At 70.4% G+C, this 56,153-nt stretch carries 53 protein-coding genes; 32 read left to right on the plus strand and 21 right to left on the minus strand.

Translation table 11 applies throughout. The features are described 5' to 3' along the window. Window positions 1-208 precede the first annotated feature (208 nt). The 6 genes from ACX938_RS11140 to ACX938_RS11165 form a co-directional block, all read right to left on the minus strand. Window positions 209-661 (minus strand): DUF3429 domain-containing protein, encoded by a 453-nt coding sequence (locus ACX938_RS11140; RefSeq protein ID WP_459431105.1) that lies wholly within the window; start codon window positions 659-661, stop codon window positions 209-211. 477 nt (window positions 662-1,138) lie between these two features. Then, window positions 1,139-2,089, minus strand: coding sequence for a 4-hydroxy-3-methylbut-2-enyl diphosphate reductase (gene ispH, locus ACX938_RS11145; RefSeq protein ID WP_459431106.1), 951 nt, complete (start codon window positions 2,087-2,089; stop codon window positions 1,139-1,141). A 375-nt stretch (window positions 2,090-2,464) separates the two neighbouring features. Further along, the gene (locus ACX938_RS11150; protein ID WP_459431107.1) at window positions 2,465-3,412 is read right to left on the minus strand and encodes an OmpA family protein; all 948 of its coding nucleotides are present in this window, start codon (window positions 3,410-3,412) and stop codon (window positions 2,465-2,467) included. Next, window positions 3,384-3,956 (minus strand): peroxidase-related enzyme, encoded by a 573-nt coding sequence (locus tag ACX938_RS11155; RefSeq protein WP_232753796.1) that lies wholly within the window; start codon window positions 3,954-3,956, stop codon window positions 3,384-3,386. Before ACX938_RS11155 ends, ACX938_RS11150 begins: the two co-directional genes overlap by 29 nt. Next, a complete protein-coding gene (locus ACX938_RS11160; RefSeq protein WP_459431108.1) occupies window positions 3,953-4,672 on the minus strand; it encodes a GNAT family N-acetyltransferase in 720 nt (239 codons plus the stop codon). Before ACX938_RS11160 ends, ACX938_RS11155 begins: the two co-directional genes overlap by 4 nt. Beyond that, a complete protein-coding gene (locus tag ACX938_RS11165) occupies window positions 4,669-5,391 on the minus strand; it encodes a competence/damage-inducible protein A (protein ID WP_459431109.1) in 723 nt (240 codons plus the stop codon). Before ACX938_RS11165 ends, ACX938_RS11160 begins: the two co-directional genes overlap by 4 nt. Before the next feature lie 48 nt (window positions 5,392-5,439). On the opposite strand from ACX938_RS11165, the gene sfsA reads away from it, so the two are divergent. The 3 genes from sfsA to ACX938_RS11180 all read left to right on the plus strand — a co-directional run bounded on the left by sfsA (window position 5,440) and on the right by ACX938_RS11180 (window position 8,272). Beyond that, window positions 5,440-6,147, plus strand: a complete 708-nt coding sequence (gene sfsA / locus ACX938_RS11170; protein ID WP_459431110.1) for a DNA/RNA nuclease SfsA — start codon at window positions 5,440-5,442, stop codon at window positions 6,145-6,147. A gap of 147 nt (window positions 6,148-6,294) precedes the next feature. After that, window positions 6,295-7,107 carry a type I methionyl aminopeptidase gene (gene map, locus ACX938_RS11175; protein WP_232753800.1) on the plus strand — a complete coding sequence of 271 codons (813 nt, stop codon included), beginning with the start codon at window positions 6,295-6,297 and terminating at the stop codon, window positions 7,105-7,107. Beyond that, window positions 7,100-8,272, plus strand: coding sequence for an MFS transporter (locus tag ACX938_RS11180; RefSeq protein WP_459431111.1), 1,173 nt, complete (start codon window positions 7,100-7,102; stop codon window positions 8,270-8,272). The genes map and ACX938_RS11180 overlap by 8 nt, the downstream gene beginning before the upstream one ends. 115 nt (window positions 8,273-8,387) lie before the next feature. Here the strand turns inward: ACX938_RS11180 and rsmD are convergent, their stop codons facing one another. Together rsmD and ACX938_RS11190 are read right to left on the minus strand one after the other, a co-directional pair. Continuing rightward, window positions 8,388-8,945, minus strand: coding sequence for a 16S rRNA (guanine(966)-N(2))-methyltransferase RsmD (gene rsmD / locus ACX938_RS11185; protein WP_459431112.1), 558 nt, complete (start codon window positions 8,943-8,945; stop codon window positions 8,388-8,390). Continuing rightward, on the minus strand, window positions 8,942-10,156 hold the full coding sequence (locus tag ACX938_RS11190; RefSeq protein ID WP_232753803.1) for an NAD(P)/FAD-dependent oxidoreductase: 1,215 nt from the start codon (window positions 10,154-10,156) through the stop codon (window positions 8,942-8,944). Before ACX938_RS11190 ends, rsmD begins: the two co-directional genes overlap by 4 nt. Before the next feature lie 90 nt (window positions 10,157-10,246). On the opposite strand from ACX938_RS11190, the gene ACX938_RS11195 reads away from it, so the two are divergent. The 6 genes from ACX938_RS11195 to pnp all read left to right on the plus strand — a co-directional run bounded on the left by ACX938_RS11195 (window position 10,247) and on the right by pnp (window position 17,039). Then, the gene (locus tag ACX938_RS11195) at window positions 10,247-10,735 is read left to right on the plus strand and encodes a redoxin family protein (RefSeq protein ID WP_459431113.1); all 489 of its coding nucleotides are present in this window, start codon (window positions 10,247-10,249) and stop codon (window positions 10,733-10,735) included. Window positions 10,736-10,839: 104 nt separating this feature from the next. Continuing rightward, complete coding sequence (locus ACX938_RS11200; protein ID WP_459431114.1) at window positions 10,840-11,349, plus strand: DUF1643 domain-containing protein; 510 nt, start codon at window positions 10,840-10,842, stop codon at window positions 11,347-11,349. Window positions 11,350-11,430: 81 nt separating this feature from the next. Beyond that, the gene (locus ACX938_RS11205; RefSeq protein ID WP_459431115.1) at window positions 11,431-12,645 is read left to right on the plus strand and encodes a calcium-binding protein; all 1,215 of its coding nucleotides are present in this window, start codon (window positions 11,431-11,433) and stop codon (window positions 12,643-12,645) included. Between the two features lie 491 nt (window positions 12,646-13,136). Further along, window positions 13,137-13,406 (plus strand): 30S ribosomal protein S15, encoded by a 270-nt coding sequence (rpsO, locus tag ACX938_RS11210; protein ID WP_232753807.1) that lies wholly within the window; start codon window positions 13,137-13,139, stop codon window positions 13,404-13,406. Between the two features lie 213 nt (window positions 13,407-13,619). Then, complete coding sequence (locus ACX938_RS11215) at window positions 13,620-14,726, plus strand: THUMP domain-containing class I SAM-dependent RNA methyltransferase (RefSeq protein ID WP_459431116.1); 1,107 nt, start codon at window positions 13,620-13,622, stop codon at window positions 14,724-14,726. A 171-nt stretch (window positions 14,727-14,897) separates the two neighbouring features. Next, window positions 14,898-17,039, plus strand: a complete 2,142-nt coding sequence (gene pnp / locus ACX938_RS11220; protein WP_459431117.1) for a polyribonucleotide nucleotidyltransferase — start codon at window positions 14,898-14,900, stop codon at window positions 17,037-17,039. 92 nt (window positions 17,040-17,131) lie between these two features. Here pnp and ACX938_RS11225 read toward each other — a convergent pair whose 3' ends face one another. From ACX938_RS11225 to ACX938_RS11235, 3 genes are all read right to left on the minus strand, one after another. After that, window positions 17,132-17,827: a hypothetical protein gene (locus ACX938_RS11225; RefSeq protein WP_459431118.1), complete on the minus strand. Its 696-nt coding sequence runs from the start codon at window positions 17,825-17,827 to the stop codon at window positions 17,132-17,134. A gap of 169 nt (window positions 17,828-17,996) precedes the next feature. Further along, window positions 17,997-18,992, minus strand: coding sequence for a fatty acid desaturase (locus ACX938_RS11230; RefSeq protein ID WP_459431119.1), 996 nt, complete (start codon window positions 18,990-18,992; stop codon window positions 17,997-17,999). A 404-nt stretch (window positions 18,993-19,396) separates the two neighbouring features. After that, complete coding sequence (locus tag ACX938_RS11235; protein WP_232753812.1) at window positions 19,397-20,083, minus strand: response regulator transcription factor; 687 nt, start codon at window positions 20,081-20,083, stop codon at window positions 19,397-19,399. A 119-nt stretch (window positions 20,084-20,202) separates the two neighbouring features. Here ACX938_RS11235 and ribA point away from each other — a divergent pair, with 119 nt between their 5' ends. From ribA to ACX938_RS11260, 5 genes are all read left to right on the plus strand, one after another. After that, entirely contained in the window at window positions 20,203-21,294 is a 1,092-nt protein-coding gene (gene ribA, locus ACX938_RS11240) for a GTP cyclohydrolase II (RefSeq protein ID WP_459431120.1), read from the plus strand. A 296-nt stretch (window positions 21,295-21,590) separates the two neighbouring features. After that, window positions 21,591-22,592 (plus strand): LLM class flavin-dependent oxidoreductase, encoded by a 1,002-nt coding sequence (locus tag ACX938_RS11245; protein WP_459431121.1) that lies wholly within the window; start codon window positions 21,591-21,593, stop codon window positions 22,590-22,592. Next, on the plus strand, window positions 22,589-23,104 hold the full coding sequence (locus tag ACX938_RS11250) for a L,D-transpeptidase family protein (RefSeq protein ID WP_459431122.1): 516 nt from the start codon (window positions 22,589-22,591) through the stop codon (window positions 23,102-23,104). Before ACX938_RS11245 ends, ACX938_RS11250 begins: the two co-directional genes overlap by 4 nt. Next, window positions 23,101-23,682, plus strand: coding sequence for a uracil-DNA glycosylase family protein (locus tag ACX938_RS11255; protein WP_459431123.1), 582 nt, complete (start codon window positions 23,101-23,103; stop codon window positions 23,680-23,682). The genes ACX938_RS11250 and ACX938_RS11255 overlap by 4 nt, the downstream gene beginning before the upstream one ends. 207 nt (window positions 23,683-23,889) lie before the next feature. Further along, a complete protein-coding gene (locus tag ACX938_RS11260) occupies window positions 23,890-24,684 on the plus strand; it encodes an SseB family protein (RefSeq protein ID WP_459431124.1) in 795 nt (264 codons plus the stop codon). Window positions 24,685-24,777: 93 nt separating this feature from the next. On the opposite strand, the gene panC is transcribed toward ACX938_RS11260, so the two are convergent. After that, the gene (panC, locus tag ACX938_RS11265) at window positions 24,778-25,620 is read right to left on the minus strand and encodes a pantoate--beta-alanine ligase (RefSeq protein ID WP_459431125.1); all 843 of its coding nucleotides are present in this window, start codon (window positions 25,618-25,620) and stop codon (window positions 24,778-24,780) included. Continuing rightward, a complete protein-coding gene (gene panB / locus ACX938_RS11270; RefSeq protein WP_459431126.1) occupies window positions 25,620-26,450 on the minus strand; it encodes a 3-methyl-2-oxobutanoate hydroxymethyltransferase in 831 nt (276 codons plus the stop codon). Before panB ends, panC begins: the two co-directional genes overlap by 1 nt. A gap of 150 nt (window positions 26,451-26,600) precedes the next feature. On the opposite strand from panB, the gene ACX938_RS11275 reads away from it, so the two are divergent. The 6 genes from ACX938_RS11275 to ACX938_RS11300 are packed head-to-tail and all read left to right on the plus strand — an operon-like array spanning window position 26,601 to window position 33,212. Further along, on the plus strand, window positions 26,601-28,067 hold the full coding sequence (locus ACX938_RS11275; protein WP_459431127.1) for an ABC transporter substrate-binding protein: 1,467 nt from the start codon (window positions 26,601-26,603) through the stop codon (window positions 28,065-28,067). Between the two features lie 57 nt (window positions 28,068-28,124). Further along, on the plus strand, window positions 28,125-29,069 hold the full coding sequence (locus ACX938_RS11280; protein WP_459431128.1) for an ABC transporter permease: 945 nt from the start codon (window positions 28,125-28,127) through the stop codon (window positions 29,067-29,069). After that, window positions 29,066-29,881 carry an ABC transporter permease gene (locus tag ACX938_RS11285; protein WP_459431129.1) on the plus strand — a complete coding sequence of 272 codons (816 nt, stop codon included), beginning with the start codon at window positions 29,066-29,068 and terminating at the stop codon, window positions 29,879-29,881. Before ACX938_RS11280 ends, ACX938_RS11285 begins: the two co-directional genes overlap by 4 nt. After that, entirely contained in the window at window positions 29,878-31,479 is a 1,602-nt protein-coding gene (locus ACX938_RS11290; RefSeq protein WP_459431130.1) for a dipeptide ABC transporter ATP-binding protein, read from the plus strand. Before ACX938_RS11285 ends, ACX938_RS11290 begins: the two co-directional genes overlap by 4 nt. Beyond that, a complete protein-coding gene (locus tag ACX938_RS11295; protein WP_459431131.1) occupies window positions 31,469-32,209 on the plus strand; it encodes a glucose 1-dehydrogenase in 741 nt (246 codons plus the stop codon). The genes ACX938_RS11290 and ACX938_RS11295 overlap by 11 nt, the downstream gene beginning before the upstream one ends. Continuing rightward, a complete protein-coding gene (locus ACX938_RS11300) occupies window positions 32,193-33,212 on the plus strand; it encodes a P1 family peptidase (protein ID WP_459431132.1) in 1,020 nt (339 codons plus the stop codon). The genes ACX938_RS11295 and ACX938_RS11300 overlap by 17 nt, the downstream gene beginning before the upstream one ends. Window positions 33,213-33,674: 462 nt before the next feature. On the opposite strand, the gene ACX938_RS11305 is transcribed toward ACX938_RS11300, so the two are convergent. Beyond that, window positions 33,675-34,952 carry an acetylornithine deacetylase/succinyl-diaminopimelate desuccinylase family protein gene (locus tag ACX938_RS11305; RefSeq protein WP_459431133.1) on the minus strand — a complete coding sequence of 426 codons (1,278 nt, stop codon included), beginning with the start codon at window positions 34,950-34,952 and terminating at the stop codon, window positions 33,675-33,677. A 126-nt stretch (window positions 34,953-35,078) separates the two neighbouring features. Continuing rightward, on the minus strand, window positions 35,079-36,005 hold the full coding sequence (locus tag ACX938_RS11310; protein ID WP_459431134.1) for a DUF2125 domain-containing protein: 927 nt from the start codon (window positions 36,003-36,005) through the stop codon (window positions 35,079-35,081). Window positions 36,006-36,071: 66 nt separating this feature from the next. On the opposite strand from ACX938_RS11310, the gene ACX938_RS11315 reads away from it, so the two are divergent. The 3 genes from ACX938_RS11315 to ACX938_RS11325 all read left to right on the plus strand — a co-directional run bounded on the left by ACX938_RS11315 (window position 36,072) and on the right by ACX938_RS11325 (window position 39,677). Beyond that, entirely contained in the window at window positions 36,072-36,599 is a 528-nt protein-coding gene (locus ACX938_RS11315; RefSeq protein ID WP_232753828.1) for a gamma-glutamylcyclotransferase, read from the plus strand. A 66-nt stretch (window positions 36,600-36,665) separates the two neighbouring features. Continuing rightward, the gene (locus tag ACX938_RS11320; RefSeq protein WP_459431135.1) at window positions 36,666-37,883 is read left to right on the plus strand and encodes a biopolymer transporter ExbB; all 1,218 of its coding nucleotides are present in this window, start codon (window positions 36,666-36,668) and stop codon (window positions 37,881-37,883) included. A gap of 3 nt (window positions 37,884-37,886) precedes the next feature. Then, window positions 37,887-39,677 carry a peptidoglycan -binding protein gene (locus ACX938_RS11325; protein ID WP_459431136.1) on the plus strand — a complete coding sequence of 597 codons (1,791 nt, stop codon included), beginning with the start codon at window positions 37,887-37,889 and terminating at the stop codon, window positions 39,675-39,677. A gap of 6 nt (window positions 39,678-39,683) precedes the next feature. Here the strand turns inward: ACX938_RS11325 and ACX938_RS11330 are convergent, their stop codons facing one another. The 3 genes from ACX938_RS11330 to gloB form a co-directional block, all read right to left on the minus strand. Further along, window positions 39,684-40,637 carry a M23 family metallopeptidase gene (locus tag ACX938_RS11330; RefSeq protein WP_459431137.1) on the minus strand — a complete coding sequence of 318 codons (954 nt, stop codon included), beginning with the start codon at window positions 40,635-40,637 and terminating at the stop codon, window positions 39,684-39,686. Next, window positions 40,637-42,967 (minus strand): ATP-dependent Clp protease ATP-binding subunit ClpA, encoded by a 2,331-nt coding sequence (gene clpA / locus ACX938_RS11335; RefSeq protein ID WP_232753832.1) that lies wholly within the window; start codon window positions 42,965-42,967, stop codon window positions 40,637-40,639. The genes ACX938_RS11330 and clpA overlap by 1 nt, the downstream gene beginning before the upstream one ends. Before the next feature lie 156 nt (window positions 42,968-43,123). Further along, window positions 43,124-43,891, minus strand: coding sequence for a hydroxyacylglutathione hydrolase (gene gloB / locus ACX938_RS11340; RefSeq protein WP_459431138.1), 768 nt, complete (start codon window positions 43,889-43,891; stop codon window positions 43,124-43,126). A 64-nt stretch (window positions 43,892-43,955) separates the two neighbouring features. Here gloB and ACX938_RS11345 point away from each other — a divergent pair, with 64 nt between their 5' ends. The 7 genes from ACX938_RS11345 to ACX938_RS11375 all read left to right on the plus strand — a co-directional run bounded on the left by ACX938_RS11345 (window position 43,956) and on the right by ACX938_RS11375 (window position 50,925). Beyond that, a complete protein-coding gene (locus ACX938_RS11345; RefSeq protein ID WP_232753834.1) occupies window positions 43,956-44,693 on the plus strand; it encodes a methyltransferase domain-containing protein in 738 nt (245 codons plus the stop codon). 317 nt (window positions 44,694-45,010) lie between these two features. Beyond that, complete coding sequence (locus tag ACX938_RS11350) at window positions 45,011-45,571, plus strand: F0F1 ATP synthase subunit delta (RefSeq protein WP_232753835.1); 561 nt, start codon at window positions 45,011-45,013, stop codon at window positions 45,569-45,571. After that, complete coding sequence (gene atpA, locus ACX938_RS11355; RefSeq protein WP_232753836.1) at window positions 45,572-47,110, plus strand: F0F1 ATP synthase subunit alpha; 1,539 nt, start codon at window positions 45,572-45,574, stop codon at window positions 47,108-47,110. A gap of 12 nt (window positions 47,111-47,122) precedes the next feature. Then, on the plus strand, window positions 47,123-48,004 hold the full coding sequence (locus ACX938_RS11360) for a F0F1 ATP synthase subunit gamma (RefSeq protein ID WP_459431139.1): 882 nt from the start codon (window positions 47,123-47,125) through the stop codon (window positions 48,002-48,004). A 16-nt stretch (window positions 48,005-48,020) separates the two neighbouring features. Further along, complete coding sequence (gene atpD / locus ACX938_RS11365) at window positions 48,021-49,445, plus strand: F0F1 ATP synthase subunit beta (RefSeq protein WP_232753838.1); 1,425 nt, start codon at window positions 48,021-48,023, stop codon at window positions 49,443-49,445. A 56-nt stretch (window positions 49,446-49,501) separates the two neighbouring features. Next, complete coding sequence (locus tag ACX938_RS11370; protein ID WP_459431140.1) at window positions 49,502-49,936, plus strand: F0F1 ATP synthase subunit epsilon; 435 nt, start codon at window positions 49,502-49,504, stop codon at window positions 49,934-49,936. Between the two features lie 638 nt (window positions 49,937-50,574). Continuing rightward, window positions 50,575-50,925: an H-type lectin domain-containing protein gene (locus ACX938_RS11375; RefSeq protein ID WP_232753840.1), complete on the plus strand. Its 351-nt coding sequence runs from the start codon at window positions 50,575-50,577 to the stop codon at window positions 50,923-50,925. Window positions 50,926-51,735: 810 nt separating this feature from the next. Here ACX938_RS11375 and pyrC read toward each other — a convergent pair. Genes pyrC through ACX938_RS11390 form a run of 3 tightly spaced genes read right to left on the minus strand, consistent with a single transcriptional unit; the run spans window position 51,736 to window position 54,535 of the window. Next, a complete protein-coding gene (gene pyrC, locus ACX938_RS11380) occupies window positions 51,736-53,037 on the minus strand; it encodes a dihydroorotase (protein WP_232753841.1) in 1,302 nt (433 codons plus the stop codon). After that, window positions 53,037-53,588, minus strand: a complete 552-nt coding sequence (locus ACX938_RS11385) for an aspartate carbamoyltransferase catalytic subunit (protein WP_459431141.1) — start codon at window positions 53,586-53,588, stop codon at window positions 53,037-53,039. Before ACX938_RS11385 ends, pyrC begins: the two co-directional genes overlap by 1 nt. Next, the gene (locus tag ACX938_RS11390) at window positions 53,585-54,535 is read right to left on the minus strand and encodes an aspartate carbamoyltransferase catalytic subunit (protein ID WP_459431142.1); all 951 of its coding nucleotides are present in this window, start codon (window positions 54,533-54,535) and stop codon (window positions 53,585-53,587) included. Before ACX938_RS11390 ends, ACX938_RS11385 begins: the two co-directional genes overlap by 4 nt. 134 nt (window positions 54,536-54,669) lie before the next feature. Here ACX938_RS11390 and ACX938_RS11395 point away from each other — a divergent pair, with 134 nt between their 5' ends. Both ACX938_RS11395 and moaB read left to right on the plus strand, forming a co-directional pair. After that, window positions 54,670-55,458 (plus strand): uracil-DNA glycosylase, encoded by a 789-nt coding sequence (locus tag ACX938_RS11395; protein WP_459431143.1) that lies wholly within the window; start codon window positions 54,670-54,672, stop codon window positions 55,456-55,458. Then, window positions 55,455-55,997 (plus strand): molybdenum cofactor biosynthesis protein B, encoded by a 543-nt coding sequence (moaB, locus tag ACX938_RS11400; RefSeq protein WP_459431144.1) that lies wholly within the window; start codon window positions 55,455-55,457, stop codon window positions 55,995-55,997. The genes ACX938_RS11395 and moaB overlap by 4 nt, the downstream gene beginning before the upstream one ends. The last annotated feature ends 156 nt before the right edge of the window (window positions 55,998-56,153 follow it).

The following is a 56,153-nucleotide window of genomic DNA, read 5'->3' on the forward strand; positions in this document are numbered from 1 at the left end:
AGCGGGAAGCGGGAAGCGGGAAGCGGGAAGCGGGAAGCGGGAAGCGGGAAGCGGGAAGCGGGAAGCGGGAAGCGGGAAGCGGGAAGCGGGAAGCGGGAAGCGGGAAGCGGGAAGCGGGAAGCGGGAAGCGGGAAGCAGGAAGCAGGAAGCGCGCTCCGTCGCGCCACGCAAACCGCCACAGTCCCAATCGCAACCCCAAACCAACCCGCTACATCACCACCCCCACGAAGAGGCACAACACCACCAGCGCCGTCAGCAGCCCGCGCAGCGCCATCCACCACGACGGCGCCAGCCCCCATTTCCAGAAGGCGAAATCCAGGATCAGCAGGCCGAGGAACCCGGTGATCAGGTTCACCCCCGCCGAGGTCGGCCCGCCGCCGGTCATGAAGAAGGCCCAGAGCGCCGGGATCACCGAGAGCCCGTAGCCCAGCCCGGCGCGGCGACCCGAGGCCTTGGTCGCGAAGCCCCAGAGCACGCCGGACATGAAGGACAGGATCACCGCGCCGTAGAAGAGCTGCACGTAAGGTCCGATGAACCGCGGCCCGAGTTGCGCCTGCCCCCAGGCGGCGAGGCCGGGCAGATAGGCGGTCAGCGCGCCCCAGGCGAAGGGGATCACCCCGGCGAGGCCGAGGATCAGGGCGAAACGGGGGATCGCGGTCATCTCACACTCCTGCAGCGGTCAGCCGGGAGCTAGCCCGGCCCGCGCCGCGCTTCAACTCCCGGGGAGCTGCGGGCAGGGCGGTGCGATGCCGCCGCCCTGGAGGTTGGAATGCCGGTGCTCTGGAAGTTGCACGATCGCCGCCCTGAAAACCGCGTCATGCGGGTAATCGCGCGCCCAAAATCGAAGCGCTCACCGTCCACCGGCCTTACGCCCCGGCGCATCACAGCGCCGCCACGACAATTCTCGTGGGTCCGCCTCATGCCACCACGGCGCGTCACAGGGCAGCCGCGGCAGGACACGAGAGTCCGCCTCGCACCGCCACGGCGCGCCCAAACTCGAAGCGCTCACCGTCTCCCGGCCTCACGCCCTGGGCGCATCACAGCGCCACCACGGCAAGGCCCGAGCGCCTGCCTCAAGCCTCCACGGCAGCGCCTGAGCGCCCGCATCAAGCCGCCACGGCCGGCACGAACGCCCGCCTCACGCCGGGACGCGCAGCACCCGGGGGACCTTGAACTCGACGTTCTCCTCGGCGGTGGTCACCGTCTCGACCTGCAGGTCGTAGCGAGCGCGGAAGGCCTCGATGACCTCCTCGATCAGCACGTCGGGAGCCGAGGCCCCGGCGGTCAGCCCGATCGAGCGGATGCCCTCGAGCGCCCGCCAGTCGATGTCGCCTGCGCGCTGGACAAGCTGGGCGTAGCGGCAGCCGGCCTTGGCGCCGACCTCGACCAGCCGCTTGGAGTTGGAGCTGTTGGGCGCCCCCACGACCAGCAGCGCGTCGCAGTCGGGCGCCATGGCCTTGACCGCCTCCTGCCGGTTGGTGGTGGCGTAGCAGATGTCTTCCTTGTGCGGCCCGACGATCTGCGGGAAGCGCGTCTTGAGCGCGGAGACGATCTCGGCGGTGTCGTCGAGCGACAGCGTCGTCTGGGTGACAAAGGCCAGCTTCTCGGGGTCGCGGACCTCGAGATGGGCCACGTCCTCGGGGGTCTCGACCAGCAAGACCTCGCCCTCGGGCAGCTGGCCCATGGTGCCCACGGTCTCGGGGTGGCCGGCATGGCCGATCATCACCATCTGCAGGCCGTTCTCGTGGTGCCGCGCGGCCTCGATATGCACCTTGGAGACCAAGGGGCAGGTGGCGTCGACATAGATCATCTCGCGCCGGGCGGCCTCGGCGGGCACGGCCTTGGGGACGCCATGGGCGGAGAAGATGACAGGCCGGTCCTCGGGGCAGTCGTCGAGCTCCTCGACGAAGACCGCGCCCTTCTCGCGCAGGCCGTCGACGACGAACTTGTTGTGCACGATCTCGTGGCGCACGTAGACCGGCGCGCCCCATTTCTCGAGCGCCATCTCGACGATCTTGATGGCCCGGTCGACACCGGCGCAGAAGCCGCGCGGGGCGGCGAGATAGAGCGTGAGGGGCGGCATGGCCATGCGGGTCTCTCCGTCGGCTTTCTGGCTCACACCTAAGCGATGGCAGGCGGTGAATCCACCCCGGGCGGGGTGTCGGATGTGGAGGCGGAGTATTGGCGGCGGGTGGCGCGGGGGCGGCTTTTGGAGTTGGGCCTCTCCGGGCGCGGCGGCGTGGAGGGGCCGGGAGGTTTCGGGGGGCAAACGAGACACTTTGCAGACCGTAGAGCGACACGGGTGGCGCACCTCTTGCCGCTCAGGCCGGTCGGGCGTCCCGCTCCGCTCACCCGCTCACCCGCTCACCCGCTCACCCGCTCACCCGCCGCGACATCACCCCTCAGCCAAAGCCTTGCCCCTGCACCCGCCCGGAGCGCCGAACCCGACGCGCCCCCGCAGCCCTCACTCCCGGGCCAGCAGCACCGCTTCGACCCGGCGGTTGAGCGCCCGTCCGTCCTCGTCAAGGTTCGAGGCGCGCGGCGCGAGGAACCCCACGCCGCGCGCGCCGACCTGGCCCTCGGGCAGGCCGGCCGCGCGCAGATAGGCCGCCGCCGCCTCGGCGCGGCGCAGCGACAGCGCGCGGTTGGCCTCGAGCGAACCCACCGCGTCGGTATGGCCGACGAAGAGCACCCGGCGGTCCGGCGCCTCGCGCAGGAAGGCGGCGATGGCCTCGAGCGAGGCCACCTCGCCGCCGTTCAACTCCGCCGCACCGCTGCCGAAATCGAGATCCTCGAGCACCACGTGCCCCTCGGCCCGGAGCCGCGCCAGAAGGCCCTCGGGGTCCGCGGCGACCTCCGCCCCGGCGCGCGGCGCGGGATCGGGCGCGCGGGTGGTCACGATGCCGCCCCGCGCCGCCTCGCCGCCCGCGCGGATCACCTGCAAAAAGCCCGCACTGTCCGAGCGGCTGACGATCAGCGAGACCGCCCCGCCATCGGGGCCGATGCCCGAGAGAAAGCGGAAATCGGTGAGGTCCACATACATCGCGGGCGCCGGCAGGACCCGCGTGGCGAAGCGGAAGTCGAAGCCGCCGCAGCGCGCCGCGGCGCAGTCCAGAAGCACCTCGTAGCCCGCCTCTTCCAGCGCGGCGCGCAGGGGCGCCATCATCTGCGCCGGGGTCAGGCCGCCGCCCGGGAGCCGGTAGGCGCTGGCCTCGAAGGTGCCCTCGATCCGGCGCACCGGCAGCCCGCCCTCGGGCCGCCAGGGGCCGGTCGGCAGGGCGTAGCCCGCGCCGGGTTCGCTGAGCTCCTCGGTCAGCTCCGCGCCGGCGGGCAGGGGCAGCTCCTGCGCGGCGGCGGGGGCGCCGAGAAGCGCCAGCGCGAGGCTAGCGCGCCTGAGAATGATAGGCCTCATTCGGGCGCATGTCGGTCGCGCTGGCGACCCGGTTGGTCATGTTGAAGAACCCCGCGACGTTCACGATGTCCCAGATGTCGCGGTCCGAGAAACCCACCGAGCGCAGGGCCTCGCGGTCGGCCTCCACCACCTCGGCGGAGGTCTTGGTCACTTTCTCGGTGAAGGCCAGCATGGCGTGGTGGCGCGGCGACAGATCCGCCACGCGCCAGTTCATCACCAGCATCTCGCCGAGCTGCGGATCCCCCGAGAGCGCGCGCACCGCGGCGCCATGGGCGGTCAGGCAGTAGAAACAGCGGTTCACGGCCGAGACGCAGACCGCGATCATCTCGCGTTCGAGCTTCGACAGGCCCGAGTCCGCCAGCATCAGCTCGTTGTAGAGCGCGGTGAAGGCGTCGAGCTTGGCCACGTCGAAGGCATGGGCGCGCAGCACGTTCGGCACCATGCCGAGCTTTTCCTCGCAAATGTCGAAATAGCGCTGCGTGGCCTCGGGCAGCGGGTCCACCGGCGGCAGATCCAGCGCGGTCGGCAGGGGTCTTTCGGTCACGTCTCCTCCTCGGGATGCATGCGGTAGTGGTACTCTCCCACCTCCGTCATCCCAAGGGAAGCGTAGAGCGCATTGGCCGCGTGATTGGCGCGGGTGACGAGGATGGCGATCCGCTCGGCGCCCTCGGCGCGGGCCCATTTCGCCGCCGCCCGCATCATCCAGAGACCCAGCCCGTTGCGTCTGAGCGCCGGGACCACCTCGACCGCATGGACCATGGCGGTGCCCTGCGAGACGGCGGCGAAGGCGCAGCCGGCGGGCTTGTCCCGGACGCGCCCGAAGATCGTCGTGGCCGGCCCCTCGGCCCGGGCCATGACCGCGAGCCGCGCCGGCCCGATGCCGCCCCGGGCCCAGATCTCGCGCATGATGGCCAGCGGTTCGGGCACCGCGAAGGCGGTCACCGGCGGGATCGGCCGGTCGTCGAGCGCGGCGACGGGCGCGCTCAGGATCACCACCGGATCGACCAGGTGATAGCCGCGGTCGGCCAGCGCCATGTCGAGCCGCTCCTCCCCCGGTTTCAGCATGAAGAGCGGCCGCTGGCCCAGGCCGAACATGCCGGTCTCGGCCTCGCGGATATGGGCGTCCTGCCAGCCCGGCAGGGGGGTCGCCGCCGAGACCCGCTTGCCGCCGCCCGCGCCGTCGCGCAGCACGAAGCCCGGCACCTCGAAGCGTTGCGCCGGGGGCCAGGTGGCCTCGGCGATGTCGAACAGATCGCTCACGCGGAAAAGGTCTCGGCCAGCCGCGTCATCGCCGCATCGACCCGCGCCCCGTCGGTGCCGCGCACCACCACATGGGCGCCGTAGATGCCGTTTTCGTGGAACGGGTAGGAGCCGAAGTCGAGGTCCGAGAACTCCTCGGCCAGGGCGCGCAGGGGCTGGGCGATGTCGCCCTCGCCGCGCTCGACCCGGATCGACTGGGACAGGAGCGGCGCGCCGCCGGTCAGCCCGGGCAAGACGCTGGCAACCATGGCCTGGAAGACCTGCGGCACCCCGGCCATGACGTGCACATTGTCCAGGATGAAGCCCGGCGCTGCCGAGACCGGGTTCTCGATGAGGCTCGCGCCCTCGGGGATGCGGGCCATGCGCAGCCGCGCCTCGTTCAGCTCCTTGCCGGTGCGCTCGTAATGCGCGGCGAGGATGGCGCGGGCGTCGTCGCGGACGTCGATGGGCACGCCAAAGGCTTCCGCCACGCAGTCGGCGGTGATGTCGTCATGGGTCGGCCCGATCCCGCCCGAGGTCACCACCAGGTCGAAATCCGCCTTCAGCGCGCGCAGCGCCGCGACGATCGCCGCGCGGTTGTCCGAGACCACCCGCACCTCCGCGAGGTCGATGCCGCGCTTGGTGAACTCGCCGGCCAGGAAATGCATGTTGGCGTCGCGGGTCCGGCCCGAGAGGATCTCGTTGCCGATCACCAGCATGGCGGCACGGGGGTTGGGCATCGTCCTGCTCCTTGGCCTTGGCGTGTCCGACAGCTATAGGCCCCCGCCATGCGCTTTCAAACCCCTCTGGTCCGGGCGGAGCTGATCCGCCGCTACAAACGCTTCCTCGCCGACTGCCGGCTGCCCGACGGGCGCGAGGTCACCGCGCATTGCGCCAACCCGGGCTCGATGATGGGGCTGGCGGAACCCGGCACGGCGGTCTGGCTCGAGCCCAACGATGACCCGAAGAAGAAGCTGAAATGGAGCTGGAAGCTCGCCGAGACGGGGGCGGGCGGCTTTGTCGTGATCGACACCGGCATGGCCAACCGCGTGGTCCGCGAGGCGCTGGAGGCCGGCGCGGTGCCGGGGCTCGCGCGCTACGGCCAGGTGCGGCCCGAGCAGAAATACGGCACCGGCAGCCGGATCGATTTCCTCCTGCAGGAGGCGGGCCTGCCCGATCTCTACCTCGAGGTGAAATCGGTGACCCTCTCGCGCAGCGCGGGGCTGGCCGAGTTTCCCGACAGCGTGACGGCGCGCGGCGCCAAGCACCTGGCCGAGCTGTCGCAAGTGGCGCGGGCCGGGGCGCGGGCGATGATGCTCTACCTCGTCAGCCGCGACGACGCCCGGCGCGTGGGCCTCGCAGGCGACATCGACCCGGCCTATCTGGCGGCCTTCGCGGCGGCCCGCGATTCGGGTGTCGAGGCCCTGGCGCTGGGCTGCGAGATCACCCCCGAGGGCGTCTTTCCGGGCGCGCCTCTGCCCTTCGAGGCCCCCTGAAAGCGGCCCGAGGCGCGGATTGTCGGGCCCCGGCCTCTCCGCATCGCAGCAATCGGGTGGCAAACCGGGACCAAGGGGGCTAAATATGTTGTCAATAGCCTATCTGAGCCACGGCTCGCCACATTCACACCGAACCGGAGCAACGGCTTGAACAAAGTGCCCCGAGGACGTCTGACACGAGACGGCATCCGCATCTACGAACCCGGCGATTTCGCCGGCATGCACGCGGCTGGCCGCCTGGCGGCGCAGCTTCTCGACGAGGTCGCCGAGCTGGTGAAACCCGGCCAGACGACCGCGGCGCTGGACGACTACATCCGCGCCCGCATCGAGGAGGAAGGCGCCACTTCCGCCACGATCGGCTACAAGGGTTACCAGCACGCCACCTGCATCAGCGTGAACCACGTGGTTTGCCACGGCATTCCCGGCGACAAGAAGCTGAAGGACGGCGACATCCTGAACATCGACGTCACGGTGATCGTCGACGGATGGTATGGCGACACCAGCCGCATGTATGTGGCCGGCCGCCTGCCGCGGAAGGCCGAGCGGCTGATCCAGGTCACCTATGACGCCCTGATGATGGGCATCGAGTCGGTGAAGCCCGGCAATACCTTCGGCGACATCGGCCATGCCATCCAGCAATACGTGGAAAGCCAGCGCATGTCCGTGGTGCGCGACTTCTGCGGCCACGGGCTGGGGCGGGTCTTCCACGCGCCGCCGAACGTGCTGCACTACGGCCGCGCCGGGACCGGGCCGGTCCTCGAGGAGGGCATGTTCTTCACCATCGAGCCGATGGTGAACCTCGGCCGCCACGAGACCAAGGTCCTGGCCGACGACTGGACCGCGGTGACCCGCGACAAGTCGCTTTCGGCGCAGTTCGAGCACTCGGTCGGCGTGACCGCCGAGGGTGTCGAGATCTTCACCAATTCGCCCGCGGGCCGGTTCCACCCCACCTATGGGTGACGCCGCCGCGCGGCGGGTGATCGCCGCGCTCTCCGCGTCGAACTTCGTGATCGGCATGGCCGCCTTCGTGGTGATCGGCCTGCTCGACCCGCTGGCGGGTTCTCTGGGCCTGTCGCGCGGCGGCGCGGGCTGGGTGATGACGGTCTACGCCATCTCCTACGCGCTGATGTCGCCGATCCTGGTGTCGCTGACCGGCCGCTTCGGGCGCCGCAAGGTGCTGGCGCTGGGCATGGCGCTCGTCGGCATCGGCATGGGGCTCGGCGCCCTGGCCGAGAGCCTGCCGCTCCTGCTCGCCGCGCGGGCGCTGGCGGCGGCGGGCGCGGGCATGTTCACCCCGGTCTCCGTCGCCGTGGCCGCGGCGCTCTCCTCCGAGCGCAATCGCGGCGTGGTCCTTGCCGCGGTGGTCTTCGGGCTGACGCTGGCGCAGGTCGCGGGCGTGCCGCTGGGGAGCTTCATCGCCTATACCTACGGCTGGCGGGCCGCCTTCGCGCTGGTCTCGGCACTGGCGCTGGTCGGGCTGGTGCTGGTCTGGTTCGGCGTGCCCCGCGGGCTGCGGCTGACGCCGGTGTCGCTGCGCGATCTCGCGCGGGTCATGCGCGACGGCGTGGCCATGGGGGCGGTGCTTTACACTGCGTCCTTCCTGGGGGCGATCTTCGTCCTCTACACCTATGTCGCGCCGCTTCTGACCGAGACCATGGGCTTCGGCCGGGACGAGATCACCCTGACGCTGGTGATCTTCGGCGTCGGCGCGGTGCTGGGCAACATGCTGGGCGGCTGGATGGCCGACAACCTGGGCTTCCTGCGCACGCTCCTGCTGCTGGTCGGCGGGCAGATCGTGACCATGCCGCTGTTTGCCGGGCTGCCCTATCCCGAATGGGCGCTTTTCGCGCTGGTCTTCCTGTGGTCGGTGCTGGGCTGGTCCTTCATGGCGGCGCAGCAGATCCGGCTTCTGGGCCTCGCCCCCGAGGAGGCCAGCGTGATCCTCGCGCTGAACGCGGCGGCGATCTACGTGGGCACGGCGGGCGGCTCGGCGCTGGGCGGGCTGGTGCTCGAGGCGGCGGGGCTGACCGCGCTGGGCCTCGGCGCGGGCGTCGCGGCGCTCTGGGCGCTGACGCATCTGCTCTGGTCGCATCGCGCCGCAAAGCTGGCGGGACGCGAGGGGTAGGCGGGCGGCGCAGGCTGGCGCCGTGTTGCGCGGGCTCGGTCGGTATCGTCAGGGCGCGAGGCGCGCAGTGCCCGCCAAAACGCCCTCCGCAAGGCCCTAGGCCATCACGCCACCGCTAAACCGCATCCAGCAGCGTCACATGGCTGTCGCCATAGCGCCGGCTCTCGCGGGTCACGAAGCCCTCGGGCGGCTCCTGCGCGGCGCTTTCCTCCCAGACCACCAGCGCGCCCGGAGCGATCCAGCCCTGCGCGCGCGCCGCGCTCAGCGCCCGGGCGCCGAGCCCCTTGCCGTAGGGCGGATCGAGGAACACCAGGCTCGCCGCCGCCTCGGCCGCGGGCAGCCGCGTCGCGTCACAACCCATGACCCGCGCCGCCTCGGCGCAGCCTAGAAGCTTGATGTTCTTCCGTAGAAGTCCCAGCGCCTTGCGGCCGTCGTCGACGAAGGTCACCCGCGCCGCGCCCCGCGACAGCGCCTCGAGCCCCAGCGCCCCGGTGCCCGCGAAGAGGTCCAGCACCTCGGCGCCCTCGAAGGGATCGCCGAAGCGGCCGCCCGCCAGCATGTTGAAGAGGCTCTCGCGCACCCGGTCGGTGGTCGGGCGCAGATGCGCGCCCGGGTCGCCCTTGCCGACCGAGGTCAGCGCCCGCCCGCGATATGCCCCCGCGATGATCCTCACGCCTTCAGAAGCGCCTTGAGGTCGGTCTCGGGGTCGGCCACCGCCTCGGGGGCGGGGCTCTTGCCGCTTTCGATCAGCCGCTTGGCCACCATGTAGGCGCGGGCGTCGTTCATCGCGTCGACCGCGATCAGCCGCTCGCCGGCGTAATACCAGAAGGACCGCGCCCCCTCGGAGCCCGGCCGGGTGACCACGCGGTCATGCCCGGTCGACAGCCCGGCGATCTGCAGCTTGCAGTCGAACTGGTCGGACCAGAACCAGGGCTTGGCCTCATAGGGGCGCAGGCTCTCGCCCGCGATGTTGTCGGCCACGCATTCGGCCTGGTCGATGGCATTGCCGACGCTTTCGAGCCGGATCCGGGTGCCGCCATGCGGGAAGGAGGCGCAGTCGCCCGCCGCCCAGATCGCCGCGTCCGAGCTGCGCCCGTGCTCGTCGGTGCGGATGCCGTTGTCGAGGACCAGCCCGGCGCTTTCAGCCAGCCGCGTGTCGGGCGTGATGCCGACGCCGACGATGACGAAATCGACCGGGATCTCGCGCCCGTCGGAGAGCCGCGCGCCGCTGACATGGCCGTCGGTGCCGATCAGCTCGGTCAGCCCGGTGCCCTCGCGCAGCTCGACCCCGTGGGCGCGGTGCAGCTCGCGGAAATACTCCGAGGTCTCGGGCGCCGCGACGCGCGCCAGGATGCGCTCGGCCATTTCGACCAGCGTGACCTTCAGCCCGCGCTTGGCCGCCACCGCCGCCGCCTCGAGCCCGATGTAGCCGCCGCCGACGATCAGCACCCGCGCCCCTTCGGTGAAGCGCGGCGCCATGGCGTCGACATCGGCCACGGTGCGCACGGTCAGCACGCCCTCGAGCGCGCCGCCGATCGCCTCGGGCAGGCGGCGCGGCATGGAACCCGTCGCCAGCACCAGCTCGTCATACCCCAGCGTCTCGTCGCCCAGCGAGATCTCGCGCCGCTCGGGGTCGATCGCGGTCACCTCGGCGCCGAGCCGCAGGGTGATGTCGTTCTCGGCGTAGAAGCTCTCGGGCCGCAGGTAGAGCCGTTCAAGAGGCATCTCGCCCAAAAGATAGGCCTTTGAGAGCGGCGGCCGCTGGTAGGGCGGCACGCTTTCCTCGCCGATCAGCGTGATCTTCCCTTCGAAGCCGGACTTCCTCAGCCGGGCCACGCAGGCCGCCCCGGCCTGGCCTGCTCCGATCACGACGACATGGCGCATCTGGCGTGTCCCCCCTTCGGGATTGGTTTTCCTTTTCGGCCCAGCCCTATATCTGCTGAGCGGCGAAACGGAAAGGTTAAGGAGGGTGTCATGCCGATTTCCGTAGGAGACAAGCTGCCGGAGGCCACGCTGGCGCGCCTCGGCGCCGAGGGCCCCGAGCAGGTGGACCTGTCCGAGAAGACCGACGGGCGGAAGGTGGTGATCTTCGCGCTGCCCGGCGCCTTCACCCCGACCTGCCATTCGGCGCATATGCCGAGCTTCCTGCGGACCCGCGAGGGCTTTGCTGAGAAGGGCGTCGACGAGGTGATCTGCATCGCCGTCAACGATCCCTTCGTGCTGGCCGCCTGGGACGAGGCCACCGGCGCGGGCGCGGGCGGCGTCACGGTGCTGAGCGACCCCGAGGCCGCCTTCACCAAGGCCGTCGGCATGGAGTTCTCGGCCCCGCCGGTGGGCTTCCTCGACCGCTCCAAGCGCTACGCGATGCTGGTCGAGGACGGCGTGGTCCGGGTGCTGCACGAGGAAGAGGGCCGCGGCACCTGCGAGATTTCCGGCGGCGAGGCGATGCTGGCGGCGATCTGAGCGCCTTGGCCCCCGGGGCGGGGCGCTTTGGCGCCGTCCCCGGGGTCCGTCACATTGCGGAGGGGGCTTGCCCAGGCCCCCGCCATGCGGTTTTACCCCCGCCCATGATCCGGCGCAGCCATGATACCGGGGAGACCCGCTCCGAGGCCCTCTATTCCCCCTGCGAGCGCTACCGCTACGGGCTCGCCCGGCGCTGGTCCGAGGCCCCGCCGGTGCTTTTCGTGATGCTCAACCCCTCGACCGCGACCGAGCTGCGCAACGATCCCACGATCCAGCGCTGCGAGACCCGCGCGCGCGCCATGGGCGCGGGCGGCGTGCGGATCGCCAATCTCTTCGCCTTCCGCGCCACCCGGCCCGCCGATCTGAAGGCCGCCGAGGATCCCGTCGGCCCCGAGAACGACGCGCTTCTGGTCGAATGGGCGGAAGCCTCCTCGATGACCGTTGCTGCCTGGGGCGTGCATGGCGCGCATCTGAACCGGGCCGAGGCGGTCCGCGCGCGGCTCGGCGCGCTCTGGCACCTGGGGCTGACCAAGGCCGGGCACCCGCGCCATCCGCTTTACGTGCCTTACACGGTGACGCCCCGGCGCTGGCTGCCCGCGGAAAGCTCCTCTTAACCATAAGATACGGGAAGCTTTGGTGATTTCGCCGCGCGGGTCCATGATCTGCGCGGTTGCTGACGGGAGTCCCGCATCGTGATGTTTCTTGCCGGTCTGATGGGGCTCATGGTCGTGGGCTCGGTGGCGATCCTGTCCAGCGTCCCTGGCGACGACGACGGGGACGAGCTGGAGAAGGATTTCGCCGCCGATGAGGCCCCGCCCGAAGAGATGCCCAGCGGCGGGGGCTTGGGTGGTGATGCGGGGTTGGCCGCGACAGAGCCGTCGGAAGCAGGCGGCTTTGACGCGGCGCAGAGCGCGGGCGCAAGCCCCCTCGCGGTCGCCGCGCAAAGCCTGACGCTGACCGACGAAGGCGGGTTGATCTCTGCCGGCTCCGATGACGCCGACGCGCTGACCGGTACGGAGTTCACCGACCACCTCGACGGCGGGGCCGGGCAGGACACGCTCCTGGGCCTCGGCGGCGACGACGTGCTGCAGGGCCAGGAGGATGCCGATCAGATCGAAGGCGGCGCGGGCCAGGACACCCTGCACGGCGGCGCGGGCTGTGACCTCCTCAGCGGCGGCTCCGGCGATGACGCGCTCTTCGGGCACGACGGGCAGGACACGCTCGAGGGCGGCGCGGGCGCCGACGAGCTGCAGGGCGGGCTCGGCGACGACCTCCTGAGCGGCGGATCGGGCGATGACGCGCTGCACGGGCGCGAGGGCGCCGATGTCCTCTCGGGCGGGCAGGGCGCCGACACGCTCTTCGGTGGCGCGGGCGACGATCTGCTGGCGGGCGTAGATTTGGCGGGCGCGGCGGGTGGTGCGCCGACGTCGGGCAGCGGAATGTCCGGTGCGGCCGGCCCGGACACCGGCATGAGCGCTGACGGTGGCGAGAGCGAGGTCGCCGGGGCTTTGGGTCAGGATCCCGCAAGCCCCGCAGCCGCAAACTCCGCCACAGCCCCCGACGCCGACTTCCTGAACGGCGGCGATGGCGCGGATACCCTGGTGCTCGGCGATGGCGACACCGGCGACGGCGGTGCCGGGGCGGACACCTTCCTGACCGGCCACTGGATGACCGGCGGCGGCGCCACTGTGATCGACTTCGACATGCGCGAGGATCGCATGGTGGTGGTCTTCGACGACGCCGCCGGCGCGCCCGAGGACATCGGCTACAGCCCCGACCCCGAGAGCGGCGACCGCCTGCTTCTCATGTCCGGCGAGGTGATCCTCGCCAAGCTGCCCGCCGACGAGGCCCCGCCCATCGGCGACATCGTCCTGATGGCCGCAAGCGAAGCAGTGACTCTGGCGGTCTGAGCGCGGGCTGGCGGCGTGGCGTGACGCTGGCGGTGCGCGGCGTGCTGTCGGGAGAGGCTGGAAAGAGGCGCGGCGGAGGCAGGGCGGATGGCCTGCCGTGATCCGGCGGTTCGAGGCAAGCCGTCAGGAGAGGCTGGCCACAGGCGGCAGGGTTGGACGCGGCCTGCGAGACGCGGGCTGTTTTCGGCGCGCGCCACCCATGCGCGCCCACCCTCATTCAAGGCCTGACGCGCGGCACTCGCCACCCGCAAGCCACTTGCCCCGCGACAGCCCGCCCCCTCTCCTTGCCCCGCGGCAACCCGCCCGCGTCCCTTGCCCCACGCCAGCCCGGCCCCACCCCTCATCCCCCACCCTGCGATTTCCGCTTTTCAAGCCCGCTGAATCGCCCTATACGCCGCGGGTCCCGGGCATCCGGTCCGGGGCTGCTCCATCGGCCTTGCTGGACGACATCCCGGCTCGCGCCGCCACACGAACCTGACAAGGAGACCCCGATGTCGATCACGCAGGAAGAAAAGCAGAAGATCATCAAGGAATACGCAACCGTCGAAGGCGACACCGGTTCGCCCGAGGTCCAGGTCGCGATCCTGACCACCCGCATCACCGCGCTGACCGAGCACTTCAAGACCCACGCGAAGGACAACCACTCGCGTCGCGGCCTGCTGAAGCTCGTCGCACAGCGCCGGAAGCTGCTGGACTACCTCAATGCCAACGACCATCAGCGCTACAAGACGCTGATCGGCAAGCTCGGCATCCGCCGCTAAGCCGGCCTCCGGCGGGGGCGGCCCGCGCCGCGCGCCCCGCCATTGCCATCTCGGCACGCCCTCGCAGCCCACCTGCGGGGGCGTTGTCGTATGAGGGCTCCCGACGGCCCCGCGCCCGCCGCTTCCTCGAGGCCCGCGCCCGCCGCGTTCCTTGAGGCCCGCGCCCGGCCCAGGCCCCTTCCCGCCACCGCCAGAGCAGGCTAGACCGCCCCCATGTCCTCAGACCCGCTCGAGATATTCCTGGTCACCGCCCCCGGGCTCGAACACTTCCTGGGCGAAGAGGCGCGCGCCGCGGGCTTCACCGTCACCGCCAATGTCGCGGGCGGTGTCACGCTCAAGGGCGGCTGGGCCGAGGTCCGCCGCGCCAACCGCGAGCTGCGCGGCGCGACCCGGGTGCTGGTGCGGCTGGCGCGCTTCCCCGCCGCCCATCCCGCCCAGCTCGACAAGCGGCTGCGACGGCTGCCCTGGTCGGACTGGCTGCGCGCCGATGTGCCGGTCCGGGTCGAGGCGACCTGCCGCAACTCGAAGATCTACCACCAGGGCGCGGCGAAATCCCGCATCGAGCGCGCCATCGCCGAAACGCTGGGCGCCGAGGTCGGCCCCGGCGCGCCGGTGGCGATCAAGGCCCGGATCGAGGCGGATGTCTGCACCCTCTCGGTCGACACCTCGGGCGAGCCGCTGCACAAGCGCGGGCTGAAGGAGCAGGTCAACAAGGCCCCGATGCGCGAGACCATGGCGGCGCTCTTCCTGCGCGCGGCGGGCCACGACGGCCGCGAACCGGTGCTCGACCCGATGTGCGGCTCGGGCACCTTCGTGCTCGAGGCCGCCGACCGGGCGCTGGGCCTTTCGCCCGGCCGCGCGCGCAGCTTCGCCTTCGAGCTGCTCGCCGGGGAGGCCAGCGCCGAGGACGCAGCACCCGCCCCAGCCGAACCCCGGGAAATGCCCCACAAATTCACCGGCTTCGACCGCGACGCCGGGGCCGTCGCCATGGCCGAGGCCAATGCCGCCCACGCCGGGCTCGGGGCCTACTGCCGCTTCGCCTGCCAGCCGATCTCCGAGGCGCGCCCGCCCGAGGGGCCGCCGGGGCTGGTCATCGTGAACCCGCCCTACGGCGGGCGGATCGGGGCGAAATCGCCGCTCTTCCCGCTCTATGCCGCCTTCGGACGGCGCATGACCGAGGCCTTCGCGGGCTGGCGCGTGGCGCTGGTGACCTCGGAGGCACCGCTCGCCAAAGCCACCGGTCTGCCCTTCGCCAAACCCGGCCCCTTCGTCGATCACGGCGGCACAAAGGTGCGGCTCTGGCAGACCCGCGCGCTGTGACAGCGCGCTCTCTTTCCAAACGCTGCAAAACACTGTAGGGGCGGGCTATCTGAGACGTGACGCCCTGAGCCCCCGGGCCATGCGACAGGATAGGGGGCGGCGGCAATGGGGCCGCCAATCAAACGGGAGACCCGGGATACGCCCGGGAGGGCTCCCTGATAGGATACGATGATGTTCAACACGACGAAGAAAACCATGCAGTGGGGCGAGGAAACGCTCACGCTGGAAACGGGCAAAGTGGCCCGTCAGGCCGACGGTTCGGTGATCGCCACGCTGGGCGAGACCTCCGTGATGGCCAATGTGACCTTCGCCAAGGAGCCGAAGGAAGGCCAGAGCTTCTTCCCGCTCACGGTCCACTACCAGGAAAAATACTACGCCGCGGGCAAGGTGCCCGGCGGCTTCTTCAAGCGCGAGGCGCGTCCGACCGAGAAAGAGACGCTGACCGCGCGCCTGATCGACCGTCCGATCCGTCCGCTGTTCGTGCCGGGCTTCAAGAACGAAGTCCTGGTGATGTGCACGGTGCTGAGCCATGACCTCGTCAACGATCCCGACATCGTGGCGATGATCGCGGCCTCGGCGGCGCTGACCATCTCGGGCGCGCCCTTCATGGGCCCGATCGCGGGCTGCCGCGTCGGCTACGAGGATGGCGAATACGTCCTCAACCCCGACGTCGAGGACATGCAGAACCTGCGCAACAACCCCGACCAGCGGCTCGACCTGGTGGTCGCCGGCACCCGCGACGCGGTGATGATGGTCGAATCCGAGGCCTACGAGCTGACCGAGGACGAGATGCTGGGCGCGGTGACCTTCGCGCATGAGCAGCTCAAGCCGGTCGTCGACCTGATCGTCGACCTCGCCGAGGATTGCGCCAAGGAACCCTTCGACTTCCAGCCGCCGGATTACTCCGCGCTCTACGAGAAGGTGAAGGGCCTGGGCGAGACGCAGATGCGCGACGCCTATGCGATCACCGACAAGCAGGAGCGCCAGGCCGCCGTCGCCGCCGCCAAGGAGGCGATCAAGGCCGAGCTTTCCGAAGAAGAGCTCGAGGACGCCAACCTCGGCTCCGCGCTGAAGAAGCTTGAATCGGTCGTGCTGCGCGCCGACGTGGTGAAAAGCTCGCGCCGCATCGACGGCCGCGCGCTCGACCAGGTGCGCCAGATCGAGGCCGAGACCAAGGTCCTGCCGCGCACCCACGGTTCCTCGCTCTTCACCCGCGGCGAGACCCAGGCGCTGGTCGTGACCACGCTGGGCACCGGCGATGACGAGCAGATCATCGACGCGCTGCACGGGAACTTCCGCTCGAACTTCCTGCTGCACTACAACTTCCCGCCCTATTCGGTCGGTGAAGCGGGCCGCGTAGGCCCTCCGGGCCGCCGCGAGATCGGCCACGGCAAGCTCGCTTGGCGCGCGCTGCAGGCGGTTCTGCCGCCGGCGACCGAGTTCCCCTACACGATCCGCGTGGTCTCCGAGATCACCGAATCGAACGGCTCCTCCTCCATGGCTTCGGTCTGTGGCGGGTCGCTGTCGATGATGGACGCGGGCGTGCCGCTGAAGTCCGCGGTCGCGGGCGTGGCCATGGGCCTGGTGCTGGAAGATGACGGCGAGTTCGCCGTTCTGACCGACATCCTGGGCGACGAGGACCACCTCGGCGACATGGACTTCAAGGTCGCAGGCACCGCAGAGGGCATCACCTCGCTGCAGATGGACATCAAGGTCCAGGGCATCACGCCCGAGATCATGAAGCAGGCCCTGGCCCAGGCCAAGGACGGCCGGATGCACATCCTCGGCGAGATGAACAAGGCGCTCTCCGAGGCCGGTTCCTTCTCGGAGCATGCTCCGCGCATCGAGACCATGCAGATCCCGACCGACAAGATCCGCGAAGTGATCGGCTCGGGCGGCAAGGTGATCCGCGAGATCGTGGAGACCTCGGGCGCCAAGGTCGACATCAACGACGAGGGCATCATCAAGATCGCATCGCCGAACGGCGAGGCCATCCAGAAGGCCTACGACATGATCTACTCGATCGTGGCCGAGCCCGAGGAAGGCAAGATCTACAAGGGCAAGGTCGTGAAGATCGTCGACTTCGGCGCCTTCGTGAACTTCTTCGGCAAGCGCGACGGCCTCGTGCACGTCAGCCAGATCGTGCCGAAGCGCCTGAACCACCCCTCCGACATCCTGAAGGAGGGCCAGGAGGTCTTCGTGAAGCTGCTGGGCTTCGACGACCGAGGCAAGGTGCGCCTGTCGATGAAGGTCGTGGACCAGGAGACCGGCGAAGAAGCCGACCCCAACAAGGAGCACCAGGACGCCGAGTGATCTCGACGCCCTGATGCGAACGACAGGACGGCCCCGGGGGAGACCTCGGGGCCGTTTTCTTTTTGCGGGTTGGGGGCCGGGGCGGGCGGCGCTCAGCCCGCCTGCGCCACCCGGTCGAAGACCACGTAGAGCCGCCGCCAGATGATCCGGCGCAGGCGCACCTCGGCGGGGGCGGCAAGGGTCCGCCCGGCGATCAGCCCCAGGCTCAGGTCGTAGCGCGGCGGCGCGCCGGGGGGATGCGTGGCGATCCCCTCGCGCGCATAGATGACCGGCATGGTCGCGAGCGCCCCGGTGCCGCAGCGCACCTCGAGGTAGCCGCTGGGCGCCTTGGACCAGAGGATGCGCAGGTAGACCCGCCGCCAGGTGCCGAAGCCCGCGGGCCCGACGCAGCGGCGGTTTTCGACCAGGAGCCCGTGCCGCGCGTCGAGCGTCATCTCCAGAAGCACCGGCCCCTCGGGCCCCGCCTGCCAGCGCGCCAGCGTCAACGGCGTCTGGCGCGGCAGGGTCTCAGGCTCGATCAGGATCTCGAAGCCGAACATATTGCGGTGCCCGGGCTGCCAGCTCTCGCCCATGCGCAGCGCCACCCGCGCGCCGGGCCGCGCCCGGGCGGGCAGGGCGAAGCGCAGCGCGCCCGGCTCGGGCTGCGGTGGTGCGATGTTGCGCGGATCGGCGATGAAGCGCGGGGGCAGGAAGGCGGTGAGCGACGGGGCGGGCGTCGCCCCGGCGTCCCGTTGCGTGACTCTTGCGGGCCGGGGAGGCCCTCCGGTGGCGAGCTCTCCCGCTGCCACTCCGGGCGCGGGGGCCGGGGCAGGGGCCGCTCTCGCGTCCCGGTGTGCGACGCCAGCGGCCTGTGGAGACTCTCCGGCGGCAGACCCGACCACCCCCGCCCCCGGCCCCTCCAGCGGCGCGCAACTCAGAAGGGCCAGCAGGCCCCCGGCCCCGATCAGGGCGCAGGCGCTATGCGGCCGGCACGCCGGCAACGTCCCGCCCTCGGCGGGGGAAGGGCACCATGCGCCCGGCCTCGGTGTCGTAGAGCTTCCAGCGCAGGCACATGAGCCCCTCGATCAGCCCGATGCGCTTGGACTGGATCAGTCCCCGCCGCTCGAGCTCTGCGTGGGCGGCCTTGAGCTTGTAGCCGGGGATCTTGGCGTTCAGGTGGTGCAGGTCGTGATAGGCGATGTTCATCATCGCCAGGTCGAAGAGCCACCCCCAGTCGAGGACCGAGGAGCCCTCGAGCGCGGCGGTCTCGAAGTCCAGCTCGGGCTTCACCCCCCAATGCACCTGTTCGAAGTTGTGCAGCACATAGGGGATCAGCCCGCCGCAGAGCGTGGCGATATAGACGATGCCGTAGAACACTCCGATGCCCGCCCAGCCCGCCGCCAGGTAGACCGCGCCGAGGCAACCCAGCAGCAGCGCGTTGTGCAGGACCAGGTCCCAGACGCCGGTCTTCAGCCCGTAGAGCGGGAACCGCCGCAGCACCGCGTAGAGGAGGAAAGGCCCCACCACCACGAGGATGAAAGGCGAGCGGTAGAGCCGGTAGCGCAGCCGCTCGGCCAGGGGCGCGCGCTCCCATTCCTCGACGGTCATCACGTAGATCTCGAAGGTGTCGCGCCGGTCGAGGTCGCTGACATGGGCGTGGTGCTGGTTATGTTTCCAGCGCGTCGCCTGGTAGGGCGTCATGGCGATCGGCGAGAGCAGCGTGCCCACCGCGTCGTTCAGCGCCCGGCTGGTGAAGAAGGACCGGTGCAGGCAGTCGTGCTGGATCATGTAGAGCCTGAGGCCCGCCGCCGCGGCGATGACCATCGCGGGCAGCATGAGCCACCAGCTGCCGATCGCCTGCAGCGCCAGCACAACCGCGGCGAGGTAGATCAGGAAGGTCGCCCCGAGTTCCCGCCAGGCGCGGGCGTTGTCGGCGCTGGCATAGGTCCGTGACACCGAGCGAATCGTGTCCATGGCATGTCCCTCGTTCTTGGTCTCGCGCCTGCGGGTGGGGATTGGGCCGCGGGCTTTCGGGAAAATGGCTTCTGGTCAAAGGCGCGCGGGCCGGGAAAGGCCCCGGCGCGGGTGCGGGAAATGTGGATAAGTATTCTACGCCTGCGGCATTCCGTCCAGTATCAAGGCCGGTCAGCTCGTTTGGGACGGCGGCGTCAGAGCCGCACATAGCGGCGTCTGCGCCCTTAGCAGCGCCCCCGCGAGGCAGGCCGCCCCACGACAACCCCCGACAGCCAAACAAAAAAAGGCCCGGGCGCGAGGCCCGGGCCAGTCCAACAGGGAGGGTGCATGTGATCACCCGCACATGCGACGGGCCGGAGAGGAAACACGCGGCGGACCGCTCGGTTCCCCTCAAACCTTCGGGGTCACGACATCAGCCGATATCCGCCGCTTTCGGTCACCAAGAGCCGCGCGTTCGAGGGATCGGGTTCGATCTTCTGGCGCAGCCGGTAGATGTGCGTCTCGAGCGTATGCGTCGTCACGCCCGCGTTGTAGCCCCAGACCTCGTGCAGGAGCACGTCGCGCGGCACCACGCCGTCGGGCGCGCGATAGAGGAACTTGAGGATGTTGGTCTCCTTCTCGGTGAGCCGGATCTTCTTCTCCGCCTCGTCGACCAGCATCTTCATCGCCGGCCGGAAGGAATAGGGCCCGAGCTGGAAGACCGCGTCCTCGGACTGCTCGTGCTGGCGCAGCTGGGCGCGGATGCGGGCCAGGAGCACCGGGAACTTGAAGGGCTTCGTCACATAGTCGTTCGCGCCCGCGTCGAGCCCCAGGATCGTGTCGGCGTCGGAGTCATGCCCGGTCAGCATCAGGATCGGCGCCTTGAGCCCCTGCTTGCGCATCAGCTTGCACAATTCGCGGCCATCGGTATCAGGCAGACCGACGTCCAGAATGACGAGGTCGTGGTGCTGTTCCTTCACCTTCTGCATCGCCTGCGCGCCATCCTCGGCCTCGAAGACCTCGAAGTCTTCGGTCAGAACAAGCTGTTCGGCCAGCGCCTCGCGCAGGTCCTCGTCGTCGTCGACGAGCAGGATGTTCTTGAGTTGCGCCATATCGCGTCCTCCGTTTCTCGTGACAGAAATGTGAGCGGGCGCGATCAGGGGCAAGTTTTGCTGCAAATCTCTCACGGCGTCGTGTAGACGGTGCAGGATTATTACAGGATTGTAAGGACATGACGCCCGAGCCCGCCTTCTCTCCCGATCTGACCGAGACCCTCGCGCGGGCGCGGGGCGACCTGCGCATGGGCGTGCCGGTGGTTCTCAGCGGCGCCTCGGGCGCGGCGCTGGTGCTGGCGGCCGAGACGCTGAGCGCCGCGCGGCTCGCCGCGGTGCAGGCGCTGGGCCGGCCCGCGGACCTCGCGCTGACCGGGCGGCGGGCGGCGACGCTGCGGGCGCGGGCCTATGACGGCGATCTCGCGCGGATCGCGCTGCCCGGCGACGCGGGCCTCGACTGGGTGCAGGCGCTGGCCGATCCCGCCGACGACCTCGCGCATCCGATGAAGGGGCCCTTCACCTCGCGCCGCGAAGGCGACGCCGCGCTGCACCGGCTGGCGCTGGTCCTGGCGAAATCCGCCCGGCTCCTGCCCGCCGCGCTGGTGGTGCCGCTGGGCGCCGAGGCCCCCGCCGGGCTGACCCGGATCGACGCCGACGTCGCGGCGCCGCATCTCCTGCGGCTCTCGCCGCTCGAACATGTGGTCAGCGCCCAGGTGCCCCTGCGCCATGCCGAACGCGCCCGGCTGCACATCTTCCGTCCCGAGGACGGCTCGGAAGAGCATTACGCCGTGGAGATCGGCCGCCCGGACCGCGAGACCCCGGTGCTGGCGCGGCTGCATTCGGCCTGTTTCACCGGCGATCTGCTGGGCTCTCTGAAGTGCGACTGCGGCCCGCAGCTCAACGCCGCGCTGGCGCAGATGGGCGGCGCGGGCGAGGGGGTGCTGCTCTACCTCAACCAGGAGGGCCGGGGCATTGGCCTCGCGAACAAGATGCGCGCCTATGCGCTGCAGGACCAGGGCTTCGACACGGTGGAGGCCAACCACCGGCTGGGCTTCGAGGACGACGAGCGCGACTTCCGCCTCGGGGCGCAGATCCTGACCGAGCTGGGCTTCGGCGCGGTGCGGCTTCTGACCAACAACCCCGCCAAGATCGCCCGGATGCAGGCCGAGGGCATCGAGGTCACCGAGCGCGTGCCGCTCAAGGTCGGCGAGACGCGGTTCAACCATCATTATCTGGCGACCAAGGCGAAGAAGTCGGGGCATCTGCTTTAGGGCGGCGGCACGGGGCGCGGTGAGGCGCGCCCGTTGTGGTCGGTCGGACGCGCGCGGGCGGGACGCCGCTGTGCGGCGCTCGGCCTGCAAGGCCGCGCGCTGCGCCGGACGCGGAGGGCTCTGGCTCCCTGAGCGCCGCGTCGCTGACCACCACAGGCCAAACCACCTGCACGCCCCACGCGGACGCTTCACCCCGCCCCCTTGGCCTCGCCGCCCCGGCACGGCAGGATTGCCGCATCGCCCCCTTTGAACCGATCGGTTCACTTCTTAGGTCGGAAGAGGAACAGGAGACACCCATGCGCTATTCCCTTCTCGATCTCGCCCCCGTGCCCGAGGGCTCCGACACCGCCGCCGCGCTCAGGAACATGGGCGAGCTGGCGGAAAAGGCCGAAGCCTGGGGCTACCACCGCTACTGGCTGGCTGAACATCACAACATGCCGGGCATCGCCTCGGCGGCCACCGCCGTGCTGATCGGCCATGTCGCGCAGCGCACCCGCGAGATGCGCGTCGGCGCGGGCGGCATCATGCTGCCGAACCACGCGCCGCTCGCCGTGGCCGAAGCCTTCGGCACGCTGGCGACGCTTTACGGCGACCGGATCGACCTGGGCCTCGGGCGGGCGCCGGGCGGCGACCAGGCGGTGATGCAGGCCCTCGGCGTGAACCACGCCCGGGCCGAGCGCTTCCCCGAGGAGGTCTCGGAACTGCTGCGGCTCTTCGGCCCCGCCGATCCCGCGGCCCCGGTCAGTGCCCATCCCGGCGCGGGCACCGGCGTGCCGCTCTGGATCCTCGGCTCCTCGCTTTACGGCGCGCAGGTCGCGGCGCATTTCGGGCTGCCCTATGCCTTCGCCTCGCATTTCGCACCGCAGGCGCTGGAGCAGGCCCTGGAGGTCTACCGCCGCCACTTCCGGCCCGCCGAGGGCCGCGCCCGGCCGCATGCCATGCTGGCGGTGAACGTCTTCGCCGCCGAGACCGAGGGTGAGGCGCTGCGGCTCAAGACCTCGATGCAGCAGGCCTTCTACCGGCTGCGGCTCGGGCGGCCGGGCAAGATGCCCGCGCCGGTCGATGATATCGACGCGGTGATCCCGGCGGGCGCCCGGGCGCAGGTCGACGCGGCGCTCAGCGTCTCGGCCACCGGCACGCCCGCGCAGGTCGAGGCGCAGCTCTCCGAGCTGATCGCCCGGCACCAGCCCGACGAGGTGATCCTGACCGGCCAGATCCACGACCACGGCACGCGGCTGCGCTCCTTCGAGATCGCCGCCGAGGCCATGTCGCGGATCACCCGCGAGGCGGCGGCGTGATCCCGCGCCCCGAAGACCTGGTGGTCACGCCCCGGGGGTTGCGCTTTCTCGGGCGGCAGATCCCCTGCGCGCTCGGCCGCGGCGGGGTGACCCGCGACAAGCGCGAGGGCGACGGGGCGACACCCGCGGGGGTGCACCGGATCGTCGGCATGCTCTACCGCGCCGACCGCATCGCCCCGCCCGCCGATTGGGCGCTGCCGATCGGGCCGGGGGACCTCTGGTCCGACGACGTCAGGGACGAGGACTACAACACCATGGTGCGTGCGCCCTATGCGGCCAGCCACGAGCGGCTGGCGCGGGCCGATCCGCTCTATGACACGGTGATCCTGACCGACTGGAACTGGCCCCGCGCCGAGGCCGGGCGCGGCTCGGCGATCTTCCTGCACCAGTGGCGCCGGCCGGGCTATCCGACCGAGGGTTGCGTCGCCGTCTCGCGCGCGGACCTGCGCTGGATCGCGGGACGGATCACCTATGCCACCCGGCTGGTGGTGCCCGGGGCGCTGGCGGGATGAGCCTCGCCGAGGAGATCCGCGCCTGCCGCATCTGCGCGCCGCGGTTCGCCGAGACAGAGACCGCCCATGCCCCGCGCCCGGTCGCCTGGTTCGCCCCCTCGGCCCGGGTCCTGATCGCCGGGCAGGCGCCGGGGCTCCGGGTGCACAAGTCGGGCAAGCCCTTCGACGACCCCTCGGGCGACCGGCTGCGCGACTGGCTGGGGATCGGGCCCGAGACCTTCTACGACACCCGCCGGATCGCCGTGGTGCCCATGGCCTTCTGCTTTCCGGGCTATGACGCCAAGGGCGCGGACCTGCCGCCGCCGAAGGTCTGCGGCGAGACCTGGCACGATAGGGTCATGGCGGAGCTGTCGCAGGTGCGGCTCAGGGTGCTGGTCGGGGGGTATGCGCACCGCTACCACCTGGGGCTGCGGAGCGGCGTGACCGAGACGGTGCACAACTGGCGCGCCCATGCGCCGGGCACCTTCGTGCTGCCGCATCCGTCCTGGCGCAACACCGCCTGGCTGAAGAAGAACCCCTGGTTCGAGGCCGAGGTGCTGCCCGCCCTGCGCGCCGCCATGGGTGAAGCGCTGGGCTGAGGGGCCGGGCCTCGGCGCGGTGCATCGTGCGGTGACGGCCTCGGGTCTTCGCGCGACAGGCCCTCCCCGGCACGTCTATTCCTTGCCAGCGGGCGGTGCCCGAGGCCCTCCCCGGCACGTCCATGCCTTGCCTGCCGGCCCCGCCCCAGGCCCTCCCCGCCACGCCTTCGCCTTGCCTGCGGGCCCCGCGCCCTCTACCTCGGCGGCATGGATACAGACACCCCGCTTGATACCGCCTACCGGGCGATGGAGGCCGCGCCCGAGGATGACGCCGCGCGGCTGCGCTTCTACGAGCGGCTCGCCGATACCGAGCTGCTCCTGCTCCTGAGCCGCGAGCCCGAAGGCGAGACGCTCGACCCGGAGGTCTTCGAGGTCGAGGGCACCTCGTACCTCCTGGTCTTCGACAGCGACGCGCGGCTCGCCGCCTTCCTGGGCAAGCCCGCGCCCTATGCGGCGCTGCCGGGGCGGGTGATCGCGGGGATGCTCGCGGGGCAGGGCGCCGGGCTGGGGCTGAACCTCGACGTCGCGCCCTCGGCCTATCTGATCCCGCCCGACGCGGTGGCCTGGCTGGCCGAGACGCTGGGGCAGGGGCCCGCCGAGGCCAGCGCCCGGCCCGAAGAGCTCCTGGCGCCCGGCAATGTGCCCGAGGCGCTGCTGACCGCGCTCGACGGCAAGCTTGGCCGGGCGGCGGGGCTGGCGCGGCGCGCCTACCTGGCCGCGGTGCGCTACGACGACGGCAGCCACGGGCACATGCTGGGCATCACCGGCGCGCGCGAGGGTGCCGAGGGCCCGCTGGCCCGCGCGGTGAACGAGGCGCTGGTCTTCTCGGGCATCGAGGCGGGGGCGCTGGACGTGGTCTTCCTTGACGATGCGGATGCCTTCACCGCCCGGCTGGCGCGGGTCGGGCTGCGCTTCGACCTGCCCGAGCCGGAGGCGGAGGAGACCCGCGCCGAGGTGCAGGCCCCGGGCTCGGACCCCGAGAAGCCGCCGAAGCTGCGCTAGGCGCGGGGGGCTCAGGGGCGCGGTCCGGTCGATCCGCCCGCGCGGCACCGATCAGGCTGTCGCGCCCCACCTCGAGCCGTCCAGAACCTGCCCTCACACCTCGATGTTGTCGATCAGCCGCACGCCGCCGATCCAGGCAGCGGCGAAGAGCCTCGCGGGGGCCTCGGGGCGCTCCATCAGCCGCAGATCGCCGCTGGCGCGCAGCTCGAGGTATTCGACCTCGGCGAAGCCCGCCGCGGCGAGATCCGCCCGCGCCGCCGCCCCGGCCACGCTCGCGGTGTCGCCGTCGCGCAATGCGGCGGCCATGGCCCCCATGGCGCGGGGCAGGGCGGCGGCCGCGGCCCGCGCCGCCGCGTCGAGCCGAAGGTTCCTCGAGGACATCGCCAGCCCGTCGGGCTCGCGCACCGTGGGGCAACCCTTCACCTCGATCGGCAGGTCGAGGTCGGCGGCCATCCGGCGCACCACCTGCAGCTGCTGGTAGTCCTTTTCCCCGAAGAAGGCGCGGTCGGCGCCGCTTTGCAGGAAAAGCTTCGAGACCACCGTGGCGACCCCGTCGAAATGCCCGGGCCGATGCGCGCCGCAGAGGACGTCCGTCAGACCGGCGACCGACACCGTGGTGGCGAAGCCCTCGGGGTAGATCTCGCCGGGCTCGGGCACATAGAGCGCATCGACGCCGTAGGGCGCCAGGGCCTCGGCGTCGGCCTCTTCGGTGCGGGGGTATTTCGCCAGGTCGCTGGCGTTGTTGAACTGCCGGGGATTGACGAAGATCGTTACGATTACCCGGTCGCAGGCGGATTTCGCGGCGGCGACCAGGCTCAGGTGCCCCTCGTGCAGGGCGCCCATGGTCGGCACCACGCCGATGCTTTCGCCGGCCTGGCGCCAGCCCGCCACGGCGGCGCGCAGCTCGGCCTTGCGGCGCAGGATCGCTGCCGCCATCAGCCGCGCTCCGGGGCGTCGTCGCCGAAGACGTGCTCGGGGCCGGGGAAGCTGCGGGCGCGGACCTCGGCGGCATAGGCGGCGATGGCGGCCTCGCCGTCCTCGCCGAGCGTGGCGAAGCGCTTCACGAACTTCGGCTTGAAGGCGGTGAAGAGCCCCAGCATGTCGTCGACCACCAGCACCTGCCCGTCGCAGCCCGCCGAGGCGCCGATGCCGATGGTCGGGATCGCGACCTCGGCGGTGATCCGGTCGGCGAGGCTTTGCGGCACCTTCTCGAGGACCACCGCGAAGGCCCCGGCGGCGGCCACGGCGCGGGCGTCCGACAGCAGCCCGTCGCCGGCCTGGCCCCGGCCCTGCACCTTGTAGCCGCCCAGCGTGTTCATCGACTGCGGCGTCAGCCCGATATGGGCCATGACCGGCACCCCGCGCGCCACGAGGAAGCGGATCGTCTCGGCCATCTCGGTGCCGCCCTCGAGCTTTACCGCGCCCGCGCCGGTCTCGGCCATGAGCCGCCGGGCGTTGCGGAAGGCCTGCTCGGGGCTTTCCTCGTAGGAGCCGAAGGGCATGTCGATGACCATCATCGCGCGCTCGAGCCCGCGGCGCACCGCCTGGCCGTGCAGGATCATCATCTCCATCGTCACCCCCAGCGTCGAGGGCAGCCCGTGCAGCACCATGCCGACGCTGTCGCCGACCAGCACGAGGTCGCAATGGGCGTCCATCATCCGGGCCATGGGCGTGGTATAGGCGGTCAGGCTGACGATCGGATCCGTGCCCTTCATGGCGCGGATGTCGTCGGGCAGCGGGGCGGTCTTCCGTCCGGTGGCGCTCAACCTCGTCTCCTTTCGGGGTAAAGCCGTGTCGCGACGCGCCTTATCACCTGGTGTCCCCAGCGCCTAGGCGGCATTGCGATCTCGGCGCTTGATCGTCGCGTCGAATGGCTGAAACATGGGGCCATCCGTCACGGCAAGGAGGTTGCCCCCATGTTCCGTCGCACCCTGACCGCGCTTGCGTTCGTCGCGACGCCGGCTCTCGCGCAGCAGAGTGATCTGACGCTGGCGATCCAGCTCGAGCCGCCGCATCTCGATCCGACCTCCGCCGCGGCCGGGGCCATCGACAGCGTGCTTTATTCCAACGTCTTCGAAGGGCTGACCCGCTTTGCCGCCGACGGCTCGGTCGAGCCGGCGCTGGCCGAAAGCTGGGAGATTTCCGAGGACGGGACCACCTATACCTTCACCCTGCACGAGGCCGTGCGCTTCCACGACGGCAGCGCCTTCGACGCCGAGGACGTGAAATTTTCGCTCGACCGGGCCCGCGCCGAGGACAGCGTGAACGCCCAGAAGGCGCTGTTCGAGGGCATCTCCGAGGTCAGCGTGGTCGATCCTGCCACGGTCGAGATCACCCTGGCCCAGCCCGACGGCAGCTTCCTGTTCAACCTGGCCTGGGGCGACGCGGTGATCGTGGCGCCCGAGACCATCGAGGGCATCAAGCAGACCCCCGTGGGCACCGGGCCCTTCGCCTTCTCCGAATGGGTGCAGGGCGACCGGGTGGAGCTGACCCGTTATGCCGACTACTGGGGCCCGGCCCCGGCGCTGGAGGCGGCGACCTTCAAGTTCATCTCCGATCCGACCGCGGCCTTCGCGGCGATGATGGCCCAGGACATCGACGCCTTCGCGGGCTTCCCCGCGCCCGAGAACATCGCCCAGTTCGAGGTCGATCCGCGCTTCCAGGTGCTCATGGGATCGACCGAGGGCGAGACGATCCTGGCGATGAACAATGGCCAGGAGCCCTTCGACGACCCCGCCGTGCGCGAGGCCGTGGCCCATGCCGTCGACCGCCAGGCGATCATCGACGGCGCGATGTTCGGCCAGGGCACGCCGATCGGCACGCATTTCGCGCCGCATCACCCCGATTACGTCGATCTGACCGACCTCTCGCCGCATGACCCCGAGGTGGCGCGGCAGATGCTGGCCGACGCGGGCTACGGCGAGGGCTTCTCGACCACGCTGAAGCTGCCGCCGCCCTCCTACGCGCGGCGCGGCGGCGAAATCATCGCCGCGCAGCTGCGCGAGGTCGGCATCGAGACCGAGATCACCAACCTCGAATGGGCGCAATGGCTCGAGGAGGTCTTCCGCGGCAAGGACTACGGGCTCACCATCGTCAGCCACACCGAGCCCATGGACATCGGCATCTACGCCCGGCCGGATTACTACTTCCAGTATGACAACCCCGACTTCCAGGCGCTGATGACCGAGCTGACCGGGACCACCGACGCGGGCGACCGCTCGGACCTCCTGGCCGAGGCGCAGCGCATGATCGCCGAGGATCACGTCAACGGCTACCTCTTCCAGCTCGCCTTCCCGACCGTCGCCGACGCGCGGCTGAAGGGGCTCTGGCAGAACCAGCCGACCCAGGCCAACCCGCTGGCCGGGGTCAGCTGGGCCGAGTGATCAGCCCGGCCCGCGCGCCGCTGGACCCTCGGGTCCGGCGGCCCTAACCTGCCCCCCATGCTGGCCTATGCCCTTCGCCGCCTGGTCTCGCTCGGCCTGTCGCTTGTCGTCGCCTCGCTGGTCATCTTCCTGGTGGTCGAGGTGGCGCCCGGCGATCCGGCCAGCTTCATGCTGGGCATCAACGCCCAGCCCGACACGGTGGCGGCGCTGCGCGCCGAGCTGGGGCTCGATATGCCGAAATGGCAACGCTACCTGGCCTGGGTCGGCGGCATGCTGACCGGCGATTTCGGCATGTCCTACACCTATCGCACGCCGGTCTCGGAGATGGTCATGGACCGGCTCTGGATCTCGCTGCCGCTGGCGCTCTACGCGCTGGTGCTGTCGACCGCGCTGGCCTTTCCGGCGGCGCTCCTGGCGGCCTCGCGGCGCGGCGAGGCGGGGGATTTCGCGGTCATGGGGGCGACGCAGCTCGGCATCGCGGTGCCGAACTTCTGGTTCGCCATGCTGCTTGTGCTGCTCTTCGCGATCAACCTCGGCTGGTTCTCCGCCGGCGGTTTCCCGGGCTGGGAGGATCCCGGCGCCGCCCTCAAGGCGCTGACCCTGCCGGCGGTGGCGCTGGCGCTGCCGCAGGCGGCGATCCTCGCGCGGGTCATGCGCTCGGCGCTGATCGACATCCTGGCCGAGGACTTCATGCGCACCGCGCGGGCCAAGGGGCTGACCCGCGCCCAGGCGCTCTGGCGGCACGGGGTGCGCAACGCGCTGATCCCGGTGCTGACGATCCTGGGCCTGCAGTTCTCCTTCCTGCTGGCCGGCGCGATCATCATCGAGCAGGTCTTCTTCCTGCCGGGGCTCGGGCGGCTGATCTTCCAGGCGATCTCGCAGCGCGACCTGATCGTGGTCGAGAGCGTGGTCATGCTCCTGGTCTTCGCGGTGATCCTGGTGACCTTCCTGACCGACATGGCCTATGCCGCCGTCGACCCGCGGCTGAGGCGGCGGGCATGATCCGCAGGCTGGCCCCCGGGGCGGCGCTGAGCCTCGTCTTCGTGGTCGCGGCCGTCCTGTCCTATCTCTGGACGCCCTATGCGGTCGACGGCATGGCCATCGCCGACCGGCTGAAGGCGCCGAGCGGCGCGCATCTGCTCGGCACCGATCATTTCGGGCGGGACATCCTGTCGATGCTCATGGTCGGCGCGCGGACCTCGCTGGCGGTGGCGCTGGTCGCGGTGGGGATCGGGATGGGGCTCGGCGTGCCCCTGGGCCTCGCCGCCGCCGCGCGGCACGGGGGCTGGCTCGACGAGGTCATCATGCGCGGCAACGACCTGGTCTTCGCCTTCCCGAGCCTCGTCATCGCGATCCTGATCACCGCCATCGCCGGGCCCTCGGCGCTGAACGCGATCATCGCCATCGGCATCTTCAACGTGCCGGTTTTCGCCCGGCTGACGCGCGGCGCGGCGCTGGCGCTCTGGGCGCGGGAGTTCATCATGGCCGCCCGCGTCGCGGGCAAGGGACGGGTGCGGATCTCGGTCGAACATATCCTGCCCAATGTCACCAACCTCCTGATCGTGCAGGGCACCATCCAGTTCTCGCTGGGCATCCTGGCCGAGGCGGGGCTCTCCTACGTGGGCCTAGGCGCGCAGCCGCCGGTGCCCTCCTGGGGGCGGATGCTGGCCGATGCGCAGACCATGGTGGCGCTGGCCCCGCATGTGGCGCTGATGCCTGGGCTCGCCATCGTCTTCAGCGTGCTGGGGCTGAACCTCCTGGGCGACGGGCTGCGCGACGCGCTCGATCCCAAGCTGCGCGAGGTGCGGGCATGAGCGTGTTGTCGATCGAAGAGCTCTCGGTGGCCATCGGCGGGCCGATCCTGCGCGATGTCTCGCTCGAGATCGCGCCCGGAGAGATCCTCGCCCTGACCGGCGAAAGCGGCTCGGGCAAGTCGATGACGGCGCTGGCGGTCATGGGGCTCCTGCCCCGGGTGGCGGGGGTGACCGGGCGCATCTCGGTCGACGGGGCCGAGGTCACGGGACGTTCGGAGAAGGCGCTCTGCGCGCTGCGCGGCGCGACCATGGGCATGGTCTTCCAGGAGCCGATGACCGCGCTGAACCCGGTGCAGCCGATCGGCCGGCAGGTGGCCGAGACCGCGCGGCTGCACCGCCCGCCCGCGCGCGGCGAGGCCGAGAGCCTGGCGCGCGCCGCGCTCGACCGGGTGGGGCTGTCCGAGATCCCGCTGTCGCGCTTTCCGCACGAGCTTTCCGGCGGGCAGCGCCAGCGCGTGGTGATCGCCATGGCGACCGTGCTGCGCCCCAAGCTCCTGATCGCCGACGAGCCGACGACCGCGCTCGACGTGACGACCCAGGCGCGCATCCTTGAGCTCTTGCGCCGGCTCGCCCGGGACGAGGGCATGGGCCTTCTGCTCATCACGCACGATTTGGCCGTGGTGCACGGGCTGGCCGATCGGATCGCGGTGATGAACCGCGGCGAGATCGTCGAGACCGGCCCCACCGGCGAGGTCTTCGCCGCGCAGCGCCACGCCTATACCCGGGCGCTTTTTGCGGCCTCCCGGCACCGCGCGGCGCTGGCGCCGCGCCCGCCCGGCCCGCCGCTTCTCGAGGTCTCGAAGCTCTCGCAGTCCTACGCCCTGCCGCGCAAAAGGCTCTTCGCGCCGCGCCCGCGCTTCCGGGCGCTTTCCGAGGTGGGCTTCGGCATCCGCGCCGGCGAGCGGGTGGGGCTCGTGGGCGAATCGGGCTCGGGGAAATCGACGCTGACCCGGGCGCTCCTGGGGCTCGAGGCGCCCGAGGCGGGCGGCGTCACCCTGGCCGGCGTGCCGGTCTCGGCCCGCGCCACCCCGCCCGAGACCCGGGCGCAGATGCAGGTGGTCTTCCAGGACCCCTACGGCAGCTTCAACCCGCGCCACCGGGTCGGGCGGCTGGTGGCCGAGCCTTTCCACCTGATGCCCGGCGCGCCCAAGGGCCCCGACCGCGAGGCCGCCGTGGCCGAGGCGCTGGAGGCCGTGGGCCTCTCGGGCCGGGACGCCGCGCGGCACATCCACGAGTTCTCGGGCGGGCAGCGCCAGCGCATCGCCATCGCCCGGGCGCTGATCACCCGGCCGCGCTTCATCGTCTTCGACGAGGCGGTCTCGGCGCTCGACGTGCGGGTGCGGGCGCGGATCCTCGACCTGATCGCCCGGCTCTCCGAGGACTACGGGCTTGCCTACCTCTTCATCTCGCACGACCTTTCGGTGGTGCGCGGGATCACCACCCGCGTCCTGGTCCTGCGGCGCGGCGAGATCGTCGAGGAAGGGCCCACCGACGAGGTCCTGGCGCGCCCGCGCCACGCCTATACCCAGGAGCTGATTGCCGCCGCGCCGGTCTTGCCCGCGGATCTGGCGGCAGGAGAGGAGATCCATGCGACTTGAGGGAAAACGCGCCATCGTGACCGGCGGCGGCTCGGGCTTCGGCGCCGGCATCGCCCGGCGCTTCGCCGCCGAGGGCGCGAGGGTCATGGTCGCCGACATCAACGAGGAGGCCGCCCGCGCCGTCGCCGAGGAGATCGGCGGGCTCGCCGCCCGCGCCGACGTGGGCTCAGGCCCCTCGGTCGAGGCCATGGCCCGCCGCGCCCAGGAGGTCATGGGCGGGGTCGACCTCCTGGTGAACAACGCCGGGGTGACGCATGTGCCGACCCCGCTGGAGGAGGTCTCCGAGGCCGAGTTCGACCGGGTCTTCGCGGTCAACTGCAAGTCGGTCTATCTGACCGCCCGCGCCTTGGTGCCCGCGATGAAGGCGGCGGGCCGGGGCGCCATCGTGAACGTCGCCTCGACCGCGGGGCTCTCGCCGCGCCCGAAGCTCAATTGGTACAACGCCTCGAAGGGCTGGATGGTGACCGCGACCAAGACCATGGCGGTGGAGCTGGCGCCCTTCGGGGTGCGGGTGAACGCGCTCTGCCCGGTCGCGGGCGAGACGCCGCTCCTGGCCTCCTTCCTGGGCGAGGACACCCCGGAGATGCGCGCGAAGTTCCTCGCGACCATCCCGCTGGGGCGCTTCTCGACGCCGGGCGACCTGGCCAATGCGGCGCTTTTCCTGGCCTCGGACGAGGCCGCGATGATCACCGGAACCGCGCTGGAGGTGGATGGTGGCCGCTGTATCTGACCCCCGCCCGGGGCCCCGCAACCTGATCACCGACATCGAAGGGCTGAGGGTCGGCAACGCCGGCGACGCGCGGCTGAAATCGGGCGTCACGGTGCTGACCGGGGACCAGCCCTTCACCGCCTCGGTCGCCGTCCAGGGCGGCGCGCCCGGCACCCGCGAGACCGACCTTCTGGCCCCCGACAAGACCGCGCCCGGGGCCGATGCGCTGGTGCTCTCGGGCGGCTCGGCCTTCGGGCTCGCCGCCGCGCAGGGGGTGATGGACGCCCTGGCCGAGGCCGGCCGCGGCTTCCCGGTGCTCTCGGCGCGGGTGCCCATCGTGCCCGCGGCGATCCTCTTCGACCTGCTGAACGGCGGCGACAAGGCCTGGGGCGAGAACCCCTATCCCGCGCTTGGCCGCGCGGCGCTGGGTGCGGCGGGGGGCGAGTTTGCGCTCGGCAGCCAGGGCGCGGGCATGGGCGCGCAGACCGCACAGGTGAAAGGCGGGCTCGGCTCGGCCTCGCTGGTCCTGGAAAACGGCGTGACGGTGGCGGCGCTGGTCGCGGTGAACCCCATGGGCTGCGTGACCACCGCCTCGGGCCGGCATTTCCACGCCGCCCCCTTCGAGATCGGCGCGGAGTTCGGCGGACTCGGCCCGGACCCCGCGCAAGGCTACCGGCCGCCGAGGCCCTCGAAGAAGCTCGCCGCCATGGCGGGGCTCTCGAACACCACCATCGGCGTGGTGGCGACCGACGCCGCGCTCGACAAGGCGCAGTGCCACCGGCTGGCGGTCGCGGCCCACGACGGGCTCGCCCGCGCGATCCAGCCCGCGCATTCGCCCATGGACGGCGACCTGGTCTTCGCCGCGGCCACCGGCGCGCGGGCGCTCTCCGACCCGGCGCTGGAGCTCTCGGCGCTGGGCCACGCGGGCGCGGTGGTCATGGCGCGGGCGATCGCGCGGGGGGTCTGGGAGGCCGAGGGCTCTGACGGGGACCTCTTGCCGGCGTTCCGCGATAGTCTTGCGTAAGGGGCTGGTGGCGCGGGCGGGAGCGAGGGGCCAGCCCCTCGCGCTCCCCGAGGTATTTTTGCCAAGCTGAAGCAGGGGGGTGTGGTGCTTGTTTGGGCTTGGTTCGGGCGTTGGTTGCTGGTGTCGGGTCCGGGGCGTTGAAGGACGGCACGCTTGGGGAGGGCGTGGTGTGGGGGCCTTGGGGTGCGGAGCGGTCGGGACGCTTCAGGGCTGGTTTGGCGAGGCGCTTGGCGGTCTGGGCCTCTGGGAGGGCGGCGCGGCACTCAAGGGACGCCGCGCCTTGTGACGATTGGAGACGGAGCCGGGCGCGGCTTGGGCACGCGATCGATGGCGCCGCGCGCAGTGCACCGCGCGAGCTGCCCGGCGGCGCGGGCGCTTTGTGGAGACTGGAGGCGGAGCCGGGCGCGGACCTAGGTCCGGTCGCGGGCGCCTTGAGCGGCGCGGCGCCTTCACCCGGCGCGGTCAGCCGGGCAGCAGCAGTTTCTGCATCACACGGGCCATGACGCGGGCGCTGTCGAGCATGTCGGTCACGCCGATCCATTCGTCGGGCTTATGGGCCAGCTCGAGGATGCCCGGGCCATAGGCCACGCAGTTCTTCAGCCGCCCGATCCGGTCGATGTGCTTCTGGTCGTAGCTGCCGGGCGAGGCGACGTGCTGGGCGGGGCCGCCGAGGGTCTCGGCGATGGCGGCCTCGAGGGTGGTGACCACCGGCGCCTCGGGCGCGGTCATCGAGGGCAGCACGCGGTTGATCTCGCGCAGGTCGTAGTCGAAGCGCGGGCGCTCGGCCTTCAGCCCTTCAAGGAGGCCGCGCATCTCGGCCTCGACCGCCTCCACGCCCTCTTCGATCAGGAAGCGGCGGTCGACGGTGATCCGGCAGCTGTCGGGCACGCAATGCACCGGCAGCGCGGTGCTGCCCTCGGGCTCCTCGGGCTGGCCGCCGTGGATCGCGTTGATGTTCATGGTGGAATTGCGCGCCCCGTCGGGGATCACCGGCATCTCGGTGCGGCGCGCGGCGAGGGCGGGAAAGAGGTCGCGCTCGAAGGCGTCCAGCACCGCGCCCATGTGGCGCACCGCGCAATCGCCGAGGAAGGGCATGGAGCCATGGGCGATCTCGCCCTTGGTCTCGATCTCGGCCCACCAGCCGCCGCGGTGGCCGAGGCAGATCCGGTCCTTGCCGAGGGGTTCGGGGATGATGACATGCTGCACCCGCGCGGGGTCGAACCAGCCTTCCTTTGCGAGATGCGCGACGCCGCCGTAGCCGCCCGATTCCTCGTCGCCGGTGGCGGAGATCTCGATGGCGCCGGCGAAATCGGGGTGTTCCTCGAGGAAGGCCTCCACCGCGATGATCGAGGCGGCGAGCCCGCCCTTCATGTCGCAGGCGCCGCGGCCGTAGATCCGGTCGCCCTCGAGTTCGGCGCCGAAGGGATCGCGGGTCCAGCCATGGCCGACCTCGACCACGTCGATATGCGAGTTGAAATGCAGGCAGTCGCCGGGGCGCGTGCCCTCGCGGCGGGCCAGCATGTTCCAGCGCGGATAGGCGTCGCTGTCGCCCGGGGCGCCCTCGGCGCGGATCATCTGCACCGTGAAGCCGCGCGGCTCGAGCCGGCGGGCGATGTCCTCGCAGATGTCGCGGTAATGCGCGCCGGGCGGGTTCAGCGTCGGCACGCGCAGAAGCGCCTGGGTGAGGGCGATGATCTCGTCGCGCTTTTGCGCGATGTGCTGGGCCAAACTGTCGCTCATGCGCCCCACTCTCGGGCGCGGGGCGGGGCATGGCAAGAGGGGCGGGCCGCCGTGACTTGGGGTCAGGCGGCGGCGCGGTCGGGGCGGCGGTTCGCCCCGGTGCCGCCCTCGGCGCCGCCCCGGCGCTCAGGAGCGGGGCAGGGCGGGCAGCCGTCCGAGCGGCAGCGGGCCGAGCTTGACCTGGCCCTTGTCGATGTCGAGCGGCAGGCTCAGCGTCGTGCCGCCGCCCTGGAAGGCCGCCACGCCCGAGAGCAGGTTCTCGGTCAGCGACAGCGTCGCGGGCGGCAGGGCGCCTTCGCGGCGAGCGCCCTCGATCAGCGCGGGCCAGCCCTCGGCGGTCAGCGTCAGCGCGCCCTCGGCGCGGCCCTTGCCGTCAAACTCGAGCGGTCCCGAGAGCATCAGCTCGCCCTCGGCATCGCCATAGGCCAGCCGCGAGAGCTCCAGCGCGGTGAGCCGGTGGGGCGCGGGCAGCCCCTCGGCGGAGAGCCGCAGGTCGGCGCTGAGCCGGGCCGCGCCGGGGGCAGCCTCGGGGCCGGAGACGGGGCTCGCCTGCAGCGCGGCCTGCCAATCGCTCGGGCCCTGCCGCAGCGCGCCGGTCAGATCGGCGAGATGCAGCGCGCCGAGGTCGGCGCGGGTCAGGCTCAGACGCCCGGCCTCGAGGTTGGCGCGGTCGAGCCTGCCCTCCTGCCAGACCAGGCTGGCGCGCAGGCCTTCGCTGGCAAGCTGATAGACCGTGTCGCCTTGCGAGATGCGCTGCGCGCCGCGGGCGGCGAGGATCACATGGCCGGGGTTGTAGACCAGCTGCATGACCTGCAGCTCCGGCACCTCCCAGAGCGGGCCTTCGGGCGGCGCCAGCGCCAGGTCGTTGAACCGCGCGTCGAGCCGGTTCGGAAAGCCGCGCAGGGCGATCTCCTCGGCCTCGGCGGTCCAGCCCTCGGCGCGCAGCGCCGCAAGCCGGTCGTCGATCTCGGCCCGGAGCGCCCGCGCCTGCCAGAGCCAGACCCCGGACCAGGCCAGCGCCAGGAGCACAACCAGTATTGTCAGTCGTTTCACGCGCAACCACCTTTCCCGCAAAGTCGATCCGTGTTTAGAGCCGGTGAAGGAAAAGGACCAGAAACCATGACGCTTTGGGTCTTCGGTTACGGATCACTTCTGTGGAATCCGGGCTTTGAAGTGAGCGAAACCGTGCCGGCGCGGCTCGATGGCTACCGGCGCAGCTTCTGCATGCGCTCGATCCATCACCGCGGCACCCCCGAGGACCCGGGGCTGGTGCTGGCGCTCGACGAGGAACACGGCAGCTATTGCGACGGGCTGGCGCTGGCCGCAGCCCCTGGGCAAAGCGAAGAGGTCCTGGCCTACCTGCGCGAACGCGAGCTGGTCTCGGCGGCCTATCTCGAACGGCTCTTGCCGCTGAAGCTCGTCGACGGGCGCGAGGTCACCGCGCTGGTCTATGTGATCGACCCCGACCACGGGCAATACTGCGAGCTGCCGCTCGAGGAACAGGCCGGGATCATCGCCGGGGCCCATGGCGGGCGCGGGCCGAACACCGAGTATCTGTTCAACACCGCCGCGCATCTGCGCGAGCTGGGCATTCCCGATGCAGAGCTGCAATGGCTCGACCAGCGGGTGCGCGAGCTGGTGGCATAGAACTTGGCTTGATCCGGGCAAGGGTCTAGGGTCCGGGCGAAACAACCAGCGTCAGGAGCGATCCCCTTGGTTCAACCGGACCTCGAGGCCGAGCCGCATTTCTCCCAACCGCTGCGTCAGGTGGTCCTGATGCTGGCGGTGCTGGGCCTGTCGGCCTTCGGCGCGGTCATGGCGCTGCCCTCGGTGCTGCCGGTCTTCACCGCCAACCCCTATCTCAACGCCTTCATCCTGTTTGTCTTCATCCTCGGCGTGCTGGCCTGCTTCTGGCAGGTGGCGCAGCTGATGTATTCGGTGCGCTGGATCGAGAATTTCGCCCGGGGCGGGGCGCATTCGGGCCGGGCGCCGCAGCTTCTGGCGCCGCTGGCGCAGCTCATGCGGGCGCGCGGGCGGCGGATGAAGATCACCACCACCTCGACCCGGTCGATCCTCGATTCCGTCGCCCAGCGGATCGACGAGGCGCGCGAGATCACCCGCTACATCGTCTCGCTGCTGATCTTCCTGGGCCTTCTGGGCACCTTCTGGGGGCTCGCCACCACAGTGCCGGCGCTCGTCGAGACGATCCGCGGGCTGGCCCCGCAGGAGGGCGAGACCGGCGTCGATGTCTTCTCGCGGTTGATGAACGGGCTCGAGGGGCAGCTCGGCGGCATGGGCATCGCCTTCGCCTCCTCGCTCCTGGGGCTCGCCGGCTCGCTGATCGTGGGGCTCCTGGAGCTTTTCGCGGGCCACGGGCAGAACCGCTTTTACCGCGAGCTCGAGGAATGGCTCTCCTCGATCACCCGCATCGGGGTCTCGGCCAGCGATGGCGAGGGCGCGGGCGAGATGTCGGGCGCGGCGGTGGCGCTGGAACAGGTGGCCGACCAGCTCGACACCATGCGCCAGCTCTACCTGCGCTCCGAGGACAACCGCAGCGATGTCGAGACCCGGCTGGCGCAGCTCGCCGACAGCGTCGAGCGGATGACCGAGCGGATCGAGGCTTCCTCGCCCTCGGCGGCGACCTTCGCGCGGCTGGCCGAGGGCCAGGAGCGGCTGATCGAGGCGCTGTCGCACCAGGAAGAGACCGGGCTCGACGCGGAAAGCCGGATGCGGCTGCGCTCGATCGACGTGCAGATGCTGCGCATCCTCGAGGAGATGTCCGCCGGCCGGCAGGAAAGCATGGCCGAGATCCGCACCGATCTGGCCGCGCTGAGCCGGGTGATCGGCCAGATGAGCCGCCAGTCCGCGCCCGCCCCGGGCGGCGAGACACCGGTGCGCCCCCAGCGCGTGACCCGCCGGCAGGAGGGCTGAGCCATGGCGCTGTCGCGGCGCACGGGTCAGCGGTTCCAGGCCTCGATCTGGCCGGGCTTCGTGGACGCGATGACCGGGCTGCTGCTGGTCCTGATGTTCGTGCTGACGATCTTCCTGGTGATCCAGGCGGTCCTGCGCGAGACGATCACCGGGCAGGAGACGCGGCTCTCCTCGCTGAGCGAGCAGATCGCCGCGCTTTCCGATGAACTGGGCATGGCCGAGCGGCGGAACAGCTCGCTCGAGACCCGGCTGGGCGAGCTGGAATCGACGCTGGACGACCGCGACACCCGGATCGTCGAACAGGAAAGCATCATCGCGGCGCTCTCGGCGGAACGGGCGCGGCAGGACGCGGCCCTGGCCGAGGCGCAGGGCCGGATCGGCGATTTCGAGGACCGCGTGGCGGCGCTTCTGTCTGAGCAGGAGGATGCCGAGGGGCGGATCGCCGAGCTGCTGGCGACCCGCGAGGAGCTGGAGACCGCGCGCGAGGAGCTCCTGAGCGAACAGGAGGCGCTGAACCTTGCGCTGGCCGAGGCCCGCGACGAGATCGACGCCGGGGCCGAGGCGGCGCGGCTCGCCGCCGCCCGGCGCGAGGCGCTGGAAGCCTTGGTGGCCGATCTGCGCGACAAGAACGCCGATGCGGACGCCCAGGTGGCGCGGCTCGCGGGCGAGGTCGAGGAGCTGGACCAGGCCCTGAGCGAGGAAGAGGCCGCGCGGCTCGCCGAGGCCGAGGCCGCCCGGGCCCTGCGCGCGCGGCTCGAATCCGCCGATGCCGAGCTGACCGCCATGACCCTGCGCCTCGAAGAGCGCCGCCGCGAGGCCGAGGAGACGCTGACGCTTCTGGCCGCCGCCCGCGCCGCCGAGGAGGAGCTGAACCAGCGGCTCGCCGCCGCGCTCTCGGGCGAGGAGGCCGCGGGCCGCACCGCCGAGGAGCTGCGCGAGGACCTGGCCCAGGCGCTGGCCGCCCAGGTCGCCGCCGCCTCGGAGGCCGAAGCGGCCATGAGCGAGGCCGAGCGCCAGCAGGTGCTTCTGGCCGCCGCCCGCGAAAGGCTCTCGGAGGAGCAGGAACGCGCCAGCAGCGCCGAGCGCGAGACCGAGGTGATGAACCAGCAGGTCGCCGCCCTGCGCCGGCAGCTCGCCTCGCTGCAGGCGACGCTGGATGCCGCCGAGGTGGCCGACGCCGAGGCCCAGGTGCAGATCGACAACCTCGGCTCCCGGCTCAACGCCGCGCTGGCCCGCGCCGCCGCCGAGGAACGCGCCCGGCGGCAGGCCGAGGAAGAGGCCCGGCGGCTCGAAGAGGAACGCGCGGCCCGCCTCGAGGCCGAGAACCAGGACCTCGCGCGTTATCGCTCGGAGTTCTTCGCCGAGCTGCGCGACCTCCTGGCCGACCGCGAGGGCGTGCGCATCGAGGGCGACCGCTTCGTCTTCTCCTCCGAGGTGCTTTTTGCGCCGGGCTCGGCCGATCTCTCGGCCCTGGGCCGGCGCGAGATCGCCGGGGTGGCGGACATCCTGCGGGAAATCTCGGACATCATCCCCGAACAGATCGACTGGGTGATCCGCGTCGATGGGCATACCGACGACCGCCCGCTCCTGCCCGGGGCGGAGTTCGCCGACAACTGGGAGCTGAGCCAGGCCCGGGCGCTGTCGGTGGTGCGTTTCCTCTCCGAGGCACAGGGCATCGCGCCGGGGCGGCTGTCGGCCAATGGCTTCGGGGAATACCAGCCGATCGACCGGGCCGACACGCCCGAGGCGCGGGCCCGCAACCGCCGGATCGAGCTGAAGCTGACCGAGAAGTGAGGTGGCCTAGCGCACCGTCACGAAGGCCTGGCGGACGGCCAGGACGCTCTCGCCGCGCATGAGCCGCACCTCGCCCCGGTAGTCCCCCGCGGGCCAGCCCATCGCCGGCGCGCGCCGTCCGTAGGCGCGGAAGAGCTGCCGCTCGGGCGCATCGAGCAGCACCGAATGGGCGAAAACCGCGCCCTGCGGGCCCCTCGCGTGGATCAGGAGCGTGTCGCCCGGTTGGGCCAGGAAGACATGGCCGTAAAGCACCAGCGCGGCATCGGGGGGCAGGGTGGCGCGCCGGGCCGAGCCGTCCTGCACCGCGCGCAGGTCGGGCACCGCGTCGCTGAAGCCCGCCGTGTAGAGCCCCGCCGGGTCGTAGCCGGGCGGGCCCTGCCAGAGCGAGGGGCCGTCCGTGCCGCAGCGCTCCTCCGCCTCGGGGGCGAAGGGGTCGATGGCGCGGCCCTCGTCCAGAACGGTGAAATGCAGATGCGGGAAGTTGGTCAGGCCCGACATGCCGATCTGCCCCAGCACCGCGCCGCGCGTGACGCGTTGGCCGGGCGAAACCGCGACCGAGCCCGCGCGCAGGTGGCAATAAAGCGTCTCGAGCCCGCCGCCATGGTCGATGCGGACGCCGTTGCCGCATTCCACCTCGGCCACCTGGCGCCGGTCGGTGAGCCGCCGGTCGGCCAGCCCCTCGCGCACCGCCGCCACCCGGCCCGGCGCGGCGGAAAGGACCGCGACACCCGCCTGCATCTGCGCCTCGGTCAGAAGCGCGATGTCGGTGCCGGAATGGCCGTCGCGGCTTTTCACCCCGCAGGTGTAATCCTGCTGACCGGGGCCCGGGTCGGCGTCGACGTAATCCTCGATCACGCAGCTTTCGCCGAGGGCGCAATCCACCGGCCAGGACAAAAAAACCTCCGCCGCGACGGGCGCGGCGGAGGTCGTCAGGATCAGGGCCGCAAGCGCGGCGCGCATCACTCGGCGGTCAGAAGCGGCGGCTTCTTCGAGGACAGGCGCCGTTTCTCGGGGCCGTCGAGCTGCAGGTCCAGCTCGCCGTCCTTGACCGCGACGCGGACCACGCCGCCCTTGGCAAGCTTGCCGAAGAGCAGCTCCTCGGCCAGCGGCTTCTTGATGTGCTCCTGGATCACGCGGCCCAGCGGGCGCGCGCCCATCTTGTCGTCGTAGCCCCGTTCGGCCAGCCATTCGGCGGCGGGCTTGGTGAGCTCGATGGTGACATTGCGGTCCAGGAGCTGCGCCTCGAGCTGCAGGACGAACTTCTCGACCACCTGCAGGATCGTCGACTTGGGCAGCGGCTGGAAGCTGATCACCGCGTCCAGGCGGTTGCGGAACTCCGGCGTGAAGGTCCGCTCGATCGCCGCCGTGTCCTCGCCCTCGCGGCGGTCGCGGCCGAAGCCGATGGCCGCTTTGGCCTGTTCGGTGGCGCCCGCGTTCGAGGTCATGATCAGGATCACGTTGCGGAAGTCGACCGTCCGGCCGTTGTGGTCGGTCAGCGTGCCGTGGTCCATCACCTGCAACAGGATGTTGTAGACATCCGGGTGCGCCTTCTCGATCTCGTCGAGCAGGAGCACGCAGTGCGGATGCTGGTCCACCCCGTCGGTGAGCTGGCCGCCCTGGTCGAAGCCGACATAGCCCGGAGGCGCGCCGATCAGGCGGGAGACCGCGTGTTTCTCCATGTATTCCGACATGTCGAAGCGCAGGAGTTCCACCCCGAGGCTGTCGGAGAGCTGCTTGGCCACCTCGGTCTTGCCGACGCCGGTGGGGCCGGCGAAGAGGTAGTTGCCGATCGGCTTGTCGGGCTCGCGCAGCCCGGCCCGGGCCAGCTTGATCGCCGAGGACAGCGCCTCGATGGCCTGGTCCTGCCCGAAGACCACGCGCTTCAGCGTCGCCTCGAGGTCCTTCAGCACCTCGGCATCGTTCTTCGAGACGTTCTTCGGCGGGATCCGCGCGATCTTGGCGACGACGGCCTCGATCTCCTTGGTGCCGATCGACTTGCGCCGCTTGCTCTCGGCCAGAAGATGCTGCGCCGCGCCGGCCTCGTCGATCACGTCGATCGCCTTGTCGGGCAGCTTGCGGTCGTTGATGTAGCGCGCCGAAAGCTCGACGGCGGTCTTGATCGCGTCGTTGGTGTATTTGATCGCGTGGTGTTCCTCGAAGTAGGGCTTGAGGCCCTTGAGGATCTTCACGCTGTCCTCGACCGTCGGCTCGTTCACGTCGATCTTCTGGAACCGGCGGCTGAGCGCGCGGTCCTTCTCGAAGTGCTGGCGGAACTCCTTGTAGGTGGTGGAGCCCATGGTGCGCAGCTTGCCGCCCTGAAGCGCGGGCTTCAGCAGGTTGGAGGCATCCATGGCCCCGCCCGAGGTGGCGCCGGCGCCGATCACGGTGTGGATCTCGTCGATGAAGAGCACCGCGTCGGGGTGTTCCTCGAGCTCGGTGACGACGGCCTTCAGCCGCTCCTCGAAGTCGCCGCGGTAGCGGGTGCCGGCGAGCAGCGCGCCCATGTCGAGCGAGAAGATCGTGGTCTTGGACAGCACCTCGGGGGTCTGGCCGTTGACGATCTTGCGCGCCAGGCCCTCGGCGATGGCGGTCTTGCCGACGCCCGGGTCACCCACCAGGAGCGGGTTGTTCTTGCGGCGGCGGCAGAGCACCTGGATGCAGCGCTCGACCTCGCTTTCACGGCCGATCAGCGGATCGACGTCGCCCTTGCGGGACTTGGCGTTCAGGTCGACGCAGTATTTTGCCAGCGCCGATTCCTTGCCGTCGTCGGCGGGGCCGCCGGCATCGGTGGCCTGGGCCTCTTCCTCTTCGGTGGCGCCCTGCACCGGGCGGCTTTCGCCGTAGGCGGGGTTCTTCGCCACGCCGTGGGCGATGAAGTTCACCGCGTCGTAGCGGGTCATGTCCTGCTCTTGCAGGAAGTAGGCGGCATTGGACTCGCGTTCGGCAAAGATCGCCACCAGCACGTTGGCGCCGGTGACCTCGGTCCGGCCCGAGGACTGGACGTGGATCGCGGCACGCTGGATCACCCGCTGGAAGGCGGCGGTCGGCACGGCCTCGGAGCCCTCGATGTCGGTCACGAGGTTCGACAAGTCGTCGTCGATGAATTCCACCAGCGTGGTGCGCAGCTCCTCGGTGTCGACGTCGCAGGCCTTCATCACGCGGGCCGCGTCGGGCTCGTCGATGAGCGCCAGGAGGAGGTGTTCAAGCGTCGCGAACTCGTGGCTGCGCGAGTTCGCGAGCGCCAGGGCTGCATGGATGGCCTGCTCAAGGGAGTTCGAGAATGAAGGCACCGGCGATGCTCCTCTTATTGACGCCGGGGCGTGCCGCCTCGGCTTTGCCTCTTGAAGTCAAGGTTCGGTCGATTGACCCATTGCTTCAAGCGTTTTCTAGGTCGAGCCCGGTCAACTCCGGGGAAGCGTAGCGTGATCGCCGCGGTCGCGGGCAGATCAGAACGCATCCTTGCGTCGCCGGATCTCTGCGAAGACTTCCGCTGCGGGTGCATCCGTCATTCCGAGGGCCTCTCGGACCGGGGCATCACCCGCCCGCAGGAAGGGGTTGGTTGCCAGTTCATCGCTCAGACGCGACGGGACCGTCGGCTCGCCCTTCGCCCGCGCCTCGGCCACCGCGTCTATACGAGAAATAAGCGCCTTGTTCTCCGGTTCAATGGTGATCGCGAAGCGGCCGTTGGCGGTGGTGTATTCATGGCCCGAGCAGATCACCGTCTCGGCGGGCAGCCGGGCCAGTTTCGACAGGCTCTCCCACATCTGCTCCATGGTGCCCTCGAAGACCCGCCCGCAGCCAAGCGCCATCAGGCTGTCGGCGGTGAAGGCAAGCCCGCTTTGCGGCAGGTGGAAGGCGATATGGCCCACCGTATGGCCCGAGACGTCCATGACATGCACCGCCTCGCCGGCGAAGTCGAAGCTCTCGCCCTCGCCGACGCGGCGGTCGAGGGGCGGCAGCCGGCTGGCATCGGCGCCGCAGCCGGTCACGGTGACCTCACGGCCCTTCAGAAGTTCGTCGAGCCCTTGGACGTGGTCGGCGTGGTGATGGGTGATCCAGACCTCCGAGAGCTGCCAGCCGCGGGCCTCGAGCGCCGCGGCGATCGGCGCCGCCTCGGGCACGTCCACCACGGCGGTGGCGCCGCTTTCGGCGTCATGGATCAGGTAGGCGTAGTTGTCCGAGAGGCAGGGCACGGTGACGAGATCGAGAGGCATGGCCTTTTGGCTCCGTCTTTGTCAGGGTTTTGACTAAGGCTAGGACGGCGGCAGGGGCCCGGCAATGCATCTCGACGTGCGCGACCTGCGCAACTTCTACTACCGCAACGCCCTGGGCCGCGCGGCGCAGAAGATCATCCGCGACGAGGTGCGCGCAACCTGGCCCGACACCCATGGCCATACGGTGGTGGGCTACGGCTTCGCCGCGCCGCTCCTGCGGCCCTTCCTCGGCGACAGCCGCCGGGTGGTGGCGCTGATGCCGGGGCCGCAGGGGGTGATCCCCTGGCCCGCGGGCCTGCCCAATGTCTCGGTGCTTTGCGACGAGACGCAATGGCCGCTCGAGACCGGGCATGTCGACCGGCTGGTGGTGATGCACGGGCTCGAGACCTCCGAGGACGCCTCGGCGCTGCTCGACGAATGTTACCGGGTGCTGGGGCCGGGAGGCGAGGCGCTCTTCATCGTGCCGAACCGCACCGGGCTCTGGGCGCGCTCGGACCGGACGCCCTTCGGCTACGGGCGGCCCTATTCGGCCAGCCAGCTCGAGAACCTCTTGTCCTGGCACGACTTCCTGCCCGAGGACCACATCTCGCTACTGTATCAGCCGCCCTCGACCCGGCGCTTCTGGATGAAGACCGGGCCCTTCTGGGAGCGCATCGGCCGGGCTGTCCCGGCGATCATGGCCGGCGGCGTCATGGTGGTGCGCGCCAAGAAGCGCTACCCGCCCCGGCCCCGCGGCGTCGGAGAGCGGGCGCCCTCGCCGATGGGGGCCCTGGCGCCCAAGCCGGTGGCAAAACCCGCCTGAGCGGCGCGCGGCGCCCGCAGGCCGGGCCCGCCCGGAGGGAATCGCGCGCTTTTCCTCGAAAAAATGTTACCCAACAGGGGCTTCCCGGGGCGGATTGCTTGGCGCAGAAGGTCGCACCCGCGGTGCTTTGCCGATAAGCTATTGATTTTCTTGACCCCGGCCCAAGCCCTTAAATCCGGCCTAGCATGTTGCGGGGTTGGGGTTGCTCTGCTACATCCGCGCTGATTTCAGGGCCCTGGCTCCCCGCCAGGAGACAAAAACGCCTCCGGATCCGCCTCGCGGCTGGGTCACGGAGGCTTGATAGCGGAAGGATGGACGTGTCTGAACCAGCTTCGATTTCCTCCGGCATCGCAGAGCGCTACGCAGCGGCCGTCTTCGACCTCGCCCAGGAGGCAAACGCGCTCGACACGCTCGAAGCCAACATCGACGATCTCGCACAGGCGCTGGTGGACAGCACCGACCTGCGCGATCTGATTCATTCCCCGGTCTACAGCCGCGACACCCAGGAAAAGGCGATCACCGCGATCGCTTCCAAGATGGGGCTGATGGACGTGCTGAAGAACACGCTGGGCCTCATGGCGTCGAAGCGCCGCCTGTTCGTGCTGCCGGCGCTGATCGCCCAGCTCCGCGAGCGCATCGCGGGAGCCAAGGGCGTCGTCACCGCCGAGGTGACCACGGCGACCGAGCTTTCGAGCGAACAGTCCGCAAAGCTCGCCCAGACGCTCAAGGCCCAGGTGGGCCGTGATGTCGAGATCAAGACGACCGTCGACGAAAGCCTCATCGGCGGTCTTGTTGTTAAGGTGGGCTCGAAGATGATCGATACCTCGATCCGCTCGAAGCTCCATTCCCTCCAGAATGCAATGAAAGAGGTCGGATAAATGGGTATCCAAGCAGCCGAAATTTCTGCGATCCTGAAGGAGCAGATCAAGAACTTCGGTCAGGAGGCCGAAGTCGCCGAGGTGGGTCGCGTTCTGTCGGTCGGTGACGGGATCGCCCGTGTGCACGGCCTCGACAAGGTCCAGGCCGGCGAGATGGTCGAGTTCCCGGGTGGTATCCGCGGCATGGCGCTGAACCTCGAGGTCGACAACGTCGGCGTCGTGATCTTCGGCTCGGACCGCGACATCAAGGAAGGCGACACCGTCAAGCGCACCAACGCGATCGTGGACGTGCCGGTCGGCGACGCCCTGCTCGGCCGCGTGGTCGACGGTCTCGGCAACCCGCTGGACGGCAAGGGCCCGATCGAATCCGCCGAGCGCCGCCTGGCGGACGTGAAGGCCCCCGGCATCATGCCGCGGAAGTCGGTCCACGAGCCCATGGCGACCGGCCTCAAGGCCATCGACGCGATGATCCCGATCGGCCGCGGCCAGCGTGAGCTGATCATTGGCGACCGCCAGACCGGCAAGACCGCCGTGGCGCTGGACGCCATGCTCAACCAGAAGAGCTACAACGAAGCCGCGGGCGACGACGAGAGCCAGAAGCTCTACTGCGTCTATGTGGCCGTCGGCCAGAAGCGCTCGACCGTGGCGCAGCTGGTGAAGAAGCTCGAGGAAACCGGCGCCATCGAATATTCGATCGTCGTCGCCGCGACCGCCTCGGACCCCGCGCCGATGCAGTATCTTGCGCCCTACACCGCGACCGCGATGGGTGAATACTTCCGCGACAACGGCCGCCACGCGCTGATGGTCTATGACGACCTCTCCAAGCAGGCCGTCTCCTACCGTCAGATGTCGCTGCTGCTGCGCCGCCCGCCGGGCCGCGAAGCCTACCCGGGCGACGTCTTCTACCTGCACTCCCGCCTGCTGGAGCGCTCGGCGAAGATGAACGAGGAGAACGGCGCGGGCTCGCTGACCGCCCTGCCGATCATCGAAACCCAGGGCGGCGACGTCTCGGCCTTCATTCCGACCAACGTGATCTCGATCACCGACGGCCAGATCTTCCTCGAGACCGAACTGTTCTACCAGGGCATCCGCCCGGCGGTGAACACCGGTCTGTCGGTGTCGCGCGTCGGCTCCTCGGCCCAGACCTCGGCGATGAAGTCGGTCGCGGGCCCGGTGAAGCTGGAACTGGCGCAGTACCGCGAGATGGCGGCCTTCGCGCAGTTCGGCTCCGACCTCGACGCCGCGACCCAGCGCCAGCTGAACCGCGGTGAGCGTCTCACCGAGCTGATGAAGCAGCCGCAGTATTCGCCGCTGACCAACGCCGAGATCGTCTGCGTCATCTTCGCCGGCACCAATGGCTACCTCGACAAGATCCCGACCCGCGAGGTCGGGCGCTTCGAGCAGGGCCTGCTCCAGCATCTGCGTGGCAAGCACAAGGACCTGCTGGACTGGATCACCAAGGAAGATCCCAAGGTGAAGGGCGAGGCGGCCGACAAGATCAAGGCCGTGCTGGACGAATACGCCGCCGACTTCGCGTAAGGAGACTGCCTCGTGGCAAATCTCAAGGACCTCAAGAACCGGATCTCCTCGGTCAAATCGACCCGGAAGATCACCAAGGCCATGCAGATGGTCGCGGCGGCCAAGCTCCGCCGCGCCCAGGACGCCGCGGAAAGCGCGCGTCCCTATGCCGAGCGGTTCAACGCCGTCATGGGGTCGCTCGCGGCCTCGGTCGGTGACAGCGACAGCGCCCCGCGCCTCCTGCGCGGGACGGGCAGCGACCAGAAGCAGCTTCTGGTCGTGATGACCGCCGAGCGCGGTCTGTGCGGCGGCTTCAACACGAACATCGTGAAGCTGGCGCGCACGCATGCCAAGAAGCTCAAGGCCGAGGGCAAGGACGTGAAGGTCCTGACCGTCGGCCGCAAGGGCCGCGATCAGCTCAAGCGCGACATGGGTGACGCGCTGATCGGCCACGTCGATCTGTCCGAGGTGAAGCGCCTGTCCTACCCGGACGCGCAGAACATCGCCAAGGACCTTCTCGCGCGTTTCGACGCCGAGGAGTTCGACGTTGCGACGATCTTCTATTCGAAGTTCCAGAACGTGGTGAGCCAGGTGCCGACGGCGCAGCAGGTGATCCCGGCGGATTACGACACCGAGGGCGGCGAAGAGCAGGGTTCCGGCCCGCTCTACGATTACGAGCCTTCGGAAGAGGAAATCCTCGCCGATCTTCTGCCGCGCGGCGTGGCGACGCAGATCTTCGCGGCGCTTCTCGAGAACGCGGCCTCCGAGCAGGGCGCGCGGATGAGCGCGATGGACAACGCGACGCGCAACGCCGGCGAGATGATCGACGACCTGACGATCGAGTATAACCGCACCCGTCAGGCGGTCATCACCAACGAACTGATCGAAATTATCTCGGGCGCCGAAGCCCTTTAAGAACCGGAGACAGAACATGGCAAACGCGAAAGGCAAAGTGACTCAGGTCATCGGCGCCGTCGTCGACGTTCAGTTCGACGACCACCTGCCCGCGATCCTGAACGCGCTTGAGACCGACAACAACGGCAAGCGCCTTGTCCTCGAAGTGGCGCAGCACCTGGGCGAAAGCACCGTGCGCACCATCGCGATGGACGCCACCGAGGGCCTCGTGCGCGGCCAGGAAGTGACCGACACCGACGGCCCGATCACCGTGCCGGTCGGCAACGCCACCCTGGGCCGCATCCTCAACGTCGTCGGCGAGCCGGTCGACGAGGGCGAGGCGATCACCTCGGACGAATACCGTCCGATCCACGCCGAGGCGCCGGTCTTCAACGAGCAGTCGACCGAATCCGAGGTGCTGGTGACCGGCATCAAGGTCATCGACCTGCTGGCGCCCTACGCCAAGGGCGGCAAGATCGGCCTCTTCGGCGGCGCCGGCGTCGGCAAGACGGTTCTGATCATGGAACTGATCAACAACATCGCCAAGGTGCACTCGGGCTTCTCGGTCTTCGCCGGTGTCGGCGAGCGGACCCGCGAGGGCAACGACCTCTACCACGAGATGGTCGAGTCCAACGTGATCAAGCCGGACAACCTGCCGGAAAGCCAGGTGGCCCTGGTCTACGGCCAGATGAACGAGCCTCCGGGGGCGCGTGCCCGCGTGGCGCTGACCGGCCTGACACTCGCCGAGCAGTTCCGCGACCAGTCCGGCACCGACGTGCTGTTCTTCGTCGACAACATCTTCCGCTTCACCCAGGCGGGCTCCGAGGTGTCGGCGCTTCTGGGCCGCATTCCCTCCGCGGTGGGCTACCAGCCGACCCTGGCGACCGACATGGGCGCCATGCAGGAGCGGATCACCTCGACCAAGTCGGGCTCGATTACCTCGATCCAGGCGGTCTACGTGCCCGCGGACGACCTGACCGACCCGGCGCCGGCGACCACCTTCGCCCACCTCGATGCGACAACGGTTCTTAACCGCGCGATCTCCGAGCTTGGCATCTACCCCGCGGTGGACCCGCTCGACTCGACCTCGCGCCTGATGGATCCGGGCATCGTCGGCGAAGAGCACTACAACGTCGCCCGCGAAGTGCAGGGGATCCTCCAGCGCTACAAGTCGCTGCAGGACATCATCGCGATCCTCGGCATGGACGAGCTCTCGGAAGAGGACAAGCTGACCGTGGCCCGGGCCCGGAAGATCCAGCGCTTCCTCTCGCAGCCCTTCGACGTGGCGAAAGTCTTCACCGGTTCGGACGGCGTCCAGGTGCCGCTCGAGGACACGATCTCGTCCTTCAAGGCGGTTGTGGCCGGCGAATACGACCACCTGCCCGAGGGCGCCTTCTACATGGTCGGCGGCATCGAAGAGGTGAAGGCCAAGGCCGAGAAGATGGCGTCGGAAGCCGCCTGATCATCTGATGCGTAGGGTGGGCCCGGCCCACCCTGCCTGCCACCGAGGAGAGCCACATGGCAGAAACGATGCAGTTCGACCTGGTGAGCCCGGAACGGCGGCTCATGCAGGAAGAGGTCGTGTCGGTCCAGATCCCGGGCGCCGATGGCGACATGACGGCGATGCCGAACCATGCGCCGCTGATCACCACCCTGCGCCCCGGCGTGCTGGTGGTCGAGACGCCGAAGGGCACCCAGGAGTTCGTCGTCACCGGCGGTTTCGCCGAGCTGGGCGAGGGCCTCTCGGTCCTGGCCGAGCGCGCGCTGCCCAAGGCCGATGTCGACCAGGAGACCTACGAGACGCTCGTGGAAGAGGCCGAGGCGGAGTACCGCAAGGCCAAGGAAGTCTTCGTCAACGAGCCCGGCCCGGTCGACGACGCGGCCAAGCTCCTGGCCGACATGGTCGCCGTGGGCACCCATATCGGCCTGTCGACGCGGCAGCCGAACCTCTGATCCAGAGGCCGGTTTGGAAGATTGCGGAAGGCGCGTCCCCCGGGGCGCGCCTTTTGCTTTGGGGGGCTGGCTGTCGGGGCAGGGCGCGTGGGGCGTTGAGGTTGGTTGAGGCCGTGGCGGGCTGTGTGGTGGGGCAGGGCGCGCGCACGGTTCGGTAGAGGACGCGGCGAGCGGTGCTGCGACGGGTAGGGACGCGCGGACGGGTCGATTGAGGACGCGGCGAGCCGTGTTGCAGCAGGGCAGGGCGCGCGGACGGGTCGAGTGAGGCCGCGGCGAGCGGAGCTGCGACGGGTAGGGACGCGCGCACGGGCCGGTTGAGGACGCGGCGAGCGGTGCTGCTGCGGGGCAGGGCGGTTGCGTGCCATGGCGGTGCGGCACGCGTGGCTCCGGGTCACGTGGGATGACCCGTTGGGCCACTGGGCGCCTGTGCGCCCTGCCTCCTCAGCCCGGCGGGCAGGGCACCGCGCCAAGGGCAAGGGAGGCGCGCGCCCCCACATGTGGCAGGCGATGCCTCCGTGTCTGCGGACCGGCCGGGGTCTGTTGCAAAAGGTTAACGCCTGACCGGGACGCCTCGGGGCGGGATCTTCCCTCCGGCCCCCGCGTCCCTATGCTGCCCGGGCGGCAAGGACAGGGGTGACATGCGCAGGCTCAATTCCAACGTCATCGGCATCGACCAGGGCGAGGTCGAGGTCTTCTCGGATTTCGCCAGCGGCGGCGAGATGTGGACCGGCGAGGGCGCCCGCGAGCGCCGCAAGCGCGTGCGCTTCTCCGAGCCCTTCCGCGGCAGCCCGGCGGTGCAGGTCGGCCTGTCGCTCTGGGACATCGACAGCGAGGCCAATATCCGCGCCGATCTCGCCGCCGACCGGATCGGCCCCGAGGGCTTCGACCTGGTTTTCCGCACCTGGGGCGACAGCCGCGTCGCCCGCGTCCGCATGACCTGGACCGCCATCGGCGAGCTGAAGGGCGAGGACGACTGGGATTTGTATTGAGGCGGTGGGGTGGTGATGGTTCCGGGTCTGGGCACTGGGCACTGGGCACCACAGGCACCAGGCATAGGCATTGGCGGCTAGGCGTTAGGCACTGACGCTAGCTATGAGCCATGAGCCAGACCCTAAATGCGACTTCGGGCTGAACCCGGACGGGCGTCTCAGCGTGTGAGGCGGCCGCACCAGCGAACATCTAACAACCTCAAAGGTGCACCAAGTTAGATCCCGCTTGGCCCTGCACCGTCGCCGGGTTCCCCGCGCCGCAGTCAAATACCCAACGCATCCCTCACCGCCCACGCCCACGGTCCCCCGATCCCCAACGCCTCTTTCTTGCGCCCGAATAGCACCGAAGGTGCCGGGCGCGCGCCGGACCGGCCCGATGGGCCGGCGCTCCTTGGGATGGCGCGCATAGCTATCCTCTCGTCCTGACCTTGTTGGGATAAAGTGCTTAGCCCAAAGGGCAGAAGCGCCGGCCCCCGGTCCGGCGCGCGCCCTCTGGTGGGGCTGGTGGAGAGGAGTGCTGGTGGAAAGCGGGCGCTAGTGGAGCGTGGGGTTGGCGAAGAGGGTCGCCGGTGGAGAGGAGGGCTGCCGGCGGAAAGGCGCGCTGGCGGAGAGGGATGGCGGTGGAGGGGGGCGCTGTTGGCGAGGGGGCTGCCGGAGAGCTATGCCGGTGGAGAGAGTGGCCGGCGGAGCGCGATGCCGGTGGCGAGGGGGCGCTGGCGGAGGAGGCGGCTGGCGAAAAAGCGGATGCCCTTGGACAAGGGACCGCCGCCCCTACCACTGCGCCCCCCAAAACCCCCAACCTCCCGCGCCTCACCCCGCGCGGTAGACCACCCGGCCGCCAACCAGCGTCATCAGCACCCGGCCTTGCAGCCGGGCATTGTCAAACGGCGTGTTCTTCGACTTCGACAGAAGCTTGAACCGGTCCAGAATGAACGGCTTGTCGGGATCGAAGAGCATCAGGTCCGCGGGCGCGCCCTTGGCCATGCGGCCGGCCTCGAGGCCGAGCCGCCGGGCGGGGTTCAGCGACAGCGCGCGGAACAGCGCCGGCAATTCCAGCTCGCCCGAATGGTAGAGCCGCAGCAGCACCGGCAGCATGGTCTCGAGGCCCACCGCCCCCGAGGCGGCCTCCTCGAAGGGCAGGCGCTTGCTCTCCTCGTCCTGCGGCGTGTGCATCGAGGAGATCGTGTCGATCAGCCCGCTGCGCACCGCCTCGATCACCGCCTGGCGGTCCTCCTCGGAGCGGAGCGGCGGCTTGACCTTGAAGAAGGTGCGGTAATCCGCGAGGTCCAGCTCGTTCAGCGTCAGGTGGTGGATCGAGGTGCCCGCGGTCACGTCGAAGCCGTTGCGCTTGGCGCGCTCCAGCGCGGGCAGGGCGCGGATCGTGGTGATCTGGTCGGCGTGGTAGCGCACGCCGGTCATCTCGACCAAGGCGATGTCGCGATCGAGGCCCATGCGCTCGGCCATGGGCGAGACCGCCGGCAGCCCGCGCAGCGAGGCGAACTTGCCCGAGGTCGCCGCAGCGCCGCGCGACAGGCCCGGCTCCTGTGGGTGGCCGATGACCAGCGCGCCGAGGCCCTGCGCATAGGTCAGCGCCCGGGTCAGCACCCGGGTGTCGGCGATCACCCGGTCGCAATCTGTGAAGGCCACGGCGCCGGCATCCAGGAGAAAGCCGAGCTCGGTCATCTCGGTGCCCGCCCGGCCCTTGGTCAGGGCCGCCATGGGCAGGACGCGCACCGGGGCGGCCTCCTGGCCGCGGCGGCGGATGAACTCCAGCGCCTCGGGAGTGTCGATCACCGGGTCGGTGTCGGGCCGGGTGACAAGCGTGGTCACGCCGCCCGCGGCGGCCGCCGCCCCGGCGGTCTTGTAGCTTTCCTTGTGCCGCTCGCCCGGCTCGCAGACCTTCACGCCGATGTCGACGATGCCCGGGGCGAGCATCTTGCCGCCCGCCTCGACGCGGTTCTCGGGCGCGACGCGCTCGGTCAGCCGCGGGCCGATCTCCGAGGTGATCTCGGAGATGCGACCGTCCTCGATGAGGACATGGCCGTCCTCGACGGTGCCGGCCTCGGGGTCGACGATCCGCGCGCCGGTGATCAGGAGGTCCGCGCCCGCCATCAGCGCACCACCAGGAAGGCCAGGGCACCGAGCAGCATGGCGCCGACCACGATGATCAGCGCCCGCAACAGCGGCGAGCTGCCCCGCGCGAGCGGGTCGTCTGGACCCTCGGAGCGCGGCGCCATGCCCTTGGTGCTCTCGGTCTTGATCGGCTCGGCGCGGGTCTCGGCGGCATGTTCAGAGAAGGTGCCGACCCAGTTGAGCGGGCTCGAGACGGTCAGCGTCTGGCCGGTGGCGCCGAAGGCCTGGCTCGGCAGGATCACCACATGGCCCTTGAGCCCGTCGATGCGGCCCCGCATCTCGGCGAACTCCGGCCCGGTGACGCCATGGGCCTCGGCCAGGTAGGCCGAAAGCGGCATCTTGCCGAGGTCGCGGATCGCCACCACGTCAACGAGGCTCGGGCGCAGCCTGGTCGCGCCAAGCGCGTAGGACAGCGGATATTCCCCGGTGCCGGCCTGGGTGGTGAAGCGGTCGACCGCCTCGGGCGGCAGGTCGAGATGGAAGAGCCGCGTCACCCCGGTCTCGGAGGCGCGGATCTGCATCTTGGTCATGCGGTCAGCTCCGTCGGTCGGGCGCGCAGGTTGCGCGCCAGTAGGTCCAGCGCCGCCATGCGCACGGCCACGCCCATCTCCACCTGTTCCTGGATCACCGAGCGGTTGATGTCGTCGGCGATGGTGCCGTCGATCTCGACCCCGCGGTTCATCGGGCCGGGGTGCATGACGATGGCATCGGGCTTGGCGACCGAGAGCTTCTCGGCGTCGAGCCCGTAGCGGTAGAAATACTCGCGCTCGGACGGGATGAAGCCGCCGTCCATGCGCTCGCGCTGAAGGCGCAGCATCATCACCACGTCGGCGTCGCGCAGGCCCTCTTCCATGTCGTGGTAGACCTCGACGCCGAAGTCCTCGATGCCCGCGGGCATGAGCGTCGGCGGGCCGACGAGCCGCACGCGGTTCTCCATCTTGTGCAGGAGCAGCAGGTTCGAGCGCGCCACCCGGCTGTGCGCGATGTCGCCGCAGATCGCCACGGTCAGCCGGTGCAGCCGGCCCTTGGCGCGGCGGATGGTCAGCGCGTCGAGCAGCGCCTGGGTCGGATGCTCGTGCCGCCCGTCGCCAGCGTTGACCACCGCGCAGTTGACCTTCTGCGCCAAAAGGTCGACCGCGCCCGAGTTCGGGTGGCGCACCACCAGGAGGTCGGGATGCATGGCGTTCAGCGTCAGCGCCGTGTCGATCAGCGTCTCGCCCTTCTTGATCGAGGAGGCGCCCATGGCCATGGACATCACATCCGCCCCGAGCCGCTTTCCGGCCAGCTCGAAGCTGGCCTGCGTCCGCGTCGAATTCTCGAAGAACATGTTGATCTGGGTCAGCCCCGAGAGGATCCCCGACCGCTTCTGCCGCGAGCGGTTCAGCGTGGCGTAGCGGTCCGCCAGGTCGAGCAGCGTGGTGATCTCGTCGGGCCGCAGGGGCTCGATGCCAAGAAGGTGGCGCTGGTCGAAACGCATCGGCGGGGGGTGCTCCCTTCGGGGATTGTCGCAGCGTTATAGGAATGCCCCCCGGTCACAGCAAGGGGGGCTTGGCGTCATCGGTGGTCGCCCGCCTTTCCTCCGGGCGCGTGGCGGGGATAAGGTCGCCGGTGATGGATTCGCTCGATTGGCATAGCGCGCAGGCGATGCTGGCCTGGCAGCACGAGATGGGCGTGACCGAGACGATCTCGGAAGCGCCCGTCGACCGTTTCGCCGCGGCCGAGGCGGCGCTGGCGGAGACCGCCGCGCAGGCCTCGGTGGCCGTGGCCGGCGCCAGCCGCGCCGTGGCCCAGGAGGACCCGGTGGCCGAGGCCGAGGCCGCCGCCAAATCCGCCCCCGACCTCGCGGCGCTGCGCGAGGCCATGGCAGGCTTCGAGCATTGCGAGCTGAAGCGCGGGGCGCGCAACCTGGTCTTCGCCGACGGCCGCCCCGAGGCCCGCGTCATGGTGATCGGCGAGGCCCCGGGCCGCGACGAGGACCGCCAGGGCAAGCCTTTCGTCGGCTCTGCCGGGCGTCTCCTCGACCGGATGTTCGCGGCGATCGGCCTCGACCGCGCGAGCGAGGGGCCGGAGGGCCTCTACATCACCAACGTCCTGCCCTGGCGGCCGCCGCAGAACCGCGAGCCCACCGAGGAGGAGATCGCCATGATGCATCCCTTCCTCGCGCGCCATGTCGCGTTGGCGGCCCCCGAGGTGCTGGTCATCATGGGCAATATCTCGGCCTCGGCGGTGCTGGGCAAACGCGGCATCACGCGGCTCCGCGGCCGCTGGACCGAGGCGCTCGGCCTGCCGGTCATGCCGATGTTCCACCCCGCCTATCTCCTGCGCAATCCGCAGATGAAGCGCGAAAGCTGGGCGGATCTTCTGGACCTGCAGGCCAAGCTCGAGGAGACCCGCTCATGAGCCGCATCGACGAGAGCCGCGAGTTCCTGCCGGTCCGCATCGCGGTGCTGACCGTCTCGGACACCCGCAGCCCCGAGGACGACCGCTCGGGCGACGTGCTGGCCGCGCGGATCGCCGAGGCGGGCCATGTGCTTGCCGCTCGCGAGATCCTGCGCGACGACCGGGGCGCCATCGCCGAGCGGCTGCGCTCCTGGTGCGCCGATCCCGGCATCGACGTGGTGATCTCCACCGGCGGCACCGGGCTCACCGGGCGCGACGTGAGTGTCGAGGCGCATCGCGACGTCTACGAGAAGGAGATCGACGCCTTCGGGGTGGTCTTCACGCATGTGTCCATGGCCAAGATCGGCACCTCCGCGGTGCAGAGCCGGGCGACCGGAGGGGTGGCCGCGGGCACCTATCTCTTCGCGCTGCCCGGCAGCCCCGGCGCCTGCAAGGACGCCTGGGACGAGATCCTGAAGCTTCAGCTCGACTACCGGCACCGCCCCTGCAACTTCGTGGAGATCATGCCGCGGCTGGACGAGCATCTGCGGCGGAAGTGAGGGGGTGGGGACGTCTGAGCCGAGGGCGCGCGCCGGGCCGGGGGGCGGCGCTGCTGACCTCTGAGCGGGGCGCTTTATGGCTGCAAGGTCAGGGCTAGGGGCGAATTAGGCGCACCATCCAAAGGAGCGCCGGCCCAAGGGGCCGGTCCGGCGCGC

Source organism: Roseivivax sp. (assembly GCF_054552075.1).

Coding starts and splice junctions, on each gene's coding strand:
- ACX938_RS11395 (WP_459431143.1), top strand. CDS start 54,670: ATGGATTCGCTCGATTGGCATAGCGCGCAGGCGATGCTGGCCTGGCAG.
- ACX938_RS11275 (WP_459431127.1), top strand. CDS start 26,601: ATGTTCCGTCGCACCCTGACCGCGCTTGCGTTCGTCGCGACGCCGGCT.
- ACX938_RS11280 (WP_459431128.1), top strand. CDS start 28,125: ATGCTGGCCTATGCCCTTCGCCGCCTGGTCTCGCTCGGCCTGTCGCTT.
- ACX938_RS11375 (WP_232753840.1), top strand. CDS start 50,575: ATGCGCAGGCTCAATTCCAACGTCATCGGCATCGACCAGGGCGAGGTC.
- gloB (WP_459431138.1), bottom strand. CDS start 43,891: ATGCCTCTCGATCTCGTCACCGTGCCCTGCCTCTCGGACAACTACGCC.
- ACX938_RS11390 (WP_459431142.1), bottom strand. CDS start 54,535: ATGCGTTTCGACCAGCGCCACCTTCTTGGCATCGAGCCCCTGCGGCCC.
- ACX938_RS11215 (WP_459431116.1), top strand. CDS start 13,620: ATGTCCTCAGACCCGCTCGAGATATTCCTGGTCACCGCCCCCGGGCTC.
- ACX938_RS11235 (WP_232753812.1), bottom strand. CDS start 20,083: ATGGCGCAACTCAAGAACATCCTGCTCGTCGACGACGACGAGGACCTG.
- ACX938_RS11230 (WP_459431119.1), bottom strand. CDS start 18,992: ATGGACACGATTCGCTCGGTGTCACGGACCTATGCCAGCGCCGACAAC.
- atpA (WP_232753836.1), top strand. CDS start 45,572: ATGGGTATCCAAGCAGCCGAAATTTCTGCGATCCTGAAGGAGCAGATC.
- ACX938_RS11345 (WP_232753834.1), top strand. CDS start 43,956: ATGCATCTCGACGTGCGCGACCTGCGCAACTTCTACTACCGCAACGCC.
- ACX938_RS11260 (WP_459431124.1), top strand. CDS start 23,890: ATGGATACAGACACCCCGCTTGATACCGCCTACCGGGCGATGGAGGCC.
- ACX938_RS11385 (WP_459431141.1), bottom strand. CDS start 53,588: ATGACCAAGATGCAGATCCGCGCCTCCGAGACCGGGGTGACGCGGCTC.
- ACX938_RS11290 (WP_459431130.1), top strand. CDS start 29,878: ATGAGCGTGTTGTCGATCGAAGAGCTCTCGGTGGCCATCGGCGGGCCG.
- ACX938_RS11255 (WP_459431123.1), top strand. CDS start 23,101: ATGAGCCTCGCCGAGGAGATCCGCGCCTGCCGCATCTGCGCGCCGCGG.
- moaB (WP_459431144.1), top strand. CDS start 55,455: ATGAGCCGCATCGACGAGAGCCGCGAGTTCCTGCCGGTCCGCATCGCG.
- ispH (WP_459431106.1), bottom strand. CDS start 2,089: ATGGCCATGCCGCCCCTCACGCTCTATCTCGCCGCCCCGCGCGGCTTC.
- ribA (WP_459431120.1), top strand. CDS start 20,203: ATGACGCCCGAGCCCGCCTTCTCTCCCGATCTGACCGAGACCCTCGCG.
- ACX938_RS11140 (WP_459431105.1), bottom strand. CDS start 661: ATGACCGCGATCCCCCGTTTCGCCCTGATCCTCGGCCTCGCCGGGGTG.
- ACX938_RS11315 (WP_232753828.1), top strand. CDS start 36,072: ATGACGCTTTGGGTCTTCGGTTACGGATCACTTCTGTGGAATCCGGGC.
- ACX938_RS11165 (WP_459431109.1), bottom strand. CDS start 5,391: ATGCCCAACCCCCGTGCCGCCATGCTGGTGATCGGCAACGAGATCCTC.
- ACX938_RS11190 (WP_232753803.1), bottom strand. CDS start 10,156: ATGCGCCATGTCGTCGTGATCGGAGCAGGCCAGGCCGGGGCGGCCTGC.
- ACX938_RS11180 (WP_459431111.1), top strand. CDS start 7,100: ATGGGTGACGCCGCCGCGCGGCGGGTGATCGCCGCGCTCTCCGCGTCG.
- pyrC (WP_232753841.1), bottom strand. CDS start 53,037: ATGGCGGGCGCGGACCTCCTGATCACCGGCGCGCGGATCGTCGACCCC.
- atpD (WP_232753838.1), top strand. CDS start 48,021: ATGGCAAACGCGAAAGGCAAAGTGACTCAGGTCATCGGCGCCGTCGTC.
- ACX938_RS11325 (WP_459431136.1), top strand. CDS start 37,887: ATGGCGCTGTCGCGGCGCACGGGTCAGCGGTTCCAGGCCTCGATCTGG.
- ACX938_RS11150 (WP_459431107.1), bottom strand. CDS start 3,412: ATGAGGCCTATCATTCTCAGGCGCGCTAGCCTCGCGCTGGCGCTTCTC.
- sfsA (WP_459431110.1), top strand. CDS start 5,440: ATGCGCTTTCAAACCCCTCTGGTCCGGGCGGAGCTGATCCGCCGCTAC.
- ACX938_RS11200 (WP_459431114.1), top strand. CDS start 10,840: ATGATCCGGCGCAGCCATGATACCGGGGAGACCCGCTCCGAGGCCCTC.
- ACX938_RS11245 (WP_459431121.1), top strand. CDS start 21,591: ATGCGCTATTCCCTTCTCGATCTCGCCCCCGTGCCCGAGGGCTCCGAC.
- ACX938_RS11295 (WP_459431131.1), top strand. CDS start 31,469: ATGCGACTTGAGGGAAAACGCGCCATCGTGACCGGCGGCGGCTCGGGC.
- pnp (WP_459431117.1), top strand. CDS start 14,898: ATGTTCAACACGACGAAGAAAACCATGCAGTGGGGCGAGGAAACGCTC.
- rpsO (WP_232753807.1), top strand. CDS start 13,137: ATGTCGATCACGCAGGAAGAAAAGCAGAAGATCATCAAGGAATACGCA.
- ACX938_RS11285 (WP_459431129.1), top strand. CDS start 29,066: ATGATCCGCAGGCTGGCCCCCGGGGCGGCGCTGAGCCTCGTCTTCGTG.
- ACX938_RS11330 (WP_459431137.1), bottom strand. CDS start 40,637: ATGCGCGCCGCGCTTGCGGCCCTGATCCTGACGACCTCCGCCGCGCCC.
- ACX938_RS11205 (WP_459431115.1), top strand. CDS start 11,431: ATGTTTCTTGCCGGTCTGATGGGGCTCATGGTCGTGGGCTCGGTGGCG.
- ACX938_RS11195 (WP_459431113.1), top strand. CDS start 10,247: ATGCCGATTTCCGTAGGAGACAAGCTGCCGGAGGCCACGCTGGCGCGC.
- panC (WP_459431125.1), bottom strand. CDS start 25,620: ATGGCGGCAGCGATCCTGCGCCGCAAGGCCGAGCTGCGCGCCGCCGTG.
- ACX938_RS11305 (WP_459431133.1), bottom strand. CDS start 34,952: ATGAGCGACAGTTTGGCCCAGCACATCGCGCAAAAGCGCGACGAGATC.
- ACX938_RS11370 (WP_459431140.1), top strand. CDS start 49,502: ATGGCAGAAACGATGCAGTTCGACCTGGTGAGCCCGGAACGGCGGCTC.